This window comes from Pontibacillus litoralis JSM 072002 (assembly GCF_000775615.1).
In the GTDB taxonomy this organism is placed as follows: domain Bacteria; phylum Bacillota; class Bacilli; order Bacillales; family BH030062; genus Pontibacillus; species Pontibacillus litoralis.
Genome location: NZ_AVPG01000010.1, coordinates 57,672 through 103,946, shown reverse-complemented (window position 1 = coordinate 103,946; position 46,275 = coordinate 57,672). Strand labels below are relative to the sequence as shown.

The following is a 46,275-nucleotide window of genomic DNA, read 5'->3' as shown; positions in this document are numbered from 1 at the left end:
AAGTTACTTAACTTTTCCCTCTACTCGATTTTCAATCGGTTATGTCCCAGTCTCTTTGATGGTTTACAATTGTGCCTTCATTTGTTCGACAACTTTGGATAAATCATCGTGAATAACATAATCAAACAATCTGTCCTTCAAAGTTGGCTCACCGTTAATGAGTGCAGTCGGTACGTTTTGCATGCTTGCATATTCAGGTAAGAAGTTGAAAGGCATCACGAATAAAGAAGTCCCTAACACGAGTAAGAAGTCTGCTTGATCGATTATTGCCTCTGCCTTATCATGTTCTGTTATGGCATCGCCAAATAAAACGATGTCGGGTTTCAAAATATCCCCACAGGAATGATTTCCAAATGATTTCACGCATGTCGGAGTTTCGGATTGTAAAATATAGTTTAAATCATAATTTGCACCACAAGAAGGACAAGTTGCCGTTCGTAAACTACCATGGTATTCGACGACATGCTTATTACCAGCTTGGGCATGTAAGCCGTCTACATTTTGTGTAATGATGGAAATCTCTTTGTTATTATTCTCTAATTGTTTTAAAAACGTATGTACATCGTTCGGACCGTATTGACCCATTAGTTTAATACGAAAGATTTGCTTGTATTTGTTCCAGAAGTCAACGGGGTCTTTAAAGAAATAATCTGCAGACATATAATACTCTCTAGAGCGATCTTGTTCCCAAATGCCATCTGTCGAACGAAAATCAGGAATACCACTTGCTGTACTTACTCCAGCACCAGTTAAGATGACGATGTGGTTTGCTCGTTTTATTTGCTCGGTAATTGCTTGTAGTTGTTCCATGTTTACACCTCTTTGTCGTCATTAATTGTTAATGTAATAGATTGAACGTTTGAATCATCAAAATATTCCTGTTTCTGTAATACTTCATTAGAAGGAGAAGCAACATTAGGAATCGTCAATTCAATGTGCTCATTGTTTATCCACTTACTGTCGAGAATTGGCCAGTCTTGGCGTTTTGATAACGAGTTCGGACTTGTTGTTTCTACCTTAGTAAGTCGTGCTGTATTAATAATGACAGGATTATTGTTTGAAAACGAGGAGCGAGTTGATGCCTGTGGTGCAAAGGTAAGGAGTACATGTGATTCGTCTGGCGAGAACTTTGCACTTTGAAGCGAAACTAAATCACCAACAAGCTTAGATTGAAGCGCATCAGCTGTACGCTTTACGAATAGTTGGGAACATAAATCGGTTTGCACACAACCATACTGGATAACAAAATAAGATGTTCTCGGATCCGAATGGGGAAGCGGCACTAGCTTCATTTCCTCTATTTGCTTGCCTGGATTCCCTGCTCCTTGTAAAAAGGTGTACAGTAGCGGCAATTCTTTTGTAGGAAAAGCATAATTTACGCCTGCAGCTTCTAGCTTTATTTCAGGATAGGTAAAGGCGTTTTGATCTTCATCATCGGTTTCGGGACTTATCGGTTGCTGCTGGTTTTCTGCTACGGTTGTTTGCTCCTCTTGTGTACATGCTATAAGAAAGAGTGCAACTACCACAATGGTGTAAATACCCCTCACGCTCGTTCACTCCTAGCAATCTTATTTGAAATAGCCATCTTCTTTTTATTGTACAATATGGAAAGGTAGAATGTCATGAAGATAGAACAAAGAACCACGCAACAAGGCTTTTAGTAAGGTCATATATTTTTTCCTCAGTAGATCATATAACTTATTGCGTATATAAGCAATTAATTATATGATAATATAAAAAGGATGGGTGGTGAAGAAACATGCTTAAAACTGCAATGGAAATGGATAAAGCTGCAATCATTTTAAAATTGTTAGGTGATAAAACACGTTTAACAATGGTAAAGATACTCGATACACATGATTGCTGTGTTTGTGAATTTGTTGAGATCTTTAAAGCTAGTCAACCGTCCATAAGTCAACATCTTCGAAAATTGAGAGATGTTGGTTTGGTTAAAGAAGAGCGAAGAGGACAATGGATTTTTTACTCGTTAAATAAAACGAATGAATATTATCCATTTATTCAGCAACTTCTTAATCAATTACCTAGTCAAGATTATAAATTGAAAGAATTAGAAGAACAAGGTACACGAATTACGTGTGGTTAATTGGAGGGAGAAGGTTTGTCATCAACGCTTATATTATCCATTTTAATTTTTTTAGTAACACTTGTTTTAGTAATTTGGCAGCCTAAAGGGTTGTCGATTGGATGGTCCGCAATTGGTGGAGCCATTCTAGCCTTATTAGTAGGTGTGGTTGGATTTAGTGATGTCATAGAAGTAACTGAAATGGTATGGAACGCTACCTTGGCTTTTGTTGCTATTATTCTAATATCTCTAATATTAGATGAAATTGGATTATTTGAGTGGGCTGCACTTCATATGGCCAGAATTGCCAAAGGTAACGGGATAAAAATGTTTGTCTATATAAGTATTTTGGGTGCGATTGTAGCTGCTTTTTTTGCTAACGATGGTGCAGCGTTAATACTTACACCGATTGTTCTTGCAATGGTTCGGAATTTAAATTTTGAAGAAAAAATGATTTTCCCATTTATTATGGCTAGTGGGTTTATTGCAGATACTACCTCTCTACCATTTGTTGTGAGTAACCTGGTTAATATTGTCTCAGCTGACTTCTTTGGCATTGGGTTTGTGGAATACGCTTCTAGAATGATTATTCCAAACTTTTTCTCTCTCGCTGCAACGATTGCGGTATTATTGATTTATTTCCGAAAAAGTATCCCAAGATCGTATGATATATCTAAATTAAGTGAACCAGTAGATGTCATTAAAGACCGTAAAATGTTCCGCCTATCATGGTATGTTCTTGCCTTATTAGTTAGTGGTTACTTTGTAAGTGAGTTCATTAATCTTCCTGTTTCTATTGTTGCAGGGATGATAGCGATTTTCTTTATCTTTATGGCGAGAAACAGTGATGCAGTTGATACGAAAGCAGTTATTAAAGGAGCACCTTGGAATATCGTGTTCTTTTCCATCGGAATGTATGTAGTGGTATATGGATTAGGGAATGCCGGGCTTACTGCTGCACTAGCTACTGTCATTCAAGCAGCAGCAGAACAAGGCTTATTTGTAGCTACAATGGCTATGGGCTTTATTGCAGCATTTTTATCATCCATTATGAACAATATGCCTACGGTTATGATTGATGCTTTAGCGATTGCAGAGACGAATACATCTGGAGTTTTGAAAGAAGCACTCATATACGCCAATGTGGTTGGATCTGACCTAGGACCAAAAATCACTCCAATTGGTTCTCTTGCAACGTTAGTATGGCTTCATGTTTTATCGCAAAAAGGTGTAAAGATTTCATGGGGGACCTATTTTAAAACAGGAATTATTTTAACGATACCAATCCTGTTCATTACTTTATTAGGACTCTATGTAACGTTATTGATGGTATAAAGCAATTTATTTTTAGGGGAGATGGTAATATGAATGGCCATTTGTAGTTCCTTGATTACTTAGTTGGTTTATTTTTCATATTAGTATTGGTAAAAAAAGAAGCACAAAATAGTAAGGAGAATTAAAATGAACAAAAAAATAATCTATTTCCTATGTACGGGGAACTCTTGCCGAAGTCAAATGGCTGAAGGCTGGGGAAAACACTATCTTGGGGAAGATTGGGAAATAAAAAGTGCAGGAATTGAAGCTCATGGTTTAAATCCTAATGCAATCAAAGCGATGAATGAAGTAGACATTGATATTTCTGATCAAAAATCAGAAATTATTGATACGGAGGTTTTAAACAATGCAACCTTGGCTGTTACACTTTGTGGGGATGCAGCAAATAGTTGTCCAATGACACCATCTCATGTGAAACGGGAACACTGGGGGTTTGATGACCCCGCAAAAGCCGAAGGAACAGAGGAAGAAAAATGGGTGGTTTTCCAGCGTGTACGAGATGAAATTGGAGAAAGAATTAAACGTTTTGCGGAAACTGGTGAATAAATATGGGGCTATGAGTAGTCCCATAGCTTTCCTTCCTTCACAATATAAGCATATATTTATATATTAATGTAAAAAGAGATGACTTGAATGGTTTGATTGAGAACAAATTCGCTATAGCTTGATTTGCTTCATGTCTTTGCACTATTTCTAATTAACCATTGAAAGGTATATTCTTCATCTTTTCGGCAGAGCATTACATAGTGCTAGTGTTGATTAAGTTATGAAGGAAGCAAAAATGTTCTTTCCACAAGACTCACCCATGATTAGTAATCATTTAACATCCACTTTCCACAATTTTAGTTATAATTCGTTCCACAACAACTACTTGCTGAATTTAAACTACTATTTCTAAAGGTGTGGGAGTCTGGCCTACTCTAATGGATTTTAGTGGTAATTTTAATTATTGCTTTTCTAGCTTCTTCTCCACTTATATTTGTTGGATTTCAATAAGGATAGTTTAATTTTGAAATTGATTGTAGTGTGAAGTGTTGACGTTTTCGTTTATTTATTTTATTATACCCTTAGGGGTACTTGAGGAGGCGAAACAAACATAATGCAAACAATTGTTACTATTGGTATGATATTATTAGTTGCTTTATTTGTTCTAAATAAATTACTTCCTGCAAAAGGAGTAAAGACGATTCAAACAGGGCAATTAAAAGACGATTTACGAAAGTACAAAAATCAGAAACAATGGATTGATGTTCGAACGCCAGGGGAGTATCAAGCAAATCATATTAAAGAATTCAAAAATTACCCTTTACAAACATTAAAGCATAACACGCAATCCCTTGATACATCTAAGGAAGTTGTTGTCATTTGTCAAAGTGGTGCGCGCAGTCTGGCTGCCACAAAAATATTAAAGAAAGCAGGATTTTCCGACGTTACCAACGTACAAGGCGGAATGAATGCTTGGAAATAACTATGTAGGAGGAATATACACATGCGTACATTAACAGCTGAAGAAGTTCGTAAGCAATTAGAAGAAGAAGGCCAACAATTGAACATTATTGACGTTCGTGAAGATGAGGAAGTAGAAGAGGGTATGATCCCAGGTGCTACTCACATAGCTCTTGGAACGATTGAAGATCGCGTCAATGACTTAGACAAAACTAAAGAATATGTAATGGTTTGTCGTTCTGGTGGTCGTAGTAGCCGTGCTGCTCAATTTCTTGCAAGTGAAGGATTTACTGTCATTAACATGGAAGGCGGTATGCTGGCTTGGACAGGTAAAACCGCATAAATACAATAAAGATAGAAAAGATAGGTGAAAACAATCATCTATCTTTTTTTATTTGACAATGTGTGTAAATAACATTAACATTAATATATGAACATATAATCATATATTAAAGGAGGGGTCGTATGGGACATCACCATCACCATCATCACGATGAAAATAGTAAAAACATGGGGTTTGCTTTTTTTCTTAATCTCAGTTTTACGATTGTTGAAATTATTGGAGGGTTGCTTACAAATAGTATTGCGATATTGTCGGATGCACTCCACGATTTAGGGGATTCAATTTCCTTAGGATTAGGTTGGTTTTTGCAGAGGTTTTCTAATAAAGAGCAAACGAATGATTTTACATTCGGTTATAAACGCTTTTCTTTATTAGCGGCGCTCATCAACAGCGTTGTGTTAATCGTCGGATCTGTCTTTATTCTAACAGAAGCAATACCACGATTGTTTCAGCCCGAATCACCGAATGCGACTGGTATGTTGATGTTAGCGATTTTAGGTGTCATTGTAAATGGAGCAGCTGTATTCAAATTACGTGGCGGTGACACGATGAACGCCAAAGTAATGACATGGCACCTGCTGGAGGATGTTCTTGGATGGGTTGCGGTTTTAATTGTAAGTATTGTGTTAATGTTTAAAGATATACCTATCCTTGATCCATTGCTTTCGGTAGGGATTACCGTCTATATATTGTACAATGTTATAATTAATTTCAAGAAAACGATGATACTGTTTCTAGAAGGGGTTCCAGAAGAAGTTGACATGGAAGACATACAGCAAAAACTGCTTGATATTACAAACGTAAAGTCGATTCATCATACACACGTCTGGTCGTTAGATGGAGAACAACACGCCTTTTCTACGCATGTAGTCGTTACAGAAGATGTAACGAAAGAAGGCACTTATGAAGTGAAGCAAGCAATCAAGCGTATTATACAAGCTTATCATTTTTCTCATATTACAGTTGAGATTGAATATGAAGGTGAGGGGTGTATAATAGAACATGCTCATCAACATGAATAGGGGGGATGATCATGTTTAACGGATTGTTTGTTGGTTTATTTGTTATGGCGATTTCTGTTTTTATACTATTTGGTTTATTTTTATACTTAGCTATTAAAAAAGGTCAGCAAAACAAGGAAAAATAGAAAGGTAGGTTGAGGATATGTCTGATTCTACTCCTATCGATTTGGAAGAACTCGATGAGGAAACACTATTTATTGTCACACAAACGTTTAAGGCTTTATCTGATCCAACTCGCGTGCGTATTTTATATTTATTATCACAACAAGAATCATCCGTATCACACATATCTCATACGCTATCGTTGCAACAATCAACGGTATCTCATCAATTGCGCTTCTTGAAGAATTTACGCTTAGTGACACATCGCAGGGAAGGGACGTCCATTTATTATTCAATTGATGATGATCATGTGATGCGAATGTTACATCAAACGATACACCATGCCCAACACGATTGATTTCTAATATTTTTTCATTAACATTTGTAACTATTTGCGATATGATGGTATACGTTAAATTAACCTTGGATGGGAAGTAACGGAAACGATGAATAGAGAAGTTACAAATGTTATGGAGGAAGTTTCCATTAGCATTATTACTGTATTGTTAAATAGTGCTGATTATCAAACGTTCTGTAAATGTACGCAATGTAGAAATGAAATCTTAGCACTTAGTTTAAATACTTTACCGAGCCACTATGTCACGACAGAACAAGGAAGAAGACAAGCGTTCGAATTGTTGAATACAACAGAAAACCTTAAGTGGATTAATAAACGGATTATTAATGCCATTCATGTTGTAGGTAAATATCCGAATCATAAACAAACACTCAAGTAAAGGCGCTTGAGTGTTTTTTCTCGTGGTTATGCTTCTTGTACATGTAGCGAATTTGTGTGTTTTTTTGATAGTTTAGGTAACAAAATTGTGTAACAAATTCCAACGATAAGTAAAATCACTCCACAAAGGAAATATAAACTCGAAATCGAGAAGAAAGAGGGAAAGCCTATGGATATAATACCTAAAGTAGCCGTTTGAGATAGCATCGAGATGGGGATAATCCAACTCTCTACTCTTCCCATCATCTTCTTATCGACAATAGCCGGTAACCAACCACCAATTGCAATATTCGTCAGTGGCAATGACAAACCTAGTAAAGCCATCATCAAGATGTAGAAGGCGATATGTTGGGAAAATCCACAAGCGATGACAATGAAACCAGCAATGATTAACCCACAAGAAACGGAAATATGAATCCGTATTTTATGAATAATCATCGGTGACAATATGCTTCCAACTATCATACAACTACCAAAAACAATTCCTACAATAACGGACCATTGTTCATAGGTTTCTGGAGCTAAGTTGTATTTCAACATATAAATCGGGATTACGGTGAAAGCACCATTAACAATACCGAAAATAAAAAACCCTCCGATAAGTGCCTTTAATAAAGAGTGGTTGAAAATATAACGTAATCCAGCTGAAAAATCGATGATGATTGCACGATAGTGAATATCCTTCATAAAGAATTTACCGTTTGGTTGACGGACATGTTCAGGAATAGCACAAGATGCTATAAGTGCAGCTGAAAGAAAAAAGGAGATTCCATCCATGATAATTGCTCCTGAAATACCAACAAGCCAATAAACACCTAGTCCTAGACCAGTGGCAAACAGGCTGAAGACCCCTGCAATCATTTGATTTAAACCGGCAGCTGCAGTGTATTCCTCTTCTGTTAAAACCCCTTGCACAATACTCATTTCAGCAGGTGCAAAAAATTTACTTACAGAACTACGGAGAAATAAGGTAGCAAAGATAAGGGGCATCCATTCCGTCCAAATGGATAGTAATAAGACGATGGATAGCCCTCCACAAATTAAATCTGCATAATAGGCGACCTTTTGCCTATCAAGCCGATCAGCGGCAAATCCGGTAAATACGAATACGAGTAATGTTGGCGCTGAATACATCATTTCTGTTAGCGTTGCATAAACCGGTTGGGTAGAGAACCTATCTAATAAATAGAACATAAATGCAGTAATGCCTACAATAGAACCTATTCTTGATGTAACAGCAGCTAGAAATATTTTGGTGTAGGTGCGATTACGAAAAACAGCTAACGTTTGTTTCAATTTCCTCATCCCTTTCATCTTAATGATAACTTTAGTATATAGGTGATGGAACTTTACTCTAACGTGCGATGGGAGGAACTTTCCTCCGTCTAGAGATGGAATCCCTATGTAATGTTATTTGTAGATTTTATTAAGAATTGGAAGGAATATAGTTGAATGCAGAGAAATATTTGAATATTCAGTTTTTATAAAAATAAGGAGGAATGAATTTGGAAAATACGATTTGGTCATTAGTACCACCATTATTGGCGATTTTACTAGTGTTGATGACGAAACGGGTGCTACTTGCGCTAATCATTGGTATTGTAACGTCTGCGTTCATGTTAGCTCAATTTCAGATTGGCGAAACGTTTCTCATCATGGGCCGTGCATTGAAGGCTGTCTTTATCGTGGATGGAGCAATTAATGAATGGAATGTGTATATTTTACTTTTCATTCTTATGCTTGGTGTGTTAATCGCTTTTGTAAGTATGATGGGGGGTGCTCAAGCTTTCGGCAACTGGATGATTAAACGTGTCAAAACGCGTGTTGGAGCACAATTGATGACCGCAACGTTTGGCCTGCTTATCTTCTTAGATGACTATTTCAATAATTTAACAGTAGGGCAAGTAGCAAGACCAGTAACGGATAAGCACCATATTTCTAGGGCGAAGTTAGCGTATATAATGGATTCTACTGCATCACCTGTTTGTGTTATTGCACCGATATCTAGCTGGGGAGCGTATTTAATGGGGGTAATGGGGAGTGTGCTAGCAGCAGAAGGAATTACACACATTACAGGTTTTTCGGCATTTATGAAACTGATTCCCATGAATTATTATGCATTTGCTGCGATTGGTCTTGTGTTTATCATTGCGATACGTAATGCAGATATTGGGGCAATGAAGCAACATGAAAGGAAAGCTGTTGAAGAAGGGGAAGTATCCAATCCAGAAAGAAATCATGTAGGTGCCGCAACGATATTGCCAATGAGTGAACGAGGAGCAGTTGTAGATTTGTTTCTTCCGTTAGCAGTTCTATTTGTGACCACTATCGTCTACATTATTTATTCAGGTATTACGCAAACGAGTGGAGAGGTGAACGTTATTACTGTGTTTGGAAATGCCAATGTACCTCTAGCGTTAGTACTTGGGGGTATTGCAGGGCTTATAGTGACTTTCTTCTTGTTTGTGATCCAATCTAGAAAAACTGGAGGAGTTGGTCTTGATCGTTTTCCACTTGGGGTATTAGAAGGAACGAAATCAATGACACATAGTTTAACGATTTTAATATTGGCTTGGACCATTGTTGGACTAATATCGGATTTAGGTACAGGTGTATACTTGGCAAGTTTAGTTGAACAGTCCAATGTGGCAACTTATTTACTTCCGGTAATATTGTTTGTAATCGGAGCCTTCATTGCATTTTCAACAGGCACTTCATGGGGCTCTTTTGCCATATTGGTACCAATTGCGGGGCAAATTGCTGTTGCAACAGATGTAAGCATGATTTTACCAATGTTTGCTGCGGTGTTAGCGGGAGCGATTTGTGGTGATCATTGTTCTCCCATTTCCGATACGACGATACTTGCGTCAACAGGGGCGAATTGCCATCACGTCGATCATGTCATTACGCAACTGCCATATGCACTAATTGCGGCAATCATTACGGTAGTAAGCTTCCTTGTCTTAGGGTTAACAAACAGTGTAGTGCTCGGTCTTATATCCCTATTGCTAAGTTTAGTGGTTGTGTATGTTGCACTTGGAAATTCGAATTATCGGATGAACGCCTCAAAGGAAAAAGTGATCGCTAAGTAAAAGGAATGGATAATATACAGAATTATTGAAATATTTAAACTTACCTATTATAATAAAGGTAGCATATGAAATGTCATTTTAAATAATGAAACGAAGCAATAGTAAAGGAGGGTTTCATGTCTTCTCAACATATGCCGAAAAATAAGCAAGTATGCACAGGCGCCGAGGCGATTGTGGAATGTATGAAGCGAGAACAGATAACGAACGTTTTTTGTGTTCCTGGAGAAAGTTATTTGCCTGTGTTAGATGCGTTGTATGATGAACCAACTATCCAACTTATTTCTGCCAGGCATGAGGGCGGAGCATCATTTATGGCAGAAGGTTACGCCAAAGCGTGTGGTAAGCCTGGTGTTGTGATGGCGACTAGAGGTGTAGGGGCGGCGAACTTAGCCATTGGTGTTCATACTGCATATCAAGATTCCACCCCTATGGTCGTGTTGCTAGGACAAGTTCATCGGAATTTTAGAGGACGGGAAGGTTTTCAAGAAGTGGATTTAGCTCGCTTTTTCAGTCATATAGCGAAGTGGACGTTTGAGATCAATGAAGCTTCTCGTGTACCAGAAATTGTTCAAAGAGCGTTTCGCGTCGCTCAGTCAGGAAGGCCAGGACCTGTTGTATTATCTTTACCAGAGGATATGCTCCCACAAACAGCAAAGATGGAGTTTGGAATACCATTTCATCGTTCCAGATCACATCCTTCTGAAGAACAAGTAAAGGAAATAGAAGCTTGTCTTCTTCAATCAGAAAAGCCACTCATTATTGCCGGTGGTGGCGTGAAGCTGGCAGATGCTGAACAAGCGCTCCTTACTTTTGCGAGTGACAATTCCATTCCAGTTATGGCGGCATTCAGGCGTCACGATGTATTCCCAAATCATCATTCATTATATGTTGGGCATTTAGGCTTAGGGGTCAATGCCGACATTCTACAAACCGTCAAAGAAGCAGATACGATTATTGCTGTAGGCACACGGTTATCGGAAATAACTACCCAAGATTACTCCATCATCCATCAAGATCAAACACTACTCCACATTGATATTCATGAAGATACTATTGGCCAAGTATACCCACCAGAAGTCGGGGTTGTTGCAGATGCAAAAGCAGCACTCGAATCCCTTTCAACGATTCAACTAACACCTGTATGGCAACATTGGATTCATAGAAGAAGAAAAGTGTATGAACAAACGTTGGATTTGCATACTTTTCAAGAAGATAACGAAGTATGGAATAAGCAACTAATTACAACCTTGCAAACAATACTACCAGAGGATGCCATCATTACAAATGATGCTGGCAATTTTGCCGGTTGGCTGCACACCTTTTACCAATTCAAGAAAAGGAAGACATATGTAGGACCCACTTCTGGTGCGATGGGGTATGGAATGCCGGCAGCTCTAGGGGCAAAATTAGCACATCGAAATAAAACCGTCGTTTCACTAGTTGGTGACGGTGGATTTATGATGACAATGCAAGAGCTAGAAACAGCTGTTCGGTACCAAATTCCTATCATTATCATTGTATTTAATAATAATATGTATGGAACGATTCGTATGCATCAAGAAATTCATTACCCGCATAAGCCAATCGGCACTGAATTAGGTGCAGTACCTTTTGCCTTGATTGCGTCTAATATGGGAGCAGAAGGATACAAAGTTCAGCATCAAGAATCTTTTCAACGAGTACTGTTGAAAGCGCTTCAAAGTAAGGTTCCGACATTAATTGAAGTTGAAACAGATCCAGAGCAAATTTCCGTTTCTGAGACGATAGACAGCATTCGTAAGCGCAGCAAGCAATCGTCTTAAAAATATAGAAAAACACAGGAGGATGAAACATGGCACATACCCTTTTGAAAGAAGAAAAATTATGTAATTTTATTAACGGTGAATGGGTACACGCAACATCCAATCAATACACAAACGTAACCAACCCGGCCACGTTAGAAACATTAGTAAAAGTTCCGTTGTCCCATAAAGAGGATGTTGATAAAGCAGTTCAAGTTGCTAAAACCGCACAACAGCAATGGGCATTAGTACCTGCTCCACAGCGTGCAGAAGTACTATACAAAGTTGGAATGATTATGAAAGAACGTAAAGAAGCCATCTCACAATTACTCACAATGGAAAATGGGAAAGTGATTGAAGAGGCAAGGGGAGAAGTGCAAGAAGGTATTGATATGGCCTTTTACATGGCTGGGGAAGGAAGACGTTTATTCGGGCAAACGACCCCTTCTGAGCTAAAGGATAAATTTGCGATGAGCGTTCGTTCGCCAGTTGGCGTAGTGGGAATTATTACACCATGGAATTTCCCGATTGCAATTGCGACGTGGAAATCATTCCCTGCTATCGTGGCTGGCAATGCTGTTGTTTGGAAGCCAGCAACAGAAACACCTTTAATGGCTTTTGAACTAGCCAAAATATTTGAAGAAGCTGGACTGCCTAAAGGGGTTGTCAATGTCGTTTACGGATCAGGCGCGTCAGTTGGAGAGGCAATGGTTCATCATAAGGATATTCGTGTCATTTCATTTACTGGTTCAAATGAAGTTGGTCGTCATATTGCTGAAAGATGCGGCCAGCAACTAAAGAAAGTATCTCTAGAAATGGGTGGTAAGAATGCCGTTATTGTAATGGATGATGCCGACATTTCCTTAGCGGTGGAAGGGATTATTTGGAGTGCTTTTGGCACAAGTGGTCAACGTTGTACAGCTTGTAGCCGAGTAATTGTCCATGAGGATGTGAAAGAAAAACTTCAAAAGCAGTTGCTCGAACAAATGGAGCATATAACGATTGGGAATGGATTAGATGAATCGGTGAAAGTAGGTCCCATCATAAATCAATCTGCTCTAGAGAAAATAGAAAGCTATGTTCAACTTGGTCAAAAAGAAGGTGCGAAATTAATTGCAGGTGGATCGGTAATGAAGAATGGGCAATATGAAAAAGGGCACTATTTTGCTCCAACTGTTTTTACAGATGTCAAACCAAATATGCGCATTGCCCAAGAGGAGATCTTTGGACCTGTCGTTTCGCTTATTCCAGTGAAAAGCTTTGAAGAGGCTATTGAAGTAAACAATAGTGTCGAGTTCGGTTTATCAAGCTCGATCTTCACGAGCGATGTACACAAAGTGTTTGCTGCGCAACGAGATTTAGATACAGGAATTGTGTATGTGAATGCTGGTACGACTGGTGCAGAAATTCACTTGCCTTTTGGAGGAACGAAGGGTACAGGAAATGGCCACCGCGATTCAGGAGTCGCTGCATTAGATGTATTTACAGAATGGAAAGCGCTATATGTGGATTATAGTGGGAAGTTGCAGAGAGCTCAAATTGATGTGGAATAATAGCATGAAGAAAGGGGAAATTGTATGAAAATTGCGGTTCTTGGTTCAGGATTGATGGGAAAGGAAGCGGCACGTGATCTAGTGAAAAATCCAAATGTTGAAGCAGTTGGTTTAGCGGATATTGACTTCACACGAGCAGAAATGATTTGTGAGTTTTTGCAAAATAGTAAGCTACAAGCCTATCAAGTAGATGCTAGTAATCGTAAGGATTTGGCAAAATTCATTCGTCAATTCGACGTTGTAATCAATGCACTCTTTTACTCTTTTAATGAGATGGTCGCACAAACAGCGATTGAAGTTGGGGTAAGTTGTGTTGATTTAGGAGGCCATATTGGAAAAATTACCGATAAAGTACTCCAGCTAAACGATGATGCCAAAGCAGCAGGAGTTACTGTAATTCCAGACTTAGGTGTAGCTCCGGGTATGATTAACATTCTTTCTGGCTACGGAGTTGCAAAACTAGATCAGGCTAAATCCATTCGCATATTTGTTGGTGGAATACCAGTGAACCCAGAACCGCCGCTAGAGTACAACCATGTTTTTTCAATGGAGGGACTTCTTGATCATTATACGGACCCATCTACTATTATTCGAAATGGAACGTTACAACAGGTTACCTCCCTTTCAGAAGTAGAACCACTCCATTTTGACAAATTTGGTCCATTAGAAGCATTTCACACATCAGGTGGCACATCGACACTACTTAAGTCTTATCCAAATATGAAAACACTAGAGTATAAAACTATTCGCTATACTGGGCATGCCGAGAAATTTAAATTACTCGTTGCTTTGAATTTGACCAATCGTCATTATGAAGTAGATTACCACGGAATGAAAGTAAAGCCACGAGACATTTTATTAAAAACGTTAGATCCAATTGTAGAGTTAAAAGATAAAGACGATGCAGTATTGTTACGTGTCCAAGTGAGTGGTTTACAAGGCGGGAAGTACGTAATGAACCAATTTGAAATGGTTACGTATAAAGACCGGACGAACAATGTAACCGCAATGGCACGCGCAACGGCAAATACGATTTCCGTTGTCGCTCAAATGATAGGCAACAAAGACATTACGCAGTGTGGCGTCATCCCTCCTGAACAAGTAGTGCCAGGGCAATTATATATGAAAGAAATGGCTAAACGTGGAGTGCATATAAAAGAAGAAGTCATCCCAACAAACTCGCAAGTACACAATTAAGTAATTAGAAGGAGGCCTAATGTTTATGGTCTCCTTTTCCCTATTAAATCACAGAGAGGGAGACATCAAGATGAATCAAAGTGTTATTAAAGCCTTAAAACTGCTCGACTATTTTACAGAAGATACTCCCGAATGGACATTGAAGGAAATCGCCATTCGGGCAGAACTTCCTAAACCAACAGCTTACCGGTTGTTAACGTCTTTAGAATATTGTGGTTTTCTCCGTAAAATTAAACAATCAGAACATGATAGTCGCTATCAGTTAGGGGTGAAATTACTTGAATTAGGACATCGAGTCGCTGATCAAATAGAAATACGAAAAATCGCCAAGCCGTTTATGGAGCAATTAGGGGAGCGATTAAATGAAGCCATTCACCTAGTCACTGTAGAAGGTGGTCAAGCGATCTACATTGACAAAGTAGATAGTCATCGGGCTTTACGATTATGCACGAAAGTGGGGAAACGCTCACCGTTATATAGCGGATCAGGTCCGAAATTACTGTTAGCGCATTTACAAGAAGATGAGCAAGCAACTGTACTTCAAACGATTTCTCATCCTTTCATTGATTCATCACGTGTAAAAGCAGAACTAAAGCTTATTAAAGAGCAAGGATTTGCTTTAAGTGAAGGAGAGCAAGATGTAGATACAACGGGGGTATCCTATCCGATTTATGACTATCAACATTCCGTTGTGGCTGCAATAGCTGTCAGTGGCTTGACGAGTCGGTTTGAAGGAGACAATTTGCTTCGAATACAAGAAGAAACGCGTAAAACAGCTCAACAAATTTCAAGTGCATTAGGTTATCAAATCAATTAGCATCATAATATAAAAGAACACGAACGTATGATTACATCGATTGCATGTTGACTGTTTTACATGCGTGTCACGTTAAGGAAAGCATTCCATAACGGAAGGAGCTGTTATATATGTCTATGTCACTACAAGGAATTCGAGTGCTTGATTTATCTAGAGTACTCGCAGGCCCGTATTGTTCCATGATTTTAGCTGATTTAGGAGCTGATGTAACGAAGGTAGAGGCTCCTGGTGGTAGTGATGAAACGAGACAATGGGGACCACCTTATCAAGAAGGAGTCAGCGCATATTATTTATGTGCCAATCGTAATAAAAGAAGCTTGACAGTCGATCTTAAATCAAAAGAAGGCAAACGAATTATTGAACAACTTGTAGAAAACAGTGATGTGGTGCTGCACAACTTTCGTACAGGGAAAATGGAGCGGCTCGGTTTAGGGTATGAACAATTAAAATCTATCAATGAACAAATTGTATATTGCTCCATTACCGGGTTTGGTGAAACAGGTCCTTATGCGCATTTACCAGGTTATGACTATATTATACAAGCAATGAGTGGACTTATGAGTATTACGGGCGATGAGCAATCAGGTCCTCAGAAACTAGGTGTTGCGATAACAGACGTGTTAACAGGATTATATGCGTGTATAGGTATACAAGCTGCATTCATTCAACGAGAGCGAACGGGGCAAGGACAACAAATCGATCTATCGTTGTATGACTGTGCGATAAGTTCACTCGTTAACATTGCTAGCAACTATTTAATGAGTGGTCACGTTCCACAAAGATTAGGGAAATACCATGCCAACATTGCACCTTATCAATCTTTGCAAACGGCAGATGGCGAAATGGTAATCGCAGTAGGGAATGATAAGCAGTTTAATAAGCTGTGCAAGTTAATAGGCAAGGAAGAATTAGCGAACGATAAACGATTTAAGACTAATTCAGACAGAGTGTATTACCGTAAGGAGTTAGAGACGATAGTAGAGCAACAATGGAAACGAAAAACGACAGCTGAATGGCAACATTTATGTCGTGCTCATAGCATTCCGACTGGCCCGATTCAAGCAATTGATCAAGTTATGGAAGACCCTCAAGTACAAGCGCGAGATATGTTGCTCTCTACCAATCATCCGAAAGCAGGACGCTTCCATATGGTTGGCAGTCCTCTCAAATTGTCCGAGTCGCCAATCACTATGCGACGACATCCACCAGAACCAGGAGAGCATACGGGTGATATTTTACAATCCTTAGGATATACCCGCGAAGCGATTGAACGGTTTAAGAAGCAAGGAATAATTGATTAAGGAGGAGTCATCAATATGGATTTTACGTTTTCTGAAGAGCAACAAATGTTACGAAAAACGGTTAGAGAGTTCGTTGATAAAGAAATTATCCCTTATATGAAGGAGTGGGATGAGAGAGGAACGTTTGATCCAGCTATTATGCACAAGCTTGCCGATTTAGGATTAATGGGCGTTTGTATACCAACGAAATACGGAGGAAGTGGAATGGACTATAATGCACTAGCCATTGTTTGTGAAGAATTAGAACGTGGAGATACAGCTTTTCGCACGGCTGTTTCTGTTCATACAGGATTAAATAGTCTCTCTCTCTTGCAGTTTGGAACGGAAGAACAGAAAGAGAAGTATTTAATCCCGCAGGCAAAAGGGGAGAAGATTGGTGCTTTTGGATTGACGGAACCAGGTGCAGGATCAGATGTGGCCTCTATTCAAACAACGGCTACACGAAAAGGAGATTACTACACTCTTAATGGCCAAAAGTCGTGGATTTCACTATGTGATAGTGCAGACCATTTTCTAGTCTTTGCCTACACCGATAAAGAAAAAAAACACCAAGGCATCTCTGCTTTTATAGTGGAGAGGACAATGGAAGGCTTTTCTTCAAAGGCAACGAAAGGCAAACTTGGCATTCGTGCTGGAAATACTGGAGAGCTATTTTTAGAAGATGTTCCAGTACCAGTCGATAACCGTCTCGGTGAGGAAGGTGATGGATTTAAAATTGCCATGGCATCCCTTGACAATGGTCGTTTCACTGTAGCGGCTGGTGCGTGTGGACTAATGATGGCCTGCTTAGAAGCGAGTGTTCGCTATTGCCATGAACGCGAAACATTCGGAAAAGAGATTGGCAAGCATCAACTTGTCCAACAAATGATTGCGAATATGGAAGCTGGTTTACAAATGAGCCGTTTACTCGTATATCGTGCTGGGGAATTAAAAAATAGTGGGAAGCGGAACACGCGGGAAACATCTCTTGCAAAATGGCAAGCTTGTGATTTTGCTAATAAAGCTGCAGATGACGCTGTGCAAATTCACGGTGCCTATGGTTACTCGAATGAGTATGCTGTTGAGCGCTACTTACGCAATTCAAAAGCACCTGTCATTTATGAGGGAACGAGAGAAATACACACCATTATGCAAGCGGAATATGTTCTCGGGTATCGAACAGACAAATCATTAAAGCACCCTTTACCAGCTTGGCCATTTGAGTCATACAAGGAATAACTTCTCCAAAACGGGAGAAGCTTTTTTTTTGGTTTGTATTGGACATACGGGGATATACAAGTTATGGTAGAGGGGACGAATGGGATGAAAAGAGGATAGGTATGATTCGAACATTAGCCATCACAGATACGAAGCAAGTAGTAGCCGATTTACCATTAAACGAATTACATCATGATTTTGTTGTATGGTACTGGGTTGACTTGATGCAACCGAATGAAGAAGAGACAGCGATATTAGAAAAAGTGTTTGCCTTCCACCCATTAGCTATTGAAGACTGTTTGCAACGATTGCAACGTCCGAAACTAGATTATTATGATGGATATACATTTTTCGTACTTCATGCATTGAACAGACAAACTTTAGAAAAAGAAGAAATCGATGTTTTTCACGGACAAGGATTCATCGTTACGTTTCATAAACAAGTATCTATTGAATTAGATCAAGTGTGGGAGCGCCTAAAGTGTACGAAAGACGTCGCATTATGGCACGAAGATGAAGTTTTACATCAATTATTTGATAAAGTAGTCGACAATTATTTTCCAATTGTGTACCGCATTGAAGATCATATCAATGAAATTGAAGATAATACGAAACAACTCTCTATGGAAAAATTGTTAGACCAGCTATTTGATACGCGAGCGGATTTATTAACGTTACGACAAACGGTACATCCGATGCGGGACTTGTTGTATAGAATGTTGAATTCACAACATTTGAGTGGAGTAAAGCAGCGTAAAGCATATTTCTCTGATATTCATGACCATTTATTAAAAGTATCGGAACTCATTGAATCGAATCGAGAAATGACCAACGATATTCGAGATAGTTATATGACATTAAATTCACATGAAACGAATCGGACTATGCAAATATTAACTATTATATCAACGATTTTCATGCCGTTAACGTTTATTGTTGGTGTATATGGGATGAACTTTTCGAATATGCCAGAGCTAGATATGAAGTATGGTTATTTTGTCGTTCTGATAGTAATGGGAAGTTTAGCTGCTCTTATGTTTTTATGGTTCAAACGAAAAGGATGGTTTGATTAACATTTATATACTTCATTGCGAAACCCACCTAACGAGAAGGTGGGTTTTCTTACGTATGCATTATTTCAGACTTTATGCTGTTATGAATAAGATTTGGTTGTTTATACTTTTCATTAGGATGAACGTGTTACATAAAAAAAAGCTGCCTTTGAACTCGATTATATTTAGTTGAAATAATAGACTTTCGGTACATGACAATGCAACCAATGTTCATAGACGATCGTAACGAGGACAAAAGTGGCACAGTCGATTTTTATATCCATGCAGCTATCCCCATCCTTTCATACTCTAGATATACGCGGTCGAGAGCTTGTAACATTCCATTTTTCTTATATTGTGTGAAAAGCAACGTTGTGGTATGATGTTTTGAAAATATCGGAGGGGATAACATGAGACACGTAACACTTGTAGATATATTCAAACATCATATAACTCGGAAATATTTAAATCGTTCTGGTGTACATCACGCGGTAACGGCTGCATACTATGCCTTCGATTTAGCGATAGAGAACCACGTCTCAGTTGACCTTGCTACGAAAGCTGCGTTGCTGCACGATATCGGACATTATGAATGGTATAATAGCGAAGGAAAATGGGATTACGATGAGTATCGGCAAAATGATATTCATGCAATTAAAGGAGCAGAGAGGGCGCATAAGTTACTTATAAGGTTAGGAGAGGACCGAATTGCTGCGAAACAGATCTCAGTCGCCATTTTGTTACACACCGATTCCTATTTACCATTTACGCTGCAAGGAAAGCAAACGCCACTGCAAGAAGTCATTACATTAGCTGATAATAAAGATGAGCAACCAAAAGGGCTACACCATTATAAGAAAATGGATCCGAGTGAAGCCATTACTCAGTTGCACAAATTAGATTTGCTCGTAGAAGCTTCCTTGAATAAAGATCAAGAAGTTATTGGATAAGGAGAGACGAGTGCTTTTTTGGAAAAATTCAGAAAACAACTTTACAAACTGGTTGAATTTTCATATAATAAATGTATGAAAAAATGAATGAGAAAGTGAGGTCAATTAAAATGAAACAAGTAATGGCAATAACTATACAACAATTTCATATAGAATCCTATTTGACCTTACAGAAGTGTCGTTCTTTTTTCGAGTAATTCATTTCACGTGAAGAAGAGCATGGCTACTGCTAAGGCGTATAGTCTGCGGTATCTATGTCCATCTATACATTTTCTTTATAGAACCTATTTGTGTTTATTAAGAATGATTACAAAGGCCGCAGAATAATTCTGTGGCCTTATTTGCGTGTTGTGGAGTTAAGAGAGGAGGAATAGTATGGGAACCTTAGTAAGGAAAAAGAAAAAGCGATAAGCTATAGTTTGCGGAAGAGATGTACAGACTGGAGAAGAGCGCAATCGAATGTGTACGTAAAAAAGAGGAAATACGAATCGGAATGGCTGATTTATGAGCCAAAATCGAAATTTGTGAATCAAAAATGGGGAATTATGAGTCCATGTACAGAATACTACATAAAAGGAAAGGAGTGATGAACATGAGACAAATGGTGTTTATGAGGTGGTTTATTGAGGTGAAAGATAGTTCGTAGAGAAGTCTTGTTAGAAAGGAGTTGTTCCGAATGCAATTTCAATTCCTTATGTTTACCATTCATGTTCGTTTACGCTCAGATTATGAACGCTTACAATCTGAACTGGAATATCAACGAGTTTGCAAGCATATAGAAGAAAATCGCACGAAACATTTCTTCCTATAATGATGAGGAAGGGCTCAATCAATGAGTCCTCCTTATTTATTTTGCGGGAGAATCGGGCTTGCTGTACAATGAAATTAAGTATTAGGATAGGGGTGAATGGATTCATGAAGCGAAGGCAACCTATTCGTGTATCTGATGCAATAAACCGTGTCATGCATTATGCACAACCGAACGAAATAGAGACGGTTCAAATAGAAGCATGTGATGATCGAACGTTAGCAGAGGACATCGTAGCAACGCATGCTATTCCGCCTTTTCCTAAATCACCTTATGATGGATATGCTTTCAAGGCGATGGATACGAAAGGTGCTTCACAGAATAAGCACGTAACCTTTGAAGTAATTGAACATATACCTGCTGGAAAAGTGGGAACAAAGCAAGTGCAAACAGGACAAGCTGTACGCATTATGACCGGTGCGCCAATACCAAAAGGAACGGATTGTGTAGCAATGTTTGAAATTTGCCAAAGTGATCAACAATATGGAAAAGAGTGGATGACTATAAAGCGAGAAATGGCTCCTGGAGATAATGTGATGGCGCAAGGGTCTGAAACGAAAGAAGGTACAAAACTGCTTCATAAGGGTACTTATATTAATCCAGGGGTAAAAGCAATTTTAGCCACGTTTGGTTATCAAGAAGTTCCTGTTGCGAAACGACCGGTTGTTGGGTTAATCACAACTGGAACAGAGCTACTTCAAGTAGGGGACGAGTTGAAACCTGGAAAGATTCGTAATTCCAATGGTCCAATGATTGCTTCACAGTTAAAAAGGGCGGGAGCGAAAGTAGTAGAGCTTGGTTCTTTAACAGATGAATTTACCACGAGCTATCAAGCAGTAGAGAAAGGGTTGCAACGAGTAGATATGCTAATTACAACAGGTGGCGTTTCCGTAGGAGATTACGATTTAATGCCTGCTATTTATGAAAAGTTAGGTGCTAAAACACTCTTTAATAAAGTAGCGATGCGCCCAGGAAGTGTAACGACTGTAGCAGTTAGAGGGAAACAGTTATTGTTCGGTTTATCAGGAAACCCATCTGCTTGTTATGTAGGTTTTGAATTATTTGTTCGACCGACTATTCGCGCTGCCTTATATGAAGAAACGCCCCATCCCCAAAAAATCAAAGCGTATTTAAAAACCGATTTCCCAAAAGCAAACCCATTTACCCGCTTTGTTAGAAGTACGATTTCTTATGCGCATGGAAACGTGTACATAGAACCTTCTGGCATAGATAAATCTGCAGTTGTGACTTCGTTAGCAAAAGCAAATGCTTTTATGGTGTTACCGGGAGGGACAAGAGGCTTCCAAAAAGGGCAGCTTGTGGATGCGTTGTTATTCCAAACGGAACAAGGACAAAGAGACATATGGCAGGACGTTTCTTATGAATAGTTGTATTCTCACCGATGAGGAGGAAAAACGATGCAACAGCAAATTTATGACCAATTAGGAAGACCTTTACGCGATTTACGTATTTCTGTTATTGATCAGTGTAATTTGCGATGTACGTACTGCATGCCAGCTGAAATGTTTGATCACAATTACCGATTTTTGCAACCAGAAGCATTACTATCCTTTGATGAAATAGAACAACTTGTTACCATTTTTGCAAGTGTTGGTGTCGAGAAAATTAGACTTACAGGCGGAGAACCACTACTGCGAAAGGATATAGATGTGCTTATTGCCCGCTTAAAAGCTATACAAGGTATACATGATATAGCTTTAACAACGAATGGATTAATGCTCCCGAAATACGCAAAAAAATTGAAAGAAGCAGGATTGCATCGAATTAATTTAAGTTTAGATGCGATTAATGATGAAGTGTTTCAAGCTATCAATGGTCGCGATGTTAAAACGGCTCCCGTGTTAAAAGGCCTTGATGCGGCGTCTAAAGCAGGTCTAAAGGTGAAGGTGAACATGGTAGTGAAAAGAGGGATGAATGAACAACAAGTAGTCCCAATGGCCCGACATTTTAAAAACACAGGACACATTTTACGGTTTATTGAATTTATGGATGTTGGCAATGTGAATGGGTGGGGAGAATCGTCTGTCGTTTCGAAACAAGAAATTTATAACATGCTGTCTGAGTACATGCCGTTAGAGGCGTTAAAGCCGAATTATTACGGCGAAGTAGCCAGTCGTTTCCGTTACCAAGATGGTGGAGGGGAGATTGGTATTATTTCTTCTGTAACAGATCACTTTTGTCATACATGCACTAGAGCAAGGTTATCTGCAGACGGAACATTGTATCATTGCTTATTTGCTAGTGATGGATATTCATTAAAGGATTTGTTAAGAGAGGGAACCACTTCATATGAAATGAAGCAGCATATAATGAACAAATGGAATAACAGGAGTAATCAATATTCTGCATTACGCGCTCACCAAGAAGAGAAGAAACCGAATAAAATTGAAATGTCTTATATAGGCGGATAGTAAAATGATAGGAATGAAAGGGGGAAATCGGTAATGAAAACATTTAAACTCGTTGGACTAAAGGTCGTCAAAGAAGAAGAGCAGGAGCTTGTAAAGAACGATATACTACTTAAAGATGGCCTAATTATTAACCGTGAAGATGATGCAAACACGTGGCTTTTAGAAGCATATATACCTTCTGAGCAAATGAATTTCTTTGAGTCGCACCGGGAAGAACGAGATAACATCGTGTTAGAAGCAACGATTACAAAACCATCGAACCAGCCTGCCATGCTGCTTATGAAAATAATGAGTATCAATACAATTGGAGAAGATGGAAATATCGTATTTCTCGGCACAATTGTCAATCAGAAAAAAGTACAAGCAGAATCGTTACTAAAAAAATTAATGGATGACGGTTTACAAGGAGAACAATTGTTACAAGCTTTTAAAGTTGCAGTTGAAGAGGAAATGTCCAATTAAGCAACGACATCAAGGTACATAAACATGTGCATGTATGATCCTCGCTATGGGTTGAATGGAACTCCGTAGTGGGGTTTTTTTTAGCAAATAGGAAAAGGATGTTCTTTATCTCATTATTTACATATCCCTCAACGGCCATTATAATACATTGGTAACGTGCAGAATCATTATTAGACTTTCAGCCGTGCAAGAATAGGACACAACACAAACATAATAGGTTATGAATTCGGTATAATTAGAATGGAGTGTAGAAAAAGGAGAAGGGATATGTGGATTAGGAACAAGTATTTTAGGTGGCTCAATGACTTATCTCCGGTACAGCTAATCGTTTTATTTTACGGTTTTGCAGTACTTCTAGCATGTGTCTTACTTGGCTTGCCGGTAGCACATAAAGATGGAGTCGATTTAGAGTTAATTGATCTTATATTTACATCTGTAAGTGCGGTAAGTGTTACGGGACTTTCGACAGTTTCGATTGCAGATACATTTTCGGTAACGGGTATATTTTTATTGGCCTTTGTATTGCAACTTGGTGGCCTTGGTATTATGACTTTAGGAACATTTATTTGGGTCATGCTTGGGAAGAAAATTGGCTTACGTGAGCGTCGGTTAATTATGACAGATACAAATCAAACGAATTTCCAAGGGATGGTACGATTAACGAAGCAAATTTTGACACTCGTATTAGCGATTGAATTTGTTGGATTTCTTATATTAGGAACGTATTACTTACAATACTTTTCTACTTGGCAAGAAGCGTATTATCAAGGATTTTTCGCTGCGGTCAGTGCTACTACGAATGCAGGATTTGATATAACGGGTCAGTCATTAGTACCATTTCAAGATGATTATTTTGTTCAATTTATCCATATCATCTTAATTATTCTTGGTGCAATTGGATTTCCTGTGTTAATTGAAGTACGCGACTATTTATTTTCTTCATCAGATCAACGTCGCGTCATGCGTTTCTCTTTATTTACGAAATTAACGACGACAACGTTTCTTATTTTAATTATAGTTGGAACGTTATTCATTATGCTTCTGGAAATGAATTACTTCTTTAGTGGGAAGGCTTGGCACGAAATTCTTTTCTTCTCTTTGTTTCAATCGGTAACGACTAGAAGTGCAGGGTTATCTACAATGGATGTCAGTCAATTTACTGAACAAACTCAACTACTTATGACAGCTTTAATGTTTATTGGGGCATCACCGAGTAGTGTTGGTGGTGGAATCAGAACGACCTCTTTTGCCCTTATCGTTTTATTCTTGTTTACTTTTGCAAGAGGGAAAAAACGTATTAAAGTGTTTAGACGTGAAGTACATGAAGACGATTTGTTTAAAGCGGTGGCCGTGTTCATCATGGCCATTATTACTTACTTTACGGCTGTCCTACTAATAATTGCGGTAGAACCTTTTGAAATATTAGAGATTATGTTTGAAGTGGCATCGGCGTTTGGTACAACAGGTTTGTCCCTCGGGATCACGCCAGACTTAACTTCATTTAGTAAAGTAGTTCTTATTTTATTAATGTTTATCGGTCGTATAGGCATATTAACGTTCCTTTTCTCCTTTAATCAGGATAGGAAGAAAGAGGGGCATTATCAATATCCAACGGAACGCATTATTATCGGTTAATAGAAAGAACACCTATTTCTTGTGTAGAAATAGGTGTTCTTCTCTTATTGCGTAAGCTTAACAGTAAAACGCTGCTCCAACAATGATAAGAAGAATGAAAAGCACAACAATTAACGCAAATCCTCCGTAGTAGCCACAACCACCATAACCATAACCCATTCCTATCACCTCCTGTCGTAAAGGTACACTCATACTATATGTGTGTTTGGTGATTTTCGTATGGATGAATGCCTATTTAACAAACGATAATCATGAAGGAATGTGTGATATTACGATGCATATAATGGATATAGATTAGGAGGGGAAAGGCGTGAACATCATATTAATGAAGTATCATCCTGATCAACACGTTGTCGTTAATTTAAGTTCATGTTCTGTAAGTAGTGTAGCAGGGGGGATTCAGTACCGAGAAGCTGTACACATTCCTATATCGAGTACCATTTTAATAAATCACCAAATTTATGAACGAAAGGGGGGGGAAGCGAAAGTTATCATTGTGTACGATTATGAAGGCAATGGGAAGGTTGTAGAGAGCGATATTACTCAGCAGCCACCGAACAATGAAGCGTTGTTGCAAATGGCCAATTTATATGTTAATGATGAGCTGCAAGTGAAGGCATTGTATGGGGATATAGTCGAACATGGCCTCAAATATGAAACCATGTCCGAACCACTTCTGTTGTATGCCCCTATGGATGTACCATTATCCTTTACCTTCCAACAAACCGAGTTTTTATTTAAAGGATATTGCACGCGCCCGAATACGTGGGCTATTTTATGTTTGCATGCTGAGGAAGAAAATCCATTTGTTGTGATTGAAATTGAATTTACGTAAACCATAGTTTAATACTCATAGCTACTACGATAATAATCATCATGGATTGGACAAACTTCTCTCCTTTTTGCACAGCAAACTTACTGGCAATATAAGCACCAGTACTATTTCCAATAGCAAGTACAATGCCGTACCCCCAGTGGACTTGATCGTTTAATATAAATACCATCAAAGAGGAAGCCATATAAATGGCAACGACAAATACTTTTAAACTATTAATATGTACGAGATTTAGTCCAGTTGTAAGAGAAAGTACAATAATGATAATAAAGCCAATACCAGCTTGTATAAATCCACCATAACTACCAATCAAAAGAAAAGCGAAAAGTAAAATAATCACCTTCGTTGGAGTAAGTTTAACGGAAGCATTACGAAACCAACGTTGCGGTTTTACGACAATGGTAATTAGCACAATAATCATCACAATGGACAATATACGGTTAAAAACGTCATCTGAAATTTCGATAGCTAGACTAGCACCAATAACGGAACCAATGACTGCAGGGATAGCGAGCATGATACCTAATTTCCAATGAAAGATGCCATTTTTGCGAAACGAGGCTATTGCGGTTAAGTTTTGAGCCATAACAGCTATCCGATTTGTACCATTAGCTAACGCAGAAGGCAATCCTATAAAGATTAAGAGGGGTAATGTTAATAAAGAACCTCCACCTGCGAGTACGTTCATAAACCCAGCGAACATACCAACAATTAAAACGATAAACAGAATGAATATATCCAATGTATGATTAGCTCCTTTCCTTGTTGGATGCTATTACTATATCAGATATTTAAAATGGTGGATAGTAGGAAGTAAAAATGCCGAGGTAAAACGATAGCCTTGCACGATGCTGTACAAGGCTAGAATAACAATATATTAATTGAATCCATGAGTAGACATTTGTTCCTTATGCAATCCCTTCGTAATATGTGTGCGAATAAATGGAACAACCCAGCGATCTAAGCCGTATTTCCCAGCGTTATAGCCAGCAACTAAGATGAAGATAGTCATAAGTACCATAGGAGGATTGATGCTAGTTGTGCCACTAAATAAGAAAGCAAAATTCATGGAAATTCCCATTAAGGCAGAGAACGTGGTAAAGATACCGAGAATTAGGGCGATACCTACTAGAACTTCTCCCCATGCCACAAGGATGTTGAATAATCCCATATTAGGAAGAACAAAATTCTCTAGAAATGCAGCCCACCATCCTTGTACGGCAGGGTGTTCACCGCTTGCTTGTTCGATAGCACCATGTATAAATCCAGAAGCATCGAAACCGTTGATTGCTTTGCTCCAACCGGCACTTAACCACATGTAACCAAGGTAAACTCTTATAAATGTTAAAACGATGCTTGCAATAGAATTGTGTCGAAGAAAATGAGTAAACATAAATTCTCATCCTTTCTATGAAGTATGTTTGAATGATTTCTTATTACAATGAAAGTATAGCATGATAGCATTAATGAATACTGGTTATTGTGAGTAATATCACAATATAGACACTTTTATGTGATATTTTTTTGACATTGACGACATAGAGCTAACAAATAGAAAAGAGGATGGGACATAACTAGCAAAAATTAAAAAAGCGCATGAAATCAAATTTACAACCGTTGATTTCATGCGCTTTCTATTTTGGGGAAAGCGGAAATTTCATTAATATCTTCACTTTTGCCCCAGACTCAACCTTTAAGATGCTTTGGATTCATCTTTTTCTTTTACTTTTTTATTAGATGTTAACGTATGTTTGTAATCCGTTATTTTTAATTGGCCATTTTCGTATTCCATGGTATATCGAATGTCGTATGTTTCTTTTACTTTGTGCTTAGGTTTACGAATAAGAATATCGGCGTTGGCAGTTAAAATCGCTTTGTCTTGATTATTTAAGGTGATTTCCATGTTGGTCAATTGTATATCAATTGTATGGACGAACATTTCGCGAAAGTCGGTATAAGATTGATCTGTTTGCCATTTGCTTCCTATCAGGCCATAAGCGGTTATGTAGTCTCTTACTTTAATACTATCGATAAAGTATCCGAATAAATAGCGGGCATCTTCAGTCATTTGTTGTTCATTGACGGAAACTTCTGGACCAGTTGTACCGTAATCTAATTTCTCATGATCAGCTTCTTCTGACCACTTTTTAATCTGGTCGATCGTATCAGCTAGTGGGATGCTGAAGCCAATAGCACCTTCTTCTGAACCAGCAGAGTTAATCGCTATAACTTTACCTGTTGGCTTATGAATTAATGGTCCTCCGCTGTTTCCTTCTGTAATCGGTGCTGAGATTTGATATGCATTAACGTATTTGTATTGATCGATTTCAAACGTACGGTTTTTACCAGAAATAATCCCAACAGTTACAGAGTTTTGAAATCCGTGTGGGCTACCAACTGCTATAATCTCATCTCCAACATCTGCACCAGTATCTGTTCCGATAGTAACAGGTGTACGGTTTGATAATTCTGGCACACGAATAACCGCAATATCTGTTTCTTCCCCAACACCGACAATAGCAGCTTGATATGTTTTAGCGTCAGCCGTTTTTACGAATATGGACTCCATCTCTTTGACGACGTGCGCATTTGTAATGATGTCTCCTTTATTGTTGTATAGGAAACCAGAGCCAATATTTTCACCCCAGTCTGAAGTCGCCTCAATTTGTACAACGTTTTTCTCTGCTCTATGGATTAATGTTTTTAAATCTTTAGATGCATCTTCATCTATTTGTTGAGCAAGTGTACTAGTAGCTTTAATCGTTTGTTTATAATTGGAAGCATACAAATAATACACGCTGACCGCAGTAATGAAAACGATTAGAGCCGTAACAATAATGGGAACGGCTTTTCTTTGTTTTCTCATGCTTTCACTCTCCGAACTCGTTTAATATAAAAACCAATTTACTTTATCCACTTCTACGGATACGTCTTTAGATAAATCGTAATGTGTATATTCGAAATTCCCTTTTTCGCCAGGGTATAATGTGTCGGGATAAACGTAAACTTCATTGGAAAGGACTTCTTCCCCTTTGTTATTTACTAAATGGTACGTAATGCTAATCGTGTTAATTGGGACAGTTGCTACACTTTCTAATTTTCCTTTCACGACAATGTTATGGAAGTCATTTCTCTTTGCTTGAATAGAAGTAACTTTCACTGCATCATTTTGGTTCATTTCTTGTTCTTTCTCAGCTGCTATTATAGCTTGTTCCATTCGTTGTTGCTGTGCTGTTTCAAATGCAGCTTGTTCTTTAGCAATAGTCGTTTCTAAACTAAGTAGCTTCTCGTTCTTTGGCGCGTAGCGTAAACCATCTTCAATAAATGCTTGAGCTTTGTTGTATTGCTTACCTTTTAATTGTTTGGTTGCATTAGTAGAAGAATAAGCAATGAGTTCCTTTCTAATTTGTAACGTGACTTGTTTAGCTTCTTTCGTAGGAATGGATTCTGCTTGCCATAAAAGAGACTTTAATTGTTCAATTGCAGGTTCTTCCTTAAGGATTGTTTCAATTTGAGCTAGTTTCGTTTCATTTCGTAAGGCGGAGATGTGGTCGATAAGATTCTTTACTGCTTCTCCGTCGTAGTTATTAATAGATGATTCTGCTTCATCAATTAGTTGAAGTGCTTCTTGGTATTGTTTTTTTCTACGTAACACTTCCGCTTTGTCTAATGTGGATTGTAATGCAATTGCTTCCGTCGTAAATTGTTTATTTTTTGTAGCAGCTGGAAAATGGTAGCTTTTCTCTTCTGCAGAGATAAAGTGTGCTTTTGCTTCTTTGTATTGCCCTTGTATGGCAGCTTGCTCTCCTTTATGAAAATCTTCTTTAGCATGCTTTATTCTTGAATCGAGATAGAAATTGGTAGCCCCAAAAATAACAACGGAACTAATAAAAACAGCGATTGGAAGTATCCACCATTTATTCCGTGCTGGCGTATGAGCATTTAGAATTCGTGTATGTAAATCCTCTGGTAAGGCTTTTCCGCACCGGACACAATACCGCTCTTCTTGTTGTGTTATCGTCCCGCAATATGGACAATATGCCATCGTATCGCCTTCTTTCTATGTTGCTTGTTAGTGAATTTATTAACATTATGCACTAAACATGTTAATAGTAGTTTAACATAATAAATAGTTACTGTATGGTAATGGAAGGGGCTTTTTTAGTTTGCTCTACTTTTTCTCTACATCAAGGAATATTTATGGTATACATGATGTTACTATTTGGGGAATAAATGTGATAATATAATGTTAGTCCATACATACGAATTCATTATAGGGGGTGGAGCTTATGGCTGAAATTATTCTAGGATTAGTTTGTGGCGTCATTTTACTATTAAATATTGGATATAGCATTTTTGACCGTGGTTAAAAGCTCTGAAGCTGGATCTAATTGAGGATCCGGCTTTTTTTGTCCTTTTTAAGCACCTACCTTGCATCTATGAACGATTATATAGGTGAAAGGAGGTGACAGGCGATGGCAACTTCATCCATTAAACATTCTCAGCTGCAGCTTGTTTTAGAGAATGGGATAGATTCTAAAGGCAATCCCGTGTTTAAGAATAAGAATTTCAACAATGTTAAAACAGATGCAACGGCGGATCAATTATTTACAGTAGCAAATGCATTAGGAAGTTTACAGCAACATTCTATTATGGAGATTGAGCGTAACAATGCACGTGTCATTATTGCAGAATAACAGTTGTTATGAAAAGGAGGTAGAAGCATGTCCAAAAAGTTAGAGTTAAAGTTTTATAATGAAGAAAATGGTACTGTAACCCTTAGCCTCGATGATCCAATCGAACCTGTCGACGCTGTTGCAGTAAAACAAGTAATGGATGAGGTGCTTAAGCAAGATTGCTTCTTTTCTTCTGGTGGAAACTTAATTGCAAAGAAGCAAGCACGTATTGTAGAGAGAAATGTAACGGAAATAGAATTATAAAGAAAAAGGAGAAGGGGAGCAATAAAGCTTCTTCCTTTTCCTTCTTTCTATGAGGAGGAGCGTCAAATGGAAGAGATATGGATTCAATGGATACCGGAGATTGGATTTCCAGTAATGGTGACGTTTTATTTATTGCATCGCATTGAAGGAAAACTAGACATGGTTATTGCTAGTATTCATACTCTTGCAGATGAGATGAATAGGTAATCTAGAAACAATAAATGAAGACTCCTCCTTTTTGTAGGTGGAGTCTTCATTTATTAGTGAGTGAAAGAAAATTCGTCGAACGGATAAATAATAACGGCTGATTTTCCAACAATGTCTTCCCTATTTATAAAACCGAGTCCGTTTCGGCTATCTTTAGAAATGCCTCTATTATCCCCCATGACAAAATAGTGGTTTGCTGGTACAGAAATAACGGTAAAATCCTCTGTTCCTAACATCGCTTCATTACTTAAATAATCCTCTGATTGAACTCTGTCGTTAATGTAAAGTTCATGCCCCTTCACTTGTATCGAATCACCCGGCTCACCAATGACTCGTTTTACGTAATTTTTGTTCGGGTGCTGTATGATGACGATATCTCCTCGTTCAGGATCACCCCATTGGTAAACAAATTTATTATAAATGACTCTTTCGCCATCTTCTAATGTTGGCTCCATACTAGTTCCTTCTACTATTGAAGTAGCAAAAATGAAATGATGGATTAAAAAAGCAATTAAACAAGCTGCTACAATTGCCTTCATCCATTCCCATAGTTCTTTACGCATCGTCTTATTCAAACTGTTTCTCCCTTTCTGTCTCCATTGTGAAACGTTTTTTATTTAAACAGGGTTTGTACATAATATGGTAATAGAATGTAGGAAAATTGGCAATTGTTTTTTTGAGAAAGACGAAATAATAGTTAGTGTGAAGAGGTAAATGTATAATTTTGATAATAAATGTCTAATATTGCGAATTGCTTTACAACAAGATAATACAATGGCATAATTAAATTCGTTGCGAGTTGATACAATATTTTACAAGGAAAGGAATTGTTTGTTTTGGAAATATGGGGAGCACAGAAGAGTGAAACGAGGGGACTACAGACAGAAATACAAGAAAAAAGAGAGAAGATGGAACATGTAGCAAAGATGTATGGGTTACTAAGTGAGGAAACCATTTCCGTTAGTCAAGAATTAGATGTGCTAATTAACCAATTTTTAAAAACGTACACATTAAATTAAGGTGATTGTTTTCCTAGTGAATAAAATATGATAAAATGTTACATAAATATCCAAGGTTGTTGAGAGGAGGCCGTGCTGTGGCAAACTACTATATAAAAACAACACAGCAACTGGCTGAACGTATTGAGTCATTGCGTTATCAAATGATAAAAATAGCTACTGTTGAAGGGTTTACTAGTGAAGACTCGTTAGCGACTAGCCGAGAATTAGATCGTTTACTAAATTTGTATGACTTATATCAAAACCAAACAATGTTAAAATGTAACACGAATAAATGAACATAAAAAGTAAGCGGTATACGCTTACTTTTTATTATGTTCTTCTGTTAATTGTTCTAAGCTTTTTACTTTCCCGTGTGGATTTTGTTGTTCCTTTCGCTGTCTTTCTATGCGTTCTTGTCGTCTTTTTTGGGTACTCATATACACTATCACCTCAGCTATAGTGTGTGTGGAGGGAGATCGTTTTATGCCTTGTTGTTTGAACGATGTATTCACTTGCTTTGATTTACATATGACTCTAATCGATTCATGCCTTCCTTCAGTGTCGCTAAGTTATACGCGTAAGAGATGCGCAAATAACCTTGTCCATACTTAGAAAATGCATCACCAGGTACAACGGCTAAACCTACTTTATCCACTAAATCTAAAGCTACATCAAAAGAAGTATGATTCCCGGTTGGGAACGAAGGGAATAAATAAAACGCTCCCCCTGGCTTTTCAACTTGTATACCCATGTTCAACAGTCGGTCATACACATATTGCATACGCTCCTCATATTGTTGTCTCATTATTTCAGTATCTTGTTTGCCGTTTTGAATAGCAGCTAAGGCCGCATGTTGGCTAATAGAAGTTGGGCAAGATACGTTATATTGATGAACTTTAAGTATTTGTTGAGCTAGCCATGATGGAGCAAGTAAATAACCAATTCGCCAACCCGTCATGGAATGAGACTTCGAGACACCGTTTATGACGATGGTTTTCTCTTTCATTTCTGGGTAAGATGCGATGGATGTATGAGCCTCTCCGTATGTAAGTTGACTATATATTTCATCACACAATAAGAATATGTCTTGATCTTTTAGAAACGTTACTAACTGCTCGACCTCTACCTTTGATAACGTAGCCCCTGTAGGATTCGATGGATAAGGGAAGACGATACATTTAGTTTTTGGTGTAATATGCTTCTTTAATAAGTCAACACTCCACTTAAATCCATTATTCGCTGTATTCACATGAACAGGTTTTGCACCAGCAAGACGAATTAACGGCTCATAACCAGGATAAACAGGTGCTGGCAACAACACTTCATCTCCTGGAGATAGAATCGTACGAAACGTAATGTCAATAGCTTCAGATGCGCCAACCGTTACAATAATTTCATCTTCAGGCTGATAGCTTACATTGTATTCGTCCTGCACAAAGTTAGCAATAGCCTCACGTAAGGATAGTAAGCCTGCGTTATGCGTGTACGTAGTTTTATTTTGATCAATCGCTTTTTTTCCTGCTTCTTTTACGTGTTCAGGTGTAGGGAAATCAGGTTGTCCAATCGTTAAAGATACGACATCTTCTTTATCAGCCACCATGTTAAAAAATTTTCGGATACCGGATATTTCGATGTCTTTCACATGTGCATTAATTAAATGTTTCATAATAACCTCCAAAATTAACAAAATATTAATGAAAAATTCATCACTTTTATATAGTTGATTTGCTAAAATAATGTTGAATTTAAAGCATGAGGAGCGTCTGGCATGAGACCCAAAATTAAATCGTTTAATAAATTAGTAAATCAGAATCGTCAAGCAATTAAAAATGATCAAGAAGCAATGAATAATGTCGAAAAGAAAATGGATCAACGAATAATGGCAAGTTTAGCTCCGACTAAAAAATGATGTATGATTCATTTCAATTTTAATTATAATAATATGTATGTTCTTAGTATATATCGTTCACTAAGATGAGAAAAGAGTAGGATGTTGAGCAACTTTTGGTTATTTATTTGAAAATGTTGCTATACTGTAGCTGTGAAGGAGGTAGCTCATGGATAAATCTGCTTTAATATTAGAAGGTGGGGGTATGCGAGGCGCCTATACTGCAGGTGTATTAGACTTTTTAATGGATCATAATATTCATTTTCCTTATGTTGTTGGTGCTTCAGCAGGTGCATGTAATGGAAGTTCTTATATTTCTAAACAAAAAGGTAGAAATTACGAAATACTTGTAGAGTTTAGCAAACATCCTGATTACATTTCTTTTCGAAATATGCTACATAAGAAGGGGTTGTTCGGTATGGACTTCTTATTTGATACGTTGCCAAACCGATTAGCCCCATTTGATTATGATGGCTTCTTTCAAAGTGTGCATGCCGGGCAAAAATTTGTTGTAGGTACAACCGATGTTCGAACCGGAGAGCCTATTTATTTCGATACGTTTCATAATGGTGAATCGTTATTAAAGATAATTCGGGCGTCTAGTTCCTTACCAATCATAGCACCGATTATCCAATACAAGGAGAGAGAGTTGCTAGATGGAGGCATAGGTGATCCTATTCCCATTCAACCTTCTTTAAATGCTGGGAATAAGAAACATGTTCTCGTTCTTACTAGAAATGAAGGGTACGTAAAACAGAAAATCAAATTTTCGTGGTTCTTCCGAAAAAAATTTAAAGATTACCCAATGTTAACGAAAGCATTAGAAGTACGTCACGAGAAATACAATGAAAGTACGAAATTAATTGAACAAATGGAGAGGAATAATGAAGCTTTCATTATTCGTCCTAAACATCCATTAACTGTAAGTAGGGTGGAAAGGAACTCACAGAAGCTTCATAGCCTTTATGAACAAGGCTACCTTGAAGTGGCAGAACGGAAAGATGAATTAATGAAGTTTCTTCAATTAGAACCACAACTTGCTCAAGCATAAAAAGAAAAATCCTAGTAAGTACTTGTAGAAAGGTGCTTGCACATATTTCATATCCATAATAAAAGCAATGAATGATTTGGATGCATTCGTTGCTTTTATTATGGGTAGAAAACATATGTGGTAAAAATTGTGTACCATTAGAGTGAAGTAAATAGGTTGTAATTTTATTAAAAAAGTAGTATTTTAGTTATGACTTATATTACAATTATGTAACAAATGAGTTACAAATATATGAAGTATTTTTGTTAGAGGTAGGTGTCGCGATGATATGAAGCATTTTTTGCTGTTGATTAGCTGTATTATTGGATTAGGTATCTTATTAATGGTAATAATGGACAAAAGTTTACTGGCAGATCCTGCGATCACGGAATCGCAAGAAGTAGCCATTCAGAATATATATGATGAAGAAATAATGCAAACAGTACGTAAGAGTTTAGGAATAGATCCACAATCTATCGTCAAAGATGACATAATCATGAATAAATCGAAAGCAGAAGTACTAGCAATGTATTATGAAGGAAAAGGAATGTCTGAATTAGCTGAAGAAGTGAAGCAAATCGTTTATGATATATATGGGTATGATTTAGACCAAATCTCATCTTATCTGCTCGTTTCTGATGGTAACTCTTTTTTACAAGAAGTAGAAGGAAAAAGCAAAGCCTCTACTTCATATTCAGAACGTGTTATGCGCAATGTTACAGAGATGTTGCAAGACACGAATATTCCTAATGATAAACGCCAATATATTATGTCCTTATCAAAATCAGAAGTGTTTGACTTGTATTTCGCAGCCAATAAAGGAATCGAATATGCAGAAGAAGCAAAAGCGGTTATTCTTTCGATTTATGGTCTTGATTTAGAAAAAATAGCAGAAATACAAGACATCGATATAGCTATTTCCTCTAAAGGTATATGGATTACACGTTCAGAAGAAGATTTATTTGTCATGCATTCAACAATTAATGATGTAGGGCTAAAGATATACCCAACGTCCTATTTCACTGAGCTAACAGGCTTATATGAGTTGCCGAAACAAGTGCGCACGGAATTGGAGGAAATCGGGTTTTATTATAAAGAAGATATAGGTGCTTATTATTATGAGGATCCAAACGATATTCCTATTACCGAATCGTTTAAGATAAACGTGGTAAACATTTTATCGAATTATATGTATAACAATAATGAACAAATGATTTAAATACAACAAAATATGCATATACATGAAACTTAGTCACTCTTTGGCTAGGTTTTTTTGTTTATAGAAGAGAATTCATTCAAAATATTGAAACTTGAACAAAGCTAATAGTCAATTTATTACGCTATAAGATGGGTTCAAATAAGAAAAGAGCGAATTATTGATTAGTTTTAAATTTTCTGAATAATATATTGACATTATTTGTTTTAGAATGTATTGTTAAAGTAAATTATGTAACAGATATACAGTTGACCGATTTAAATTCGTTATACAAAATTTGTGTAAGCGCTTTATAATTTCCTTGAAGGAGGGGGAGTGATGGCAAACATGGTATCATTTGATCGTTTGTCAGAAGAAGAAAAGCATGCCCGTTTTATGGAACGTATTGCAGCAGGTGAAAAGATTGAAGCAGATGATTGGATGCCAGAGGAGTATCGCGTCGCTTTAATCAAACTTATCTCTATGCATGGTATTAGTGAAATTATGGGTGCTTTACCTGAGAAGGAATGGGTTCCCAAAGCACCAACGCTAAGACGCAAATTAGGCATTATGGCTAAGGTTCAAGATGAGATGGGGCACGGACAGCTATTGTTGCGTGTTGCGGAAGATTTGATGAAACCCTATGGCAAGAACAGAGAAGATATTATGCAAGACTTGTTTTCCGGGGATCTTAAATTTCATAACGTATTCCACATGCCGGCACCAACGTGGGGTGATGCAGGATTGATTGGTTGGTTAGTTGATGGGGCGGCTATTATTACGCAGACGAATATGCTTCATGCTTCCTATGGACCATATGCCCGTGCGCTGCAACGTATTTGTGCAGAAGAAGTATTTCATGCTCAACATGGTGAAGCAATTATTATGGCATTAACAGAAGGGACACAAGAGCAGCGGGCGATGGTGCAGGATGCATTCAATCGATGGTGGGAATCGCTGCTGATGTTCTTTGGCCCGGCTCAGGCATCAACGACAGGTTCTTCTAAGCAGGATGTAACGATTAAATACAATATACGTACGAAAACAAATGAGGAGCTGCGTCAAGATTTCTTTTCAAAGTACATCCCTAGAGCTTTATCGATAGGACTTCAGTTACCTGATTCTACAATGCATTTTGATGAGGAAAGCAAGATGTGGGTGTATCAACAACCGGATTGGAATAAGTTTAAACAAATTATAAAGAATAATGGTCCTAAATCAAAGGAACGACTTCGATTACGTCAACTATCTTACCATAACAATGAATGGGTTCGTGAAGCGCTTAGTCCAATGAACAAAGTGGTGTGAAGGGAGGAGCATGATGGAAGCTAAGAAAGCATTTTACCAAGAGTATGAAGTATTCAGTAAACGTACGTATAAATCCCCGTTTCAACATCAATTTAGTTTACTTGCGCCAAATGAGGAAATTGCAATGGTTATGGCTCAAGAAAATTTTATGCGGCGCGAGCCTGTCGTCGATATATGGGTTGTGAAGCGTTCAGAAGTACGTAAACTGGATGAAACAGAAAGATTTGCGCTGCAACGACTTGACAATAAGCAATACCGAAGTACGAAAGGTTATGGTTATTTAAAGAAAAAATGGCGCGAATATGAACAAAATATGTTAGATGAAAAAGAAATACTTTCATGGGGAGGTGATGGGAAACAATGATGACAATCGAAGAACTACATACGAATCCCGCCTATCAAGATGCATTAGTTGATTTGTTGTACCAACTTGCTGATGATGATTTTATCGTTGCATATCGTGGGTCTGAATGGCTTGGACTTGCACCGCATATCGAGGAAGATGTTGCATTTTCTTCAATTAGCCAAGATACGATGGGACATGCCACGATGTTATATGAATTACTTGAATCTATTGGGGAAGGCGATGCGAATGCACTAGCTCATGCTAGGAAAGCAGACGAGCGAAAGAATGCTATTTTACTAGAAATGGTCAATGGCTCAGGTACGTATCTACAAGAACCAAAGTATGATTGGGCGTTTGCGGTTGTAAGGCATTATTGCTATACGTTGGCGAAAACAATCAAGATGAAATCGCTTCAACAATCTAGTTTTGAACCATTAGCGCAGCTAGCAGTGAAAATAAACATGGAGCTACACTATCACTTATTACATTGGAAAACGTGGTTTACACAATTAATGAAAATACCCGGTGAATCACAAGAGCGTATGGTAGCGGCGTGGGATCGTGTCATGAAGGATATGAAAGGTGTGCTCGCTTTAGGATCTTATGAAGAGGACTTAGTGAAATACAATGTTATGACAAATGAAACACAATTAATGCATAGCTGGATGCAAGAAATGCAGTCTTTGATTTCCAACTACCACCTTCCTATTGAAGTCCGGCTTAAAATGAATAGTGGAAATGGCCGCTTAGGGGAGCATTCAAAGGATTTAGAAGATGCACTGAATACGTTAAGCAGTGTATATCGAATCGATCCAACAGCAGCCTGGTAATGAGGTAACTTAAATGGGAGGAGGGTGCTGTAGTGATCCATGCAAAACAAGTGGAAGAAGCTCTACATCAAGTAAAGGATCCAGAGATTGATACAGTAAGCATTGTCGACTTAGGAATGGTCGAAAATGTAACGGTTGATCATGCCCATATCATTGTCAAGTTACTGCCGACATTTATGGGATGCCCAGCTTTGGAAATTATTAAGAACAATGTAGAAGCCACACTGACTCAATCCATTAAAGGAATCGAAAAAATCTCGGTCCAATTTTTGTATTCCCCACCATGGACATCAAGTCGTATAACGGAAAGAGGGATGAAGCAATTAAAAGCGTTTGGTATAGCCCCACCGCCAAAACAAATGGATGCAACTGGTGAGTGGCACGTCGATTGTCCTTACTGTCAGTCTACGTACACAACGATGGACAACTTATTTGGCCCTACAGCGTGCCGAAGTATTTTGTATTGTCATACGTGTAAAAACCCATTTGAAGCAATGAAGCCTGTGTCAACCATATAATAGAATCCATTTCACTTAGTTCAATAAAATGAATTCATGGAATATTTTCGGAATATTCACTAAATGTGTAGTTAATAATGAAAAGGGAGATGAATCAAATGGTTAAAATGATCGCGTTGTATAAACACCCTGAAGATATAGAAGCGTTTGATGAGCATTACTTTAACACTCATAGTCCAATTACAGCGAAAATTCCTGGTCTACGAGATATGAAAGTAACCCGAGTTGTCGGCAATCCGATGGGTGGAAAAGGCAAGTATTATTTAATGTGTGAAATGTATTATGACAGTCATGAATCCTTAAAAGAGGCAATGAAAACCGATGAAGCGAAAGCATCAGGTAAAGATGTAATGGGATTTGCGGGAGATTTAGTAACAATGATGATTGGTGAGGAAGTAGATGAGTGAGTACCGCTTTTTGCAGGTGACCGTCGTAGATGGGATAGCACTTGTTGAATTAAATCGACCGGACGTTCTGAATGCGATTAATAGAGCCATGGTTACTGAATTAGTGCAAGCATTCGAACATGCAGATAAAGATGAGCGAATCGGTGTAATTGTGTTAACAGGTAAAGGGCGTGCATTTGCAGCAGGAGCGGATATTGATGAAATGCGTAAAGAAGGGCCGATTGATTTTGAATTAGCGGATCCATTTGCGGATTGGGATAAAATTTTGCGCATACGAAAACCAATCATTGGGGCAGTAAAAGGATTTGCTTTAGGGGGTGGCTTTGAGCTTGCATTAGCTTGCGACGTATTATTTGCTTCGCATCAAGCCCAATTCGCCTTTCCTGAAGTGAACTTAGGTGTAATGCCAGGGGCTGGAGGAACCCAACAATTAACGAAAATAATAGGAAAGAAAAAAGCACTCGCATATTTATGGACTGGTGATCGAATGACCGCACAACAGGCGTATGATTGTGATATTGTTACTCGTTTAATAGACGAAGAAGTATTACTAGAAGAAACGATGAAATTTGCTAAACGCATTACAAGGCAACCTTCTTTAGCTATTCGTTTAATAAAAGAATCGGTTAATGTTGCTGTTGATGTTCCTCTAGAAGAAGGCATGAAGCAGGAACGGAAAAATTTCTATTTACTGTTTGCCTCAGAAGATCAAAAGGAAGGCATGAATGCTTTTGTCGAAAAAAGGCCCCCGCAGTTTAAAGGAAGATAGGAGGATATGTATGTATGAAACGATTCAATACGATGTAATCCAACAGGTGGCGACCATAACGTTACATCGCCCCGCGAAATTAAATGCGATTACACTTCAGTTAAACGCTGAATTAAGCAAAGCATTGAAGCAAGCATCCCATTCTGATGATGTAAGAGTCATCATCTTAACAGGAGAGGGACGAGCATTTTGTTCCGGTCAAGATTTAACACTGGCATCAGATGACGTGGATTATGGAGATGTGTTGCGGACGAGCTATGGACCTGTCGTAAGAGCGATGGAAGAATGTGAGAAACCTATTATTGCAGCTGTTAATGGGGTGGCTGCGGGAGCGGGATTCAGTTTAGCGTTAGCGTGTGATTTTCGATTGATGTCGGAAAAAGCAAGTTTCGTGCAAGCATTCGTTCAAATCGGCTTAATTCCCGATGCAGGGAACTTGTATTATTTATCGAAGTTGGTCGGCCATGCAAAAGCTCTAGAATTATCTCTTCTCGGTGGGAAAGTGACAGCAGAAGAAGCAAAAGCCCTTCATTTAGCGACAAAAGTCATTCCAGAAGAACAATGGGAGGAGCAGGTAAATGCCTTTGCTCATCAGTTAGCCAATATGCCAACCAAAACAATGGGCTTAATCAAACGTAACCTTAAAGCTAGTTGGAATAGTACGTTACCTGAGTTTCTCGAAGCAGAGGCAAATGGACAGAAAATAGCTGGCTTGACAAACGATCATAAAGAAGGAGTGCAAGCCTTTCTTGACAAACGACCTCCATTGTTTCAAGGGAATTAATTGATAAAGGAGTTGTAAACAGTGACAACAACAAAGCAAGAAGTAATGGAAGTATTAGAAATGAAACGAAATCATTATCAAATGATCATAAACGGTGAGCGGGTAGAATCTAACTCTGCTAATACGATGACTACTTTCAACCCAGCTACTGGTGAAGGGATAGCTACTGTTCCAAAAGCGACAAAAGAAGATGTTGATCAAGCCATTCAAGCTGCTAGACAAGCCTTTGATTACGGGAAGTGGAAGAAGTATCCTGTTAATAAGCGTTCACGCGTCATGAATAAGATTGCTAGTATAATGCGTTCTCGCTTTCAAGAATTAGTCGAGTTAGAAGTGTTGAATAGTGGAAAAACATTAGCTGCTGCCCAAGGGCAAGTCATGCAAGCAATTGAAGATTTTGAGTTTTACGCTGGGGCCATTGTTAGCCACAAGGGAGAAGTAAACCCTGTTCCAGGTCAGTTCCATAACTATACAGAAAAAGAGCCAATTGGCGTGTGTGCGCAAATTATACCATGGAATTACCCACTTATGATGGCAGCTTGGAAAGTCGCACCCGCGATTGCAACCGGATGTAGCATTATTGTCAAGCCTGCTTCTCTTACTCCGCTTACGGCGATTGTATTAGCGGAAATTTGTACCGAAGCTGGTGTGCCAGAAGGGGTAGTAAACGTTGTTACTGGCTCTGGCTCTGAAGTTGGTGATTATTTGGTAGAGCATGGCCAAGTGGATAAAGTAGCTTTCACAGGATCCACACCAATAGGTAAAAGTATTATGGCGAAAGCTTCAGATACGTTGAAACGTGTCACGCTCGAGTTAGGTGGTAAATCGCCGAGCCTTGTGTTTGCTGATGCAGACATTGAAGCGGCTGTTGATGGTTCATTGTTCGGCATTTTTTATAATACGGGACAATCTTGTGAGGCGCGTTCCCGTTTGTATGTCCATGAAGCTATTTATGAGGACTTCATGGAACAATTTATAACGAAAACGAAACAGCTCCAATTAGGCAACCCTATGGCGAAAGAAACTCAAATAGGTGCGATTATTAATCGTGAACAATTAGAAGTCATTGATGGGTATGTTCAATCAGCAAAAGAAGCAGGTGCTACCATCGAAACAGGTGGGAGAGAAGCGACTGTAGAAGGGTATGAGCAAGGTCATTGGTATGAGCCAACTATTATTACCGATATTGGCCATGATCATCCTGCTGTACGTGAAGAGATTTTTGGCCCTGTAGTTGTTGTAACGAAATTCTCCGATGAAAAGGAAGCTATTATGTTAGCGAATGATAGTGATTATGGTCTTGGTTCAGCCGTTTGGACGAAAGATCACGGCCGTGCTACACGTGTTGCCAACAAGCTACAAGCGGGTATCGTCATGATTAACTGTCCATTTTCTGCATTTCCTGGCACGCCATTTGGTGGATATAAGCAATCTGGATTTGGCCGTGAGTTATGTACGGAAACACTAGACCTTTATACAGAAACGAAAAGTGTGATTTCATATTACGGTGCAAAACCATTAAATCCATTAAATGTATAAAAAAGCAGAATGGGAATGTAAGAAATGCTTACATTCCTTTCTGCTTTCAATAAGGAAAGGGGAAATAGAAGATGATCAATCATATTGTCGTAGTCGGTTCTGGTGTAATGGGAAGAGGCATTGCTTATGTTAGTGCGTGCAGCGGATTCCATACAACAATAGTAGATATTAATCAGAAGCAAATACAGGCTGCTCAACAAGAAATCAATGCTATGTTTCACAAAGGAGTAGAACGCGGTAAGGTACGAAGCGTAGATGTGGAACAGTATAAAGCAAAGTTATATTACGATACAGACCTCGCACACGTCAGTACAATGGCAGATCTTATTATTGAAGCAGTACCAGAAAAGAAAACGATAAAACAACAAGTTTTTGAAACAGCCGAAGCCAATGCTCCTGCTTCGTGTTTGTTTGCTACAAACACGTCAACCATGAGTCCGACAGAAATAGCCTCCTTTACGAATCGTTCAGACAAAGTAATGGCTATGCATTTCTTCAATCCTGTACATAAGATGCCTCTTATCGAAATGATTCGCGGCTTAGATACTAGTGAGGAAACGGTAGCCGCTTTACAACAAGTTGCCAAACAAATGGGCAAAGAAACAGTTATTGTGAATGAATTTCCGGGCTTTGTTACGAGCCGGATTAGCGCTTTAGTTGGTAATGAAGCGTTTTACATGTTACAAGAAGGACTAGGATCTCCAGAAGAAATCGATAAAGCAATTAAATTGGGTCTTCATTATCCGATGGGACCGTTTGAATTAGGCGATTTAGTTGGCTTAGATACGAGATTAAATAATTTAAAATATTTGCATGAAAAATTAGGAGAAAAATATCGTCCAGCTCCATTACTAGAACAATATGTGAAAGCAGGTAGACTAGGACGTAAGACAGGTAAAGGGGTTTATAATTATACGAAAGAAGTGAGTCGTAAATGATAGAAGTGGCAATCGTTGACGCGTTAAGAACACCGATTGGGCGTTATCGCGGAGCGCTAAAGGATGTACGTCCAGATGATTTAGCTGCGCACGTGATTCAAGGCCTTTTAGAACGTAATCCAAACGTGCCCATACATGAGATAGAAGAAGTTGTGTTTGGAAATGCTAACCAAGCAGGTGAAGATAATCGCAATGTTGCTAGAATGGCAGCTTTACTGGCTGGGTTACCAGTTGAAGTAGCGGGTACGACGATTAATCGGTTATGTGGTTCTGGCTTAGATGCGGTGAATTATGCTGCTAGAGCCATTATGGCTGGAGAAGGAGATATCTTTATTGCTGGTGGTACAGAAAGTATGACCCGTGCACCATACGTCATGGCCAAAAGTGAAACTTCTTTTCAGCGTGGCAATCCACAGTTATATGATACGACCATTGGCTGGCGATTCGTAAATGATAAATTAGCTAACATGTATGGAACAGATAGTATGCCAGAAACAGCTGAAAATGTAGCCAAGCGTTACGGGATTTCTCGCGAAGCCCAGGATCAATTTGCATATGAAAGTCAACAAAAGGCTAAAGTCGCAATGGAAACAGGAATCTTTGAACAAGAAACGATACCTGTTACGGTAACAGATAGAAAAGGGAAAGAAACTGTTATATATGAAGACGAGCACCCAAGGCCAAATACAACACTCGACAAGTTATCTCAATTAAAGCCGCTTTTTTCAGGTGGAACGATTACTGCAGGAAATGCATCCGGTGTTAACGATGGAGCATCCGCTTTATTGTTAATGAGTTTAAATAAAGCACGAGAGCTTGGAGTAAAGCCGTTAGTAACGTATCATGTGTCCGCTTCTGCTGGATTAGAACCTAATGTAATGGGATTAGGGCCTATTTATGCGACAAAAAAAGCACTATCACGATCAAAGCTTACGATAAAGCATATTGGATTGGTTGAATTGAATGAAGCGTTCGCCTCCCAATCTCTTCAATGTATAAAAGAACTAGAATTAGATACTAACATTGTTAATGTAAATGGGGGAGCTATTGCTTTTGGTCATCCACTAGGTGCGAGTGGAGCAAGAATATTAACGACACTTATCTATGAAATGAAACGAAGAAATGTCCAATACGGCTTAGCGACCATGTGTGTTGGCGTCGGTCAAGGAATTGCAACTATAGTAGAGAATTACTAGAAACTACTTGCTATTATCGCTATTTTTCGACAATGGGCTCTTTAAATTTGTAATATTCATGTTATACTGATATTCAACGATTGATAGACACATAGAGAAAAGAGTTGTTGAAAGTATGGGGATGAATACAAGGTCAATGATATTTACGATTTATGGTGATTATATTCGTCATTATGGTAACCAAATTTGGGTTGGTAGCCTTATCCGCTTGCTGAATGAATTTGGCCATAACGATCAGGCAGTTAGAGCAGCTGTCTCGCGTATGAGTAAGCAAGGGTGGCTTCAATCGGAGAAACAAGGGAATAAAAGTTACTATTCCTTAAGCAGTAAAGGGGTAAAGCGGATAGATGAAGCTGGCAACCGCATCTTTAAGTTAAACCCAGATTTATGGGATGGTAAATGGCGCATGCTTTTGTATAGCATTCCAGAAGAGAAACGGAGCCTACGTGATGAATTACGAAAAGAGTTAGTCTGGAATGGATTTGGAACTCTATCCAATAGTTTATGGATATCACCGAATCAACTAGAAGATCAAGTGTATGAATTAATAGCTAAATATAACATAGAGGATTACGTTGACTTCTTTATTTCAGAATACGACGGGCCCTATGAAAATCACCGTATCGTTCAAAAAAGCTGGGATATGTCTCAAATCAATGACAAGTATGATCAATTTATTCGTCATTATAGCCAACAATTTGTTGTAGATAAGAACAAGATGAAGCATGAACAAATGACTGACGCGCAATGCTTTGTCGAGCGAACAAAACTAGTGCACGAATATCGGAAATTTCTGTTTATTGATCCTGGTCTACCTACTGAATTACTACCTGCGAAATGGTATGGAAGTCATGCTGCTGCGCTATTTGCTGATTATTATAAACTGTTAGCAGCACCTGCCAATCGCTTTTTTGAACATATTTTTCAAAAAGGGAGCAATATTGTGCATAAAGATGAATCCTATAATATGTACAACCACCCTCTTATTCAAGAAGAAAAAAAACGCTAAAGAAAGACAAAACAATAAAAAACACCTCCGACATGGTATAATTAAACAAATACTATTCATAAACGATTAGAATTAGATCATAATCGTGCGGAGAGAGCAATTAAGCCCTTTGTTTTGGAAAGAAAAAATTGGCTTCTTAGCAACACGGCGAAGGGTGCAAAAAGTAAACCGAGTAAGAAGTAACCCAATCA

General features: G+C 38.3%; 53 protein-coding genes and 1 pseudogene. 43 read left to right on the top strand and 11 right to left on the bottom strand.

Features of this window, described 5'->3' with window-relative positions; genetic code table 11:
• Nucleotides 1–63: 63 nt before the first annotated feature.
• Together N784_RS08370 and N784_RS08365 are read right to left on the bottom strand one after the other, a co-directional pair.
• Nucleotides 64–810 (bottom strand): NAD-dependent protein deacylase, encoded by a 747-nt coding sequence (locus N784_RS08370; protein ID WP_036834080.1) that lies wholly within the window; start codon nt 808–810, stop codon nt 64–66.
• A 2-nt stretch (nt 811–812) separates the two neighbouring features.
• Nucleotides 813–1,547, bottom strand: coding sequence for a hypothetical protein (locus N784_RS08365; RefSeq protein WP_036834078.1), 735 nt, complete (start codon nt 1,545–1,547; stop codon nt 813–815).
• A 212-nt stretch (nt 1,548–1,759) separates the two neighbouring features.
• On the opposite strand from N784_RS08365, the gene N784_RS08360 reads away from it, so the two are divergent.
• The 8 genes from N784_RS08360 to N784_RS08325 all read left to right on the top strand — a co-directional run bounded on the left by N784_RS08360 (nt 1,760) and on the right by N784_RS08325 (nt 7,068).
• Nucleotides 1,760–2,104: an ArsR/SmtB family transcription factor gene (locus tag N784_RS08360; protein WP_036834076.1), complete on the top strand. Its 345-nt coding sequence runs from the start codon at nt 1,760–1,762 to the stop codon at nt 2,102–2,104.
• Between the two features lie 15 nt (nt 2,105–2,119).
• Nucleotides 2,120–3,418 carry an arsenic transporter gene (locus tag N784_RS08355; RefSeq protein WP_036834073.1) on the top strand — a complete coding sequence of 433 codons (1,299 nt, stop codon included), beginning with the start codon at nt 2,120–2,122 and terminating at the stop codon, nt 3,416–3,418.
• A 126-nt stretch (nt 3,419–3,544) separates the two neighbouring features.
• Nucleotides 3,545–3,964, top strand: a complete 420-nt coding sequence (gene arsC / locus N784_RS08350; protein WP_036834071.1) for an arsenate reductase (thioredoxin) — start codon at nt 3,545–3,547, stop codon at nt 3,962–3,964.
• 553 nt (nt 3,965–4,517) lie between these two features.
• The gene (locus tag N784_RS08345; protein ID WP_036834069.1) at nt 4,518–4,886 is read left to right on the top strand and encodes a rhodanese-like domain-containing protein; all 369 of its coding nucleotides are present in this window, start codon (nt 4,518–4,520) and stop codon (nt 4,884–4,886) included.
• A gap of 21 nt (nt 4,887–4,907) precedes the next feature.
• Nucleotides 4,908–5,207, top strand: a complete 300-nt coding sequence (locus N784_RS08340) for a rhodanese-like domain-containing protein (protein ID WP_036834067.1) — start codon at nt 4,908–4,910, stop codon at nt 5,205–5,207.
• A gap of 122 nt (nt 5,208–5,329) precedes the next feature.
• Complete coding sequence (locus N784_RS08335; RefSeq protein ID WP_036834065.1) at nt 5,330–6,229, top strand: cation diffusion facilitator family transporter; 900 nt, start codon at nt 5,330–5,332, stop codon at nt 6,227–6,229.
• Nucleotides 6,230–6,371: 142 nt separating this feature from the next.
• On the top strand, nt 6,372–6,689 hold the full coding sequence (locus N784_RS08330) for an ArsR/SmtB family transcription factor (protein ID WP_036834063.1): 318 nt from the start codon (nt 6,372–6,374) through the stop codon (nt 6,687–6,689).
• A gap of 88 nt (nt 6,690–6,777) precedes the next feature.
• Nucleotides 6,778–7,068 (top strand): late competence development ComFB family protein, encoded by a 291-nt coding sequence (locus N784_RS08325; RefSeq protein WP_036834062.1) that lies wholly within the window; start codon nt 6,778–6,780, stop codon nt 7,066–7,068.
• Nucleotides 7,069–7,094: 26 nt separating this feature from the next.
• Here N784_RS08325 and N784_RS08320 read toward each other — a convergent pair whose 3' ends face one another.
• Nucleotides 7,095–8,372 (bottom strand): MFS transporter, encoded by a 1,278-nt coding sequence (locus N784_RS08320; RefSeq protein ID WP_036834061.1) that lies wholly within the window; start codon nt 8,370–8,372, stop codon nt 7,095–7,097.
• A gap of 200 nt (nt 8,373–8,572) precedes the next feature.
• On the opposite strand from N784_RS08320, the gene N784_RS08315 reads away from it, so the two are divergent.
• From N784_RS08315 to N784_RS08255, 14 genes are all read left to right on the top strand, one after another.
• Complete coding sequence (locus N784_RS08315) at nt 8,573–10,159, top strand: Na+/H+ antiporter NhaC family protein (protein ID WP_036834058.1); 1,587 nt, start codon at nt 8,573–8,575, stop codon at nt 10,157–10,159.
• Nucleotides 10,160–10,290: 131 nt separating this feature from the next.
• Entirely contained in the window at nt 10,291–11,961 is a 1,671-nt protein-coding gene (locus N784_RS08310; protein WP_036834097.1) for a thiamine pyrophosphate-dependent enzyme, read from the top strand.
• A gap of 29 nt (nt 11,962–11,990) precedes the next feature.
• Complete coding sequence (locus N784_RS08305; RefSeq protein ID WP_036834056.1) at nt 11,991–13,493, top strand: aldehyde dehydrogenase family protein; 1,503 nt, start codon at nt 11,991–11,993, stop codon at nt 13,491–13,493.
• Nucleotides 13,494–13,517: 24 nt separating this feature from the next.
• Nucleotides 13,518–14,690 (top strand): saccharopine dehydrogenase family protein, encoded by a 1,173-nt coding sequence (locus N784_RS08300; RefSeq protein ID WP_036834054.1) that lies wholly within the window; start codon nt 13,518–13,520, stop codon nt 14,688–14,690.
• Nucleotides 14,691–14,760: 70 nt separating this feature from the next.
• Nucleotides 14,761–15,507, top strand: coding sequence for an IclR family transcriptional regulator (locus tag N784_RS08295; RefSeq protein WP_036834095.1), 747 nt, complete (start codon nt 14,761–14,763; stop codon nt 15,505–15,507).
• 110 nt (nt 15,508–15,617) lie between these two features.
• Nucleotides 15,618–16,808 (top strand): CaiB/BaiF CoA transferase family protein, encoded by a 1,191-nt coding sequence (locus tag N784_RS08290; RefSeq protein WP_036834052.1) that lies wholly within the window; start codon nt 15,618–15,620, stop codon nt 16,806–16,808.
• A gap of 15 nt (nt 16,809–16,823) precedes the next feature.
• Nucleotides 16,824–18,026, top strand: coding sequence for an acyl-CoA dehydrogenase family protein (locus N784_RS08285; protein ID WP_036834050.1), 1,203 nt, complete (start codon nt 16,824–16,826; stop codon nt 18,024–18,026).
• A 101-nt stretch (nt 18,027–18,127) separates the two neighbouring features.
• On the top strand, nt 18,128–19,078 hold the full coding sequence (gene corA / locus N784_RS08280) for a magnesium/cobalt transporter CorA (protein ID WP_036834049.1): 951 nt from the start codon (nt 18,128–18,130) through the stop codon (nt 19,076–19,078).
• Between the two features lie 389 nt (nt 19,079–19,467).
• The gene (locus N784_RS08275) at nt 19,468–20,007 is read left to right on the top strand and encodes an HD domain-containing protein (RefSeq protein WP_036834048.1); all 540 of its coding nucleotides are present in this window, start codon (nt 19,468–19,470) and stop codon (nt 20,005–20,007) included.
• 676 nt (nt 20,008–20,683) lie between these two features.
• Nucleotides 20,684–20,818: a hypothetical protein gene (locus N784_RS17075; RefSeq protein ID WP_269745329.1), complete on the top strand. Its 135-nt coding sequence runs from the start codon at nt 20,684–20,686 to the stop codon at nt 20,816–20,818.
• A 104-nt stretch (nt 20,819–20,922) separates the two neighbouring features.
• On the top strand, nt 20,923–22,203 hold the full coding sequence (locus N784_RS08270) for a molybdopterin molybdotransferase MoeA (RefSeq protein WP_036834047.1): 1,281 nt from the start codon (nt 20,923–20,925) through the stop codon (nt 22,201–22,203).
• Between the two features lie 30 nt (nt 22,204–22,233).
• Entirely contained in the window at nt 22,234–23,247 is a 1,014-nt protein-coding gene (gene moaA, locus N784_RS08265; protein WP_036834046.1) for a GTP 3',8-cyclase MoaA, read from the top strand.
• Between the two features lie 33 nt (nt 23,248–23,280).
• Nucleotides 23,281–23,709, top strand: coding sequence for a YwpF family protein (locus tag N784_RS08260; RefSeq protein ID WP_036834044.1), 429 nt, complete (start codon nt 23,281–23,283; stop codon nt 23,707–23,709).
• 267 nt (nt 23,710–23,976) lie between these two features.
• Nucleotides 23,977–25,344, top strand: a complete 1,368-nt coding sequence (locus N784_RS08255; RefSeq protein ID WP_036834042.1) for a TrkH family potassium uptake protein — start codon at nt 23,977–23,979, stop codon at nt 25,342–25,344.
• Between the two features lie 57 nt (nt 25,345–25,401).
• Here N784_RS08255 and N784_RS16295 read toward each other — a convergent pair whose 3' ends face one another.
• Nucleotides 25,402–25,503: a YjcZ family sporulation protein gene (locus N784_RS16295; protein WP_084600193.1), complete on the bottom strand. Its 102-nt coding sequence runs from the start codon at nt 25,501–25,503 to the stop codon at nt 25,402–25,404.
• A gap of 151 nt (nt 25,504–25,654) precedes the next feature.
• Here N784_RS16295 and N784_RS08250 point away from each other — a divergent pair, with 151 nt between their 5' ends.
• Nucleotides 25,655–26,179, top strand: a complete 525-nt coding sequence (locus tag N784_RS08250) for a hypothetical protein (protein WP_036834040.1) — start codon at nt 25,655–25,657, stop codon at nt 26,177–26,179.
• Here N784_RS08250 and N784_RS08245 read toward each other — a convergent pair.
• The 4 genes from N784_RS08245 to N784_RS08230 all read right to left on the bottom strand — a co-directional run bounded on the left by N784_RS08245 (nt 26,172) and on the right by N784_RS08230 (nt 30,224).
• The gene (locus N784_RS08245; RefSeq protein WP_036834037.1) at nt 26,172–26,921 is read right to left on the bottom strand and encodes a sulfite exporter TauE/SafE family protein; all 750 of its coding nucleotides are present in this window, start codon (nt 26,919–26,921) and stop codon (nt 26,172–26,174) included. The two genes, N784_RS08250 and N784_RS08245, sit on opposite strands and share 8 nt — an antisense overlap.
• A 135-nt stretch (nt 26,922–27,056) precedes the next feature.
• Nucleotides 27,057–27,572, bottom strand: coding sequence for a DoxX family protein (locus N784_RS08240; RefSeq protein ID WP_036834036.1), 516 nt, complete (start codon nt 27,570–27,572; stop codon nt 27,057–27,059).
• A 300-nt stretch (nt 27,573–27,872) separates the two neighbouring features.
• On the bottom strand, nt 27,873–29,045 hold the full coding sequence (locus tag N784_RS08235; RefSeq protein ID WP_052127209.1) for a S1C family serine protease: 1,173 nt from the start codon (nt 29,043–29,045) through the stop codon (nt 27,873–27,875).
• A 21-nt stretch (nt 29,046–29,066) separates the two neighbouring features.
• Nucleotides 29,067–30,224, bottom strand: a complete 1,158-nt coding sequence (locus tag N784_RS08230; protein ID WP_036834034.1) for a zinc ribbon domain-containing protein — start codon at nt 30,222–30,224, stop codon at nt 29,067–29,069.
• A 430-nt stretch (nt 30,225–30,654) separates the two neighbouring features.
• On the opposite strand from N784_RS08230, the gene N784_RS08225 reads away from it, so the two are divergent.
• The 3 genes from N784_RS08225 (at nt 30,655) to N784_RS16290 (ending at nt 31,326) form a co-directional block, all read left to right on the top strand.
• Nucleotides 30,655–30,876 carry a DUF1659 domain-containing protein gene (locus N784_RS08225; protein ID WP_036834032.1) on the top strand — a complete coding sequence of 74 codons (222 nt, stop codon included), beginning with the start codon at nt 30,655–30,657 and terminating at the stop codon, nt 30,874–30,876.
• 27 nt (nt 30,877–30,903) lie between these two features.
• A complete protein-coding gene (locus N784_RS08220; RefSeq protein WP_036834030.1) occupies nt 30,904–31,119 on the top strand; it encodes a DUF2922 domain-containing protein in 216 nt (71 codons plus the stop codon).
• Between the two features lie 66 nt (nt 31,120–31,185).
• Nucleotides 31,186–31,326: a YvrJ family protein gene (locus N784_RS16290; RefSeq protein WP_084600192.1), complete on the top strand. Its 141-nt coding sequence runs from the start codon at nt 31,186–31,188 to the stop codon at nt 31,324–31,326.
• Nucleotides 31,327–31,379: 53 nt separating this feature from the next.
• Here the strand turns inward: N784_RS16290 and lepB are convergent, their stop codons facing one another.
• Nucleotides 31,380–31,901 carry a signal peptidase I gene (lepB, locus tag N784_RS08215; protein WP_232305993.1) on the bottom strand — a complete coding sequence of 174 codons (522 nt, stop codon included), beginning with the start codon at nt 31,899–31,901 and terminating at the stop codon, nt 31,380–31,382.
• Between the two features lie 261 nt (nt 31,902–32,162).
• Between lepB and N784_RS16905 the strand changes: the two genes are divergently transcribed.
• Nucleotides 32,163–32,345 (top strand): aspartyl-phosphate phosphatase Spo0E family protein, encoded by a 183-nt coding sequence (locus N784_RS16905; protein WP_036834027.1) that lies wholly within the window; start codon nt 32,163–32,165, stop codon nt 32,343–32,345.
• A gap of 77 nt (nt 32,346–32,422) precedes the next feature.
• The gene (locus tag N784_RS08205; protein WP_036834026.1) at nt 32,423–32,623 is read left to right on the top strand and encodes an aspartyl-phosphate phosphatase Spo0E family protein; all 201 of its coding nucleotides are present in this window, start codon (nt 32,423–32,425) and stop codon (nt 32,621–32,623) included.
• A 24-nt stretch (nt 32,624–32,647) separates the two neighbouring features.
• On the opposite strand, the gene N784_RS16900 is transcribed toward N784_RS08205, so the two are convergent.
• The gene (locus N784_RS16900; RefSeq protein ID WP_232305992.1) at nt 32,648–32,764 is read right to left on the bottom strand and encodes a DUF6254 family protein; all 117 of its coding nucleotides are present in this window, start codon (nt 32,762–32,764) and stop codon (nt 32,648–32,650) included.
• Between the two features lie 71 nt (nt 32,765–32,835).
• Nucleotides 32,836–33,993 carry an aminotransferase A gene (locus N784_RS08200; RefSeq protein WP_036834025.1) on the bottom strand — a complete coding sequence of 386 codons (1,158 nt, stop codon included), beginning with the start codon at nt 33,991–33,993 and terminating at the stop codon, nt 32,836–32,838.
• A gap of 102 nt (nt 33,994–34,095) precedes the next feature.
• On the opposite strand from N784_RS08200, the gene N784_RS16285 reads away from it, so the two are divergent.
• From N784_RS16285 to N784_RS16280, 15 genes and pseudogenes are all read left to right on the top strand, one after another.
• Nucleotides 34,096–34,236, top strand: coding sequence for an FbpB family small basic protein (locus N784_RS16285; RefSeq protein ID WP_084600190.1), 141 nt, complete (start codon nt 34,096–34,098; stop codon nt 34,234–34,236).
• Nucleotides 34,237–34,384: 148 nt separating this feature from the next.
• Nucleotides 34,385–35,266: a patatin-like phospholipase family protein gene (locus N784_RS08195; protein WP_036834024.1), complete on the top strand. Its 882-nt coding sequence runs from the start codon at nt 34,385–34,387 to the stop codon at nt 35,264–35,266.
• A 268-nt stretch (nt 35,267–35,534) separates the two neighbouring features.
• Nucleotides 35,535–36,464 (top strand): hypothetical protein, encoded by a 930-nt coding sequence (locus N784_RS08190; RefSeq protein WP_036834023.1) that lies wholly within the window; start codon nt 35,535–35,537, stop codon nt 36,462–36,464.
• Nucleotides 36,465–36,779: 315 nt separating this feature from the next.
• Complete coding sequence (paaA, locus tag N784_RS08185; RefSeq protein ID WP_036834022.1) at nt 36,780–37,748, top strand: 1,2-phenylacetyl-CoA epoxidase subunit PaaA; 969 nt, start codon at nt 36,780–36,782, stop codon at nt 37,746–37,748.
• Nucleotides 37,749–37,761: 13 nt separating this feature from the next.
• On the top strand, nt 37,762–38,112 hold the full coding sequence (gene paaB, locus N784_RS08180) for a 1,2-phenylacetyl-CoA epoxidase subunit PaaB (protein ID WP_036834020.1): 351 nt from the start codon (nt 37,762–37,764) through the stop codon (nt 38,110–38,112).
• Complete coding sequence (gene paaC, locus N784_RS08175) at nt 38,112–38,924, top strand: 1,2-phenylacetyl-CoA epoxidase subunit PaaC (RefSeq protein ID WP_036834090.1); 813 nt, start codon at nt 38,112–38,114, stop codon at nt 38,922–38,924. The genes paaB and paaC overlap by 1 nt, the downstream gene beginning before the upstream one ends.
• Nucleotides 38,925–38,956: 32 nt before the next feature.
• Nucleotides 38,957–39,442 carry a 1,2-phenylacetyl-CoA epoxidase subunit PaaD gene (gene paaD / locus N784_RS08170; RefSeq protein WP_036834017.1) on the top strand — a complete coding sequence of 162 codons (486 nt, stop codon included), beginning with the start codon at nt 38,957–38,959 and terminating at the stop codon, nt 39,440–39,442.
• 98 nt (nt 39,443–39,540) lie between these two features.
• The gene (locus tag N784_RS08165; protein ID WP_036834015.1) at nt 39,541–39,849 is read left to right on the top strand and encodes an EthD family reductase; all 309 of its coding nucleotides are present in this window, start codon (nt 39,541–39,543) and stop codon (nt 39,847–39,849) included.
• Nucleotides 39,842–40,618 carry an enoyl-CoA hydratase-related protein gene (locus N784_RS08160; RefSeq protein WP_036834014.1) on the top strand — a complete coding sequence of 259 codons (777 nt, stop codon included), beginning with the start codon at nt 39,842–39,844 and terminating at the stop codon, nt 40,616–40,618. The genes N784_RS08165 and N784_RS08160 overlap by 8 nt, the downstream gene beginning before the upstream one ends.
• Before the next feature lie 10 nt (nt 40,619–40,628).
• Nucleotides 40,629–41,402, top strand: coding sequence for an enoyl-CoA hydratase-related protein (locus N784_RS08155; protein WP_036834013.1), 774 nt, complete (start codon nt 40,629–40,631; stop codon nt 41,400–41,402).
• A gap of 21 nt (nt 41,403–41,423) precedes the next feature.
• Complete coding sequence (locus N784_RS08150; RefSeq protein ID WP_036834012.1) at nt 41,424–42,941, top strand: aldehyde dehydrogenase family protein; 1,518 nt, start codon at nt 41,424–41,426, stop codon at nt 42,939–42,941.
• A gap of 71 nt (nt 42,942–43,012) precedes the next feature.
• A complete protein-coding gene (locus N784_RS08145) occupies nt 43,013–43,879 on the top strand; it encodes a 3-hydroxyacyl-CoA dehydrogenase (RefSeq protein WP_036834010.1) in 867 nt (288 codons plus the stop codon).
• The gene (locus tag N784_RS08140; RefSeq protein ID WP_036834007.1) at nt 43,876–45,075 is read left to right on the top strand and encodes a thiolase family protein; all 1,200 of its coding nucleotides are present in this window, start codon (nt 43,876–43,878) and stop codon (nt 45,073–45,075) included. The genes N784_RS08145 and N784_RS08140 overlap by 4 nt, the downstream gene beginning before the upstream one ends.
• Nucleotides 45,076–45,196: 121 nt before the next feature.
• On the top strand, nt 45,197–46,084 hold the full coding sequence (gene paaX, locus N784_RS08135; RefSeq protein ID WP_036834089.1) for a phenylacetic acid degradation operon negative regulatory protein PaaX: 888 nt from the start codon (nt 45,197–45,199) through the stop codon (nt 46,082–46,084).
• A gap of 63 nt (nt 46,085–46,147) precedes the next feature.
• Nucleotides 46,148–46,249 (top strand): annotated as a pseudogene (locus tag N784_RS16280) (IS66 family transposase); the annotation flags it as partial.
• Nucleotides 46,250–46,275 lie beyond the last annotated feature (26 nt).

What these genes read in the sequence shown, in the direction of transcription:
- N784_RS08370 (WP_036834080.1), bottom strand. Translation starts at nt 810, where the DNA reads ATGGAACAACTACAAGCAATTACCGAGCAAATAAAACGAGCAAACCAC.
- N784_RS08360 (WP_036834076.1), top strand. Translation starts at nt 1,760, where the DNA reads ATGCTTAAAACTGCAATGGAAATGGATAAAGCTGCAATCATTTTAAAA.
- arsC (WP_036834071.1), top strand. Translation starts at nt 3,545, where the DNA reads ATGAACAAAAAAATAATCTATTTCCTATGTACGGGGAACTCTTGCCGA.
- N784_RS08345 (WP_036834069.1), top strand. Translation starts at nt 4,518, where the DNA reads ATGCAAACAATTGTTACTATTGGTATGATATTATTAGTTGCTTTATTT.
- N784_RS08340 (WP_036834067.1), top strand. Translation starts at nt 4,908, where the DNA reads ATGCGTACATTAACAGCTGAAGAAGTTCGTAAGCAATTAGAAGAAGAA.
- N784_RS08335 (WP_036834065.1), top strand. Translation starts at nt 5,330, where the DNA reads ATGGGACATCACCATCACCATCATCACGATGAAAATAGTAAAAACATG.
- N784_RS08330 (WP_036834063.1), top strand. Translation starts at nt 6,372, where the DNA reads ATGTCTGATTCTACTCCTATCGATTTGGAAGAACTCGATGAGGAAACA.
- N784_RS08325 (WP_036834062.1), top strand. Translation starts at nt 6,778, where the DNA reads ATGAATAGAGAAGTTACAAATGTTATGGAGGAAGTTTCCATTAGCATT.
- N784_RS08320 (WP_036834061.1), bottom strand. Translation starts at nt 8,372, where the DNA reads ATGAGGAAATTGAAACAAACGTTAGCTGTTTTTCGTAATCGCACCTAC.
- N784_RS08310 (WP_036834097.1), top strand. Translation starts at nt 10,291, where the DNA reads ATGCCGAAAAATAAGCAAGTATGCACAGGCGCCGAGGCGATTGTGGAA.
- N784_RS08305 (WP_036834056.1), top strand. Translation starts at nt 11,991, where the DNA reads ATGGCACATACCCTTTTGAAAGAAGAAAAATTATGTAATTTTATTAAC.
- N784_RS08300 (WP_036834054.1), top strand. Translation starts at nt 13,518, where the DNA reads ATGAAAATTGCGGTTCTTGGTTCAGGATTGATGGGAAAGGAAGCGGCA.
- N784_RS08295 (WP_036834095.1), top strand. Translation starts at nt 14,761, where the DNA reads ATGAATCAAAGTGTTATTAAAGCCTTAAAACTGCTCGACTATTTTACA.
- N784_RS08290 (WP_036834052.1), top strand. Translation starts at nt 15,618, where the DNA reads ATGTCTATGTCACTACAAGGAATTCGAGTGCTTGATTTATCTAGAGTA.
- N784_RS08285 (WP_036834050.1), top strand. Translation starts at nt 16,824, where the DNA reads ATGGATTTTACGTTTTCTGAAGAGCAACAAATGTTACGAAAAACGGTT.
- corA (WP_036834049.1), top strand. Translation starts at nt 18,128, where the DNA reads ATGATTCGAACATTAGCCATCACAGATACGAAGCAAGTAGTAGCCGAT.
- N784_RS08275 (WP_036834048.1), top strand. Translation starts at nt 19,468, where the DNA reads ATGAGACACGTAACACTTGTAGATATATTCAAACATCATATAACTCGG.
- N784_RS17075 (WP_269745329.1), top strand. Translation starts at nt 20,684, where the DNA reads ATGCAATTTCAATTCCTTATGTTTACCATTCATGTTCGTTTACGCTCA.
- N784_RS08270 (WP_036834047.1), top strand. Translation starts at nt 20,923, where the DNA reads ATGAAGCGAAGGCAACCTATTCGTGTATCTGATGCAATAAACCGTGTC.
- moaA (WP_036834046.1), top strand. Translation starts at nt 22,234, where the DNA reads ATGCAACAGCAAATTTATGACCAATTAGGAAGACCTTTACGCGATTTA.
- N784_RS08260 (WP_036834044.1), top strand. Translation starts at nt 23,281, where the DNA reads ATGAAAACATTTAAACTCGTTGGACTAAAGGTCGTCAAAGAAGAAGAG.
- N784_RS08255 (WP_036834042.1), top strand. Translation starts at nt 23,977, where the DNA reads ATGTGGATTAGGAACAAGTATTTTAGGTGGCTCAATGACTTATCTCCG.
- N784_RS16295 (WP_084600193.1), bottom strand. Translation starts at nt 25,503, where the DNA reads ATGGGTTATGGTTATGGTGGTTGTGGCTACTACGGAGGATTTGCGTTA.
- N784_RS08240 (WP_036834036.1), bottom strand. Translation starts at nt 27,572, where the DNA reads ATGTTTACTCATTTTCTTCGACACAATTCTATTGCAAGCATCGTTTTA.
- N784_RS08235 (WP_052127209.1), bottom strand. Translation starts at nt 29,045, where the DNA reads ATGAGAAAACAAAGAAAAGCCGTTCCCATTATTGTTACGGCTCTAATC.
- N784_RS08230 (WP_036834034.1), bottom strand. Translation starts at nt 30,224, where the DNA reads ATGGCATATTGTCCATATTGCGGGACGATAACACAACAAGAAGAGCGG.
- N784_RS08225 (WP_036834032.1), top strand. Translation starts at nt 30,655, where the DNA reads ATGGCAACTTCATCCATTAAACATTCTCAGCTGCAGCTTGTTTTAGAG.
- N784_RS08220 (WP_036834030.1), top strand. Translation starts at nt 30,904, where the DNA reads ATGTCCAAAAAGTTAGAGTTAAAGTTTTATAATGAAGAAAATGGTACT.
- N784_RS16290 (WP_084600192.1), top strand. Translation starts at nt 31,186, where the DNA reads ATGGAAGAGATATGGATTCAATGGATACCGGAGATTGGATTTCCAGTA.
- N784_RS16900 (WP_232305992.1), bottom strand. Translation starts at nt 32,764, where the DNA reads ATGAGTACCCAAAAAAGACGACAAGAACGCATAGAAAGACAGCGAAAG.
- N784_RS08200 (WP_036834025.1), bottom strand. Translation starts at nt 33,993, where the DNA reads ATGAAACATTTAATTAATGCACATGTGAAAGACATCGAAATATCCGGT.
- N784_RS16285 (WP_084600190.1), top strand. Translation starts at nt 34,096, where the DNA reads ATGAGACCCAAAATTAAATCGTTTAATAAATTAGTAAATCAGAATCGT.
- N784_RS08195 (WP_036834024.1), top strand. Translation starts at nt 34,385, where the DNA reads ATGGATAAATCTGCTTTAATATTAGAAGGTGGGGGTATGCGAGGCGCC.
- N784_RS08190 (WP_036834023.1), top strand. Translation starts at nt 35,535, where the DNA reads ATGAAGCATTTTTTGCTGTTGATTAGCTGTATTATTGGATTAGGTATC.
- paaA (WP_036834022.1), top strand. Translation starts at nt 36,780, where the DNA reads ATGGCAAACATGGTATCATTTGATCGTTTGTCAGAAGAAGAAAAGCAT.
- paaB (WP_036834020.1), top strand. Translation starts at nt 37,762, where the DNA reads ATGGAAGCTAAGAAAGCATTTTACCAAGAGTATGAAGTATTCAGTAAA.
- paaC (WP_036834090.1), top strand. Translation starts at nt 38,112, where the DNA reads ATGACAATCGAAGAACTACATACGAATCCCGCCTATCAAGATGCATTA.
- N784_RS08165 (WP_036834015.1), top strand. Translation starts at nt 39,541, where the DNA reads ATGGTTAAAATGATCGCGTTGTATAAACACCCTGAAGATATAGAAGCG.
- N784_RS08160 (WP_036834014.1), top strand. Translation starts at nt 39,842, where the DNA reads ATGAGTGAGTACCGCTTTTTGCAGGTGACCGTCGTAGATGGGATAGCA.
- N784_RS08155 (WP_036834013.1), top strand. Translation starts at nt 40,629, where the DNA reads ATGTATGAAACGATTCAATACGATGTAATCCAACAGGTGGCGACCATA.
- N784_RS08145 (WP_036834010.1), top strand. Translation starts at nt 43,013, where the DNA reads ATGATCAATCATATTGTCGTAGTCGGTTCTGGTGTAATGGGAAGAGGC.
- N784_RS08140 (WP_036834007.1), top strand. Translation starts at nt 43,876, where the DNA reads ATGATAGAAGTGGCAATCGTTGACGCGTTAAGAACACCGATTGGGCGT.
- paaX (WP_036834089.1), top strand. Translation starts at nt 45,197, where the DNA reads ATGAATACAAGGTCAATGATATTTACGATTTATGGTGATTATATTCGT.